62 protein-coding genes and 1 pseudogene (2 of these 63 running past the window's edge) are annotated in these 55814 nt (G+C 43.7%); 28 read left to right on the top strand and 35 right to left on the bottom strand.

The window, feature by feature from the left end; all coding sequences use genetic code 11:
* The 7 genes from ABEH28_RS13500 to ABEH28_RS13470 all read right to left on the bottom strand — a co-directional run.
* Positions 1–531: the 5' portion of a hypothetical protein gene (locus tag ABEH28_RS13500; protein ID WP_346630194.1), read on the bottom strand. The gene continues 225 nt to the left of window position 1, outside the view; 531 of the gene's 756 nt are visible here — the first part of the coding sequence; the start codon lies at positions 529–531; its stop codon lies beyond the left edge, outside the window.
* Between the two features lie 9 nt (positions 532–540).
* Positions 541–1176: a hypothetical protein gene (locus tag ABEH28_RS13495; protein ID WP_346630193.1), complete on the bottom strand. Its 636-nt coding sequence runs from the start codon at positions 1174–1176 to the stop codon at positions 541–543.
* A complete protein-coding gene (locus tag ABEH28_RS13490; RefSeq protein ID WP_346630192.1) occupies positions 1173–2567 on the bottom strand; it encodes a hypothetical protein in 1395 nt (464 codons plus the stop codon). Before ABEH28_RS13490 ends, ABEH28_RS13495 begins: the two co-directional genes overlap by 4 nt.
* A gap of 42 nt (positions 2568–2609) precedes the next feature.
* The gene (locus ABEH28_RS13485) at positions 2610–3896 is read right to left on the bottom strand and encodes a Y-family DNA polymerase (RefSeq protein ID WP_346630191.1); all 1287 of its coding nucleotides are present in this window, start codon (positions 3894–3896) and stop codon (positions 2610–2612) included.
* On the bottom strand, positions 3893–4792 hold the full coding sequence (locus ABEH28_RS13480; protein ID WP_346630190.1) for a hypothetical protein: 900 nt from the start codon (positions 4790–4792) through the stop codon (positions 3893–3895). Before ABEH28_RS13480 ends, ABEH28_RS13485 begins: the two co-directional genes overlap by 4 nt.
* Positions 4793–4802: 10 nt before the next feature.
* Positions 4803–5234 carry a S24 family peptidase gene (locus ABEH28_RS13475; RefSeq protein ID WP_346630189.1) on the bottom strand — a complete coding sequence of 144 codons (432 nt, stop codon included), beginning with the start codon at positions 5232–5234 and terminating at the stop codon, positions 4803–4805.
* Positions 5235–5374: 140 nt separating this feature from the next.
* Complete coding sequence (locus tag ABEH28_RS13470; RefSeq protein WP_346630188.1) at positions 5375–5686, bottom strand: helix-turn-helix transcriptional regulator; 312 nt, start codon at positions 5684–5686, stop codon at positions 5375–5377.
* 164 nt (positions 5687–5850) lie between these two features.
* Between ABEH28_RS13470 and ABEH28_RS13465 the strand changes: the two genes are divergently transcribed.
* From ABEH28_RS13465 to ABEH28_RS13430, 8 genes are all read left to right on the top strand, one after another.
* Positions 5851–6180 carry a hypothetical protein gene (locus ABEH28_RS13465; RefSeq protein ID WP_346630187.1) on the top strand — a complete coding sequence of 110 codons (330 nt, stop codon included), beginning with the start codon at positions 5851–5853 and terminating at the stop codon, positions 6178–6180.
* A gap of 69 nt (positions 6181–6249) precedes the next feature.
* On the top strand, positions 6250–6798 hold the full coding sequence (locus tag ABEH28_RS13460) for a hypothetical protein (protein WP_346630186.1): 549 nt from the start codon (positions 6250–6252) through the stop codon (positions 6796–6798).
* A complete protein-coding gene (locus ABEH28_RS13455) occupies positions 6795–7223 on the top strand; it encodes a hypothetical protein (protein WP_346630185.1) in 429 nt (142 codons plus the stop codon). The genes ABEH28_RS13460 and ABEH28_RS13455 overlap by 4 nt, the downstream gene beginning before the upstream one ends.
* Before the next feature lie 196 nt (positions 7224–7419).
* Positions 7420–8295, top strand: coding sequence for a hypothetical protein (locus tag ABEH28_RS13450; RefSeq protein WP_346630184.1), 876 nt, complete (start codon positions 7420–7422; stop codon positions 8293–8295).
* Complete coding sequence (locus ABEH28_RS13445) at positions 8292–8771, top strand: hypothetical protein (protein WP_346630183.1); 480 nt, start codon at positions 8292–8294, stop codon at positions 8769–8771. The genes ABEH28_RS13450 and ABEH28_RS13445 overlap by 4 nt, the downstream gene beginning before the upstream one ends.
* Positions 8772–9218: 447 nt before the next feature.
* A complete protein-coding gene (locus ABEH28_RS13440; protein WP_346630182.1) occupies positions 9219–9575 on the top strand; it encodes a hypothetical protein in 357 nt (118 codons plus the stop codon).
* A gap of 101 nt (positions 9576–9676) precedes the next feature.
* Positions 9677–10024, top strand: coding sequence for a hypothetical protein (locus ABEH28_RS13435; protein ID WP_346630181.1), 348 nt, complete (start codon positions 9677–9679; stop codon positions 10022–10024).
* A gap of 160 nt (positions 10025–10184) precedes the next feature.
* Positions 10185–10550 carry a hypothetical protein gene (locus ABEH28_RS13430; protein ID WP_346630180.1) on the top strand — a complete coding sequence of 122 codons (366 nt, stop codon included), beginning with the start codon at positions 10185–10187 and terminating at the stop codon, positions 10548–10550.
* A gap of 19 nt (positions 10551–10569) precedes the next feature.
* Here the strand turns inward: ABEH28_RS13430 and ABEH28_RS13425 are convergent, their stop codons facing one another.
* Entirely contained in the window at positions 10570–11637 is a 1068-nt protein-coding gene (locus ABEH28_RS13425) for a hypothetical protein (RefSeq protein WP_346630179.1), read from the bottom strand.
* Between the two features lie 160 nt (positions 11638–11797).
* On the opposite strand from ABEH28_RS13425, the gene ABEH28_RS13420 reads away from it, so the two are divergent.
* On the top strand, positions 11798–12562 hold the full coding sequence (locus ABEH28_RS13420; protein WP_346630178.1) for a hypothetical protein: 765 nt from the start codon (positions 11798–11800) through the stop codon (positions 12560–12562).
* An 87-nt stretch (positions 12563–12649) separates the two neighbouring features.
* On the opposite strand, the gene ABEH28_RS13415 is transcribed toward ABEH28_RS13420, so the two are convergent.
* From ABEH28_RS13415 to ABEH28_RS13395, 5 genes are all read right to left on the bottom strand, one after another.
* A complete protein-coding gene (locus ABEH28_RS13415) occupies positions 12650–13000 on the bottom strand; it encodes a hypothetical protein (protein ID WP_346630177.1) in 351 nt (116 codons plus the stop codon).
* 301 nt (positions 13001–13301) lie between these two features.
* Positions 13302–13610, bottom strand: a complete 309-nt coding sequence (locus tag ABEH28_RS13410; RefSeq protein ID WP_346630176.1) for a hypothetical protein — start codon at positions 13608–13610, stop codon at positions 13302–13304.
* Positions 13611–13704: 94 nt separating this feature from the next.
* The gene (locus ABEH28_RS13405) at positions 13705–16611 is read right to left on the bottom strand and encodes a hypothetical protein (protein ID WP_346630175.1); all 2907 of its coding nucleotides are present in this window, start codon (positions 16609–16611) and stop codon (positions 13705–13707) included.
* Between the two features lie 675 nt (positions 16612–17286).
* Positions 17287–19926: a DEAD/DEAH box helicase family protein gene (locus ABEH28_RS13400; RefSeq protein ID WP_346630174.1), complete on the bottom strand. Its 2640-nt coding sequence runs from the start codon at positions 19924–19926 to the stop codon at positions 17287–17289.
* A gap of 2 nt (positions 19927–19928) precedes the next feature.
* On the bottom strand, positions 19929–21440 hold the full coding sequence (locus tag ABEH28_RS13395; protein ID WP_346630173.1) for a site-specific DNA-methyltransferase: 1512 nt from the start codon (positions 21438–21440) through the stop codon (positions 19929–19931).
* Between the two features lie 151 nt (positions 21441–21591).
* Here ABEH28_RS13395 and ABEH28_RS13390 point away from each other — a divergent pair, with 151 nt between their 5' ends.
* Positions 21592–22335, top strand: a complete 744-nt coding sequence (locus ABEH28_RS13390; protein WP_346630172.1) for an abortive infection family protein — start codon at positions 21592–21594, stop codon at positions 22333–22335.
* 106 nt (positions 22336–22441) lie between these two features.
* Here ABEH28_RS13390 and ABEH28_RS13385 read toward each other — a convergent pair whose 3' ends face one another.
* Entirely contained in the window at positions 22442–24001 is a 1560-nt protein-coding gene (locus ABEH28_RS13385) for an SIR2 family protein (RefSeq protein ID WP_346630171.1), read from the bottom strand.
* Between the two features lie 211 nt (positions 24002–24212).
* On the opposite strand from ABEH28_RS13385, the gene ABEH28_RS13380 reads away from it, so the two are divergent.
* From ABEH28_RS13380 to ABEH28_RS13370, 3 genes are read left to right on the top strand one after another with little or no spacing between them, the layout of a single operon-like run.
* On the top strand, positions 24213–24686 hold the full coding sequence (locus ABEH28_RS13380; RefSeq protein WP_346630170.1) for a hypothetical protein: 474 nt from the start codon (positions 24213–24215) through the stop codon (positions 24684–24686).
* Positions 24680–25504 (top strand): GIY-YIG nuclease family protein, encoded by an 825-nt coding sequence (locus ABEH28_RS13375; RefSeq protein WP_346630169.1) that lies wholly within the window; start codon positions 24680–24682, stop codon positions 25502–25504. The genes ABEH28_RS13380 and ABEH28_RS13375 overlap by 7 nt, the downstream gene beginning before the upstream one ends.
* Before the next feature lie 55 nt (positions 25505–25559).
* Positions 25560–26630 carry a PIN domain-containing protein gene (locus ABEH28_RS13370; protein WP_346630168.1) on the top strand — a complete coding sequence of 357 codons (1071 nt, stop codon included), beginning with the start codon at positions 25560–25562 and terminating at the stop codon, positions 26628–26630.
* 56 nt (positions 26631–26686) lie between these two features.
* Here the strand turns inward: ABEH28_RS13370 and ABEH28_RS13365 are convergent, their stop codons facing one another.
* The 3 genes from ABEH28_RS13365 to ABEH28_RS13355 form a co-directional block, all read right to left on the bottom strand.
* A complete protein-coding gene (locus ABEH28_RS13365; RefSeq protein WP_346630167.1) occupies positions 26687–27631 on the bottom strand; it encodes a hypothetical protein in 945 nt (314 codons plus the stop codon).
* A gap of 687 nt (positions 27632–28318) precedes the next feature.
* Positions 28319–29422, bottom strand: coding sequence for a hypothetical protein (locus tag ABEH28_RS13360; RefSeq protein ID WP_346630166.1), 1104 nt, complete (start codon positions 29420–29422; stop codon positions 28319–28321).
* 177 nt (positions 29423–29599) lie between these two features.
* A complete protein-coding gene (locus tag ABEH28_RS13355; protein ID WP_346630165.1) occupies positions 29600–30343 on the bottom strand; it encodes a hypothetical protein in 744 nt (247 codons plus the stop codon).
* Positions 30344–30839: 496 nt separating this feature from the next.
* On the opposite strand from ABEH28_RS13355, the gene ABEH28_RS13350 reads away from it, so the two are divergent.
* From ABEH28_RS13350 to ABEH28_RS13340, 3 genes are read left to right on the top strand one after another with little or no spacing between them, the layout of a single operon-like run.
* A complete protein-coding gene (locus ABEH28_RS13350) occupies positions 30840–31298 on the top strand; it encodes a hypothetical protein (protein ID WP_346630164.1) in 459 nt (152 codons plus the stop codon).
* A 14-nt stretch (positions 31299–31312) separates the two neighbouring features.
* The gene (locus tag ABEH28_RS13345; RefSeq protein WP_346630163.1) at positions 31313–32167 is read left to right on the top strand and encodes a hypothetical protein; all 855 of its coding nucleotides are present in this window, start codon (positions 31313–31315) and stop codon (positions 32165–32167) included.
* Complete coding sequence (locus ABEH28_RS13340) at positions 32164–34440, top strand: hypothetical protein (protein WP_346630162.1); 2277 nt, start codon at positions 32164–32166, stop codon at positions 34438–34440. The genes ABEH28_RS13345 and ABEH28_RS13340 overlap by 4 nt, the downstream gene beginning before the upstream one ends.
* A 38-nt stretch (positions 34441–34478) precedes the next feature.
* Here the strand turns inward: ABEH28_RS13340 and ABEH28_RS13335 are convergent, their stop codons facing one another.
* From ABEH28_RS13335 to ABEH28_RS13300, 8 genes are all read right to left on the bottom strand, one after another.
* Positions 34479–35474, bottom strand: a complete 996-nt coding sequence (locus ABEH28_RS13335) for an SMEK domain-containing protein (protein ID WP_346630161.1) — start codon at positions 35472–35474, stop codon at positions 34479–34481.
* A gap of 101 nt (positions 35475–35575) precedes the next feature.
* On the bottom strand, positions 35576–35725 hold the full coding sequence (locus tag ABEH28_RS13330) for a hypothetical protein (RefSeq protein WP_346630160.1): 150 nt from the start codon (positions 35723–35725) through the stop codon (positions 35576–35578).
* Between the two features lie 185 nt (positions 35726–35910).
* Positions 35911–36087: a hypothetical protein gene (locus tag ABEH28_RS13325; RefSeq protein WP_346630159.1), complete on the bottom strand. Its 177-nt coding sequence runs from the start codon at positions 36085–36087 to the stop codon at positions 35911–35913.
* Between the two features lie 99 nt (positions 36088–36186).
* Entirely contained in the window at positions 36187–36591 is a 405-nt protein-coding gene (locus tag ABEH28_RS13320) for a hypothetical protein (protein WP_346630158.1), read from the bottom strand.
* A gap of 71 nt (positions 36592–36662) precedes the next feature.
* Positions 36663–37406, bottom strand: a complete 744-nt coding sequence (locus ABEH28_RS13315; protein ID WP_346630157.1) for a hypothetical protein — start codon at positions 37404–37406, stop codon at positions 36663–36665.
* Positions 37407–37570: 164 nt separating this feature from the next.
* Positions 37571–37891, bottom strand: a complete 321-nt coding sequence (locus ABEH28_RS13310; protein ID WP_346630156.1) for a hypothetical protein — start codon at positions 37889–37891, stop codon at positions 37571–37573.
* A 113-nt stretch (positions 37892–38004) separates the two neighbouring features.
* Positions 38005–38229 (bottom strand): hypothetical protein, encoded by a 225-nt coding sequence (locus ABEH28_RS13305; RefSeq protein WP_346630155.1) that lies wholly within the window; start codon positions 38227–38229, stop codon positions 38005–38007.
* Entirely contained in the window at positions 38229–38504 is a 276-nt protein-coding gene (locus ABEH28_RS13300) for a hypothetical protein (protein ID WP_346630154.1), read from the bottom strand. Before ABEH28_RS13300 ends, ABEH28_RS13305 begins: the two co-directional genes overlap by 1 nt.
* 103 nt (positions 38505–38607) lie before the next feature.
* On the opposite strand from ABEH28_RS13300, the gene ABEH28_RS13295 reads away from it, so the two are divergent.
* The gene (locus ABEH28_RS13295) at positions 38608–39411 is read left to right on the top strand and encodes a hypothetical protein (RefSeq protein ID WP_346630153.1); all 804 of its coding nucleotides are present in this window, start codon (positions 38608–38610) and stop codon (positions 39409–39411) included.
* A gap of 39 nt (positions 39412–39450) precedes the next feature.
* Here the strand turns inward: ABEH28_RS13295 and ABEH28_RS13290 are convergent, their stop codons facing one another.
* Positions 39451–40614: a hypothetical protein gene (locus tag ABEH28_RS13290; protein WP_346630152.1), complete on the bottom strand. Its 1164-nt coding sequence runs from the start codon at positions 40612–40614 to the stop codon at positions 39451–39453.
* Positions 40615–40690: 76 nt separating this feature from the next.
* Here ABEH28_RS13290 and ABEH28_RS13285 point away from each other — a divergent pair, with 76 nt between their 5' ends.
* The 3 genes from ABEH28_RS13285 to ABEH28_RS13275 are packed head-to-tail and all read left to right on the top strand — an operon-like array spanning position 40691 to position 42679.
* Positions 40691–41515, top strand: a complete 825-nt coding sequence (locus tag ABEH28_RS13285; RefSeq protein ID WP_346630151.1) for a hypothetical protein — start codon at positions 40691–40693, stop codon at positions 41513–41515.
* 14 nt (positions 41516–41529) lie between these two features.
* Positions 41530–41952 carry a hypothetical protein gene (locus tag ABEH28_RS13280; protein WP_346630150.1) on the top strand — a complete coding sequence of 141 codons (423 nt, stop codon included), beginning with the start codon at positions 41530–41532 and terminating at the stop codon, positions 41950–41952.
* Complete coding sequence (locus ABEH28_RS13275) at positions 41945–42679, top strand: hypothetical protein (protein ID WP_346630149.1); 735 nt, start codon at positions 41945–41947, stop codon at positions 42677–42679. The genes ABEH28_RS13280 and ABEH28_RS13275 overlap by 8 nt, the downstream gene beginning before the upstream one ends.
* Before the next feature lie 10 nt (positions 42680–42689).
* Here the strand turns inward: ABEH28_RS13275 and ABEH28_RS13270 are convergent, their stop codons facing one another.
* Positions 42690–43400, bottom strand: coding sequence for a hypothetical protein (locus ABEH28_RS13270; protein WP_346630148.1), 711 nt, complete (start codon positions 43398–43400; stop codon positions 42690–42692).
* Positions 43397–44983, bottom strand: a complete 1587-nt coding sequence (locus ABEH28_RS13265; RefSeq protein WP_346630147.1) for a hypothetical protein — start codon at positions 44981–44983, stop codon at positions 43397–43399. The genes ABEH28_RS13270 and ABEH28_RS13265 overlap by 4 nt, the downstream gene beginning before the upstream one ends.
* A gap of 142 nt (positions 44984–45125) precedes the next feature.
* Here ABEH28_RS13265 and ABEH28_RS13260 point away from each other — a divergent pair, with 142 nt between their 5' ends.
* The 4 genes from ABEH28_RS13260 (at position 45126) to ABEH28_RS13245 (ending at position 48324) form a co-directional block, all read left to right on the top strand.
* The gene (locus ABEH28_RS13260; RefSeq protein ID WP_346630146.1) at positions 45126–45872 is read left to right on the top strand and encodes a hypothetical protein; all 747 of its coding nucleotides are present in this window, start codon (positions 45126–45128) and stop codon (positions 45870–45872) included.
* Positions 45873–46034: 162 nt separating this feature from the next.
* Positions 46035–46754, top strand: coding sequence for a hypothetical protein (locus ABEH28_RS13255; protein ID WP_346630145.1), 720 nt, complete (start codon positions 46035–46037; stop codon positions 46752–46754).
* A 69-nt stretch (positions 46755–46823) separates the two neighbouring features.
* On the top strand, positions 46824–47444 hold the full coding sequence (locus ABEH28_RS13250; RefSeq protein ID WP_346630144.1) for a hypothetical protein: 621 nt from the start codon (positions 46824–46826) through the stop codon (positions 47442–47444).
* Positions 47445–47562: 118 nt separating this feature from the next.
* Complete coding sequence (locus ABEH28_RS13245) at positions 47563–48324, top strand: hypothetical protein (protein WP_346630143.1); 762 nt, start codon at positions 47563–47565, stop codon at positions 48322–48324.
* Positions 48325–48335: 11 nt separating this feature from the next.
* Here ABEH28_RS13245 and ABEH28_RS13240 read toward each other — a convergent pair whose 3' ends face one another.
* Positions 48336–48947 (bottom strand): hypothetical protein, encoded by a 612-nt coding sequence (locus tag ABEH28_RS13240; protein WP_346630142.1) that lies wholly within the window; start codon positions 48945–48947, stop codon positions 48336–48338.
* 95 nt (positions 48948–49042) lie between these two features.
* Between ABEH28_RS13240 and ABEH28_RS13235 the strand changes: the two genes are divergently transcribed.
* Together ABEH28_RS13235 and ABEH28_RS13230 are read left to right on the top strand one after the other, a co-directional pair.
* Entirely contained in the window at positions 49043–49351 is a 309-nt protein-coding gene (locus tag ABEH28_RS13235) for a type II toxin-antitoxin system RelE/ParE family toxin (RefSeq protein ID WP_346630141.1), read from the top strand.
* Positions 49348–49629, top strand: a complete 282-nt coding sequence (locus ABEH28_RS13230) for an addiction module antidote protein (protein WP_057446007.1) — start codon at positions 49348–49350, stop codon at positions 49627–49629. Before ABEH28_RS13235 ends, ABEH28_RS13230 begins: the two co-directional genes overlap by 4 nt.
* A 261-nt stretch (positions 49630–49890) precedes the next feature.
* Here the strand turns inward: ABEH28_RS13230 and ABEH28_RS13225 are convergent, their stop codons facing one another.
* Complete coding sequence (locus ABEH28_RS13225; protein WP_346630140.1) at positions 49891–50325, bottom strand: hypothetical protein; 435 nt, start codon at positions 50323–50325, stop codon at positions 49891–49893.
* 125 nt (positions 50326–50450) lie between these two features.
* On the opposite strand from ABEH28_RS13225, the gene ABEH28_RS13220 reads away from it, so the two are divergent.
* Complete coding sequence (locus ABEH28_RS13220; protein ID WP_346630139.1) at positions 50451–51356, top strand: hypothetical protein; 906 nt, start codon at positions 50451–50453, stop codon at positions 51354–51356.
* Between the two features lie 32 nt (positions 51357–51388).
* On the opposite strand, the gene ABEH28_RS13215 is transcribed toward ABEH28_RS13220, so the two are convergent.
* The 5 genes from ABEH28_RS13215 to ABEH28_RS13195 all read right to left on the bottom strand — a co-directional run bounded on the left by ABEH28_RS13215 (position 51389) and on the right by ABEH28_RS13195 (position 53835).
* Entirely contained in the window at positions 51389–51826 is a 438-nt protein-coding gene (locus ABEH28_RS13215; RefSeq protein ID WP_346630138.1) for a hypothetical protein, read from the bottom strand.
* Positions 51827–51947: 121 nt separating this feature from the next.
* Positions 51948–52364, bottom strand: coding sequence for a hypothetical protein (locus ABEH28_RS13210; protein WP_346630137.1), 417 nt, complete (start codon positions 52362–52364; stop codon positions 51948–51950).
* 57 nt (positions 52365–52421) lie between these two features.
* Positions 52422–52823 (bottom strand): hypothetical protein, encoded by a 402-nt coding sequence (locus ABEH28_RS13205; RefSeq protein ID WP_346630136.1) that lies wholly within the window; start codon positions 52821–52823, stop codon positions 52422–52424.
* A gap of 64 nt (positions 52824–52887) precedes the next feature.
* A complete protein-coding gene (locus tag ABEH28_RS13200; RefSeq protein WP_346630135.1) occupies positions 52888–53583 on the bottom strand; it encodes an SOS response-associated peptidase family protein in 696 nt (231 codons plus the stop codon).
* A 9-nt stretch (positions 53584–53592) separates the two neighbouring features.
* The gene (locus ABEH28_RS13195; protein ID WP_346630134.1) at positions 53593–53835 is read right to left on the bottom strand and encodes a hypothetical protein; all 243 of its coding nucleotides are present in this window, start codon (positions 53833–53835) and stop codon (positions 53593–53595) included.
* Between the two features lie 150 nt (positions 53836–53985).
* Here ABEH28_RS13195 and ligD point away from each other — a divergent pair.
* A pseudogene (gene ligD, locus ABEH28_RS13190) lies at positions 53986–55814 on the top strand (DNA ligase D) (it continues 733 nt past the right edge of the window).

Genomic DNA, 55814 nt, shown 5'->3' with positions numbered 1-55814 from the left:
AATATTAACGTATTGCTCAACAATTCTAATATTATGAAAGGTTAAGTCATTCAGTTTGAGCATGACTATCCCTTCAATACCGTTGAGCTTAATTATATCCTTGAGACTAAATTTCTCTGATTCGATATCTGCATATCCCTTTACAAGTCGTTCCATCAGATGGGGAAATTTCTTTACAGAGGCTTTTATCACGTCGCCAACCATTGCTTCGAAGAGAGTTACAGCATGCGAATACATCATCTGATGCTTCATTTGGTCAACGTATGAATCAGAGTCGCTCGCTAACATGTTTTTTAATTGTTGCATCTGCGAGTGATAAGACTCGTAAATAACATGGTATGGATGTTCCTCAAACCATTGCATTTCCGCTTCGAATTCTTCACCGTCCAATTTATTCTGATACGCCTCAGCCATTGCTTCCCACTCGGGCGTGTCTTCCTCAATGTCCTCTGAGACATGATATGTCTCACTCATCCACTTACGCATGTTCTGGTTTTCGACTTCAAAGAACCAATCTTTTGAACTGCTCATTTTAGATCCTCAATGGATGGGTGAAATCAGATCCGGCAAGATCTGGTGATATTTGTCCTGCAAAGCCTTCACTGTACCGGCATAACGTGGATCGCCAGTGAGGACCACCGCAAGCTGATACGTCATCACGTTCAGCCCGTTGCTGTTTCTCATCACATCCTCAATCAGCTTCACGGGATAGCCTTCGACATGCCTACGCAGTGGGTGAATCCCACTGTGAACGAACGAGTTCATCGCGTGGTAATTCACCTCTTTGAAATTGAGTAGCATCCTCAAAGCGGGTTCAGGAGCCACCTTTACGCACTGATCGAGCATGGCACCGAACATAGGCAATTTCTTAGCTTCACGCTCAGCATCTAGTGTCAGCGGGGACGCTAGTGTCTCGATTTGTACTTCGGTAGCGGCATAAAGAAGCCACACGCTTCTTGTGAGTGCTTCGTACTGCAGTCTTACCAACGATAACGCAGACGTGTAGCACTCGGCTCGCATCAACAAGCGTAGGCTCAGAGCGTGCTCTAACGCCATCCCACACGCGACCATAGCGACTTCATGACGTATGCCCGGATACGCTGGTACGCGATCAAGCAGACCCAGGATCTCAACGTGCAGGTCATCTGACCTATTTAGGAAATCGTCCATGCTCATGTTGATTGTTCGCCGTCCTCGCTAGCTATGCCAAGGACATCAACAGCAGATCTCCAAACTAATTCGGCTTCAAATCCCTCGCCATAACTAAATTGGCTTCCTTCGTAATTCAAAACATTGAGCATCAGACCGTATAGCAGGTTGAAACACATGCCGACATGCTTATGTTCGCGAATGAGACGAGGTATTGTTTCCTCAACAGATTTAGGATGAGCAGACGAATTTCTAATTTTCGAATGTGCTTTTATTTCGTCTTTTGACACTATCCCCTTTTTCTCCAAAATTTTAAGAGCAGCGCCTGCATGTATATTTCCCCAGCCACCGACGCTTTTGCTAATAACTTTAATATGAGACTGATCAATTTCTAATTTTTCTACTTTTTCTATTATCTCCTTTTTTTTGGCTTCAAACTCACCATCTACTACTTCTTGGAATTTAGGTATGTAGATGTCGTTCAGCACGCCTTCCACCGCCACACCTAAAGTGAGGTTTCGGATTTCTCGGCTTGCGTGATACCCAAACCACACTCGCTTCCATTGCGCATATATGCTTTCGAAGTATTTTGGCTTTTCTAACTTTAGCTTTACGATCAGACGCAAAAGCTGGAAATGACTTTCATCTTGCCAAACCCCGTCAATAATGGCTCTGTCGCAAACCACAGCAGGAATCGACTTTGTTCGGGCGGAATTCAGTACGCTGCCAACTGACAATTCCTTTGTTGATCCACTTCGTTTTGAGAAAATATACGGCTGCGGCATTGAGCCAGCTGTAAATCCTATATAAAAAAGTAGGGATTCCAGCAAGTGTTCAGTATCGAATTTGCCTTTTGCCGTAATTGAAACATAATCATCGTAATTTACAACAGAAAGATCTATACCATCCCACGCTAGAACTGTCTGATTTGTTTTGTAAGATTCGCTACCAAGTGATGACTTCTCGGTGTTTATTTTATTTTTAGGTATTGCCACCTTTTCTTTAATCTCAAAATATATAAAATCCGGAAACTCGTTATTTTGCTTCACCTCTTCCGTAAACTTTATCGACGAAACAAAAGCATACGTTATAAAAGGGGGGCGATCCAGCTGCCTGATTCTTAAAGAAAAGTCACTAGCTGATAGCTTATCGTTAGTAATCGTAATGGCAGAAAGAAAAAGTTTTTGATCAGCAGCGAACGGGTCAACTGGAAAATGGTTCCCCCATAAACTTACAGGGACGTTACATGCTTCCAAACACACAAATTCCAGATAGAGCGTACCCACCGAATTTATTTTAATAATCCCGTGCCCTGCTAAACGTATGCCCCCTTCTTTCTTTTGCTCAATGACTACGCTAATGCAATGGATGGTTAAGCTTCCGTCTCGTACCGCTGGAAAATCATTTTGGGACAACATATCACTTCCTTTTGAACGCCTCGATCAATACTAAGCGTGGTTTTAGCACTTTACTCTCTTGAGAGCCGCCCAATCCGTGCAGTAGCTGTCTGAAAGGAAATCCCTCTTCATGCCCCATTGGGGGATGGGTGGCTCTACCGCCAGCCTGATCGAACCACGCCCATAGCGAGCATTGATCCCATCCACCACGCTCATCAGCGCGTCTGAATTTCGTCTAGGTTCAGGCGCAAACATGTCAGGTTGGTAGCCCTCACCAGAGCAAAATTGGCTCAGCACAATCCCCGCTTTTGCGTACCTGTACCCATCAACGTAGATCATCTGTAACCCTTCGAGAGCCGCCGCAACGAACAATCTTGTGTCATTCGATGGAGCTACCAGCCCGCAGATCACAGCACGGCTATACGGCTTATCATCGAACCTACTGGTTTGGATAAATACCTGCAGACAGGATGCAAGCTGCCCTTCTGAACGGAGTTTGGCACACGCTCTGCTGGCATACGTAGCCACGGCTTCCCTGAGTCCCTGCAATGTCGTCACACGCTCACCAAACGACCGGGTAGACGCAATGGTTTGCTTGGGTACTGGACCATCAGACAAGGCGTAACACGACACACCAGCCAGCTCCATCGAGGTCTTTTCAACGTTTACGTTGAAGAGCTTTCTCAGTGATTTTCTGTCATACCTTTGCAGGTCAACCGCCTTCTTGATTCCCATAGCTTCAAGACGACTAGACAGCTTCCTGCCAATCCCCCAAATCTCATCAACTGGCATCCATTTCAAAAGCTTGTCCCGCCGAATTTCGTCCATCAAAACGACGACACCACCAGTTTGAGAACGCCACTTTTTCGCGCTGAAATTTGCAGCTTTGGCGAGAGTTTTGGTCGGTCCAAAGCCTACACCAACTCCAATGCCCGTCTGACGCTTCACAGCGGACTGGATCTCCCGACCTAACGCCTCCAGGTCGCCGGGAACACCAGTGAAATCCAGCCATGATTCGTCAATCGAATACACCTCAATTCGAGGCGCAAACGTCTCTAGCACGCGCATTACACGGTTACTAACTTCTTGATAAAGCGCATAATTTGAAGACACAACACGCAAGCCGTGGCTTTTCATAAGGTGCTTAATTTCGAAGAATGGCGCACCCATCTTGATACCTAATCCGCCAGCCGCAGAATCCTTGGATTTGGCCATGGGACAACGGGAAACGACACAACCATCTGAATTCGAAAGCGCGACCACCGGAACGTCCACCAACGTAGGGTCGAATAGGCGTTCAGCCGATACGTAGAAGCAATCACAATCGACCAGACAGAAGATCCTGTTCATGGGTTCTTTTCTGTCCCAATCACAAGCTCAATCTGCTTGCGCACGTACACGGAAATGCTTCCACTCATGTGACACATGAGCAATGCGAGTTCTTCGGTAGGAGGCACGAAATCTTCGTCATGACCATGAACGGTGGATTTCTTGTTTCGAGTAGTACCAATTGAGTGGCACATCTTGACCGCCCCCGCCAACATCTGCCCGGTGTAAGTCTCCTGAATGCCTCGTTCGAAGAAGATCTTGTTAAGCGCCCCAATTGATTCGCCCATGCTGAAATCCGTGTATCCGGTATGACCAAGCTTTCTAAGACATCTCTTGAAGGTCGCCTCAAGCAGAAGCGCACCGCTACGAACCGAATCTGCCGGTCGGGTCTTTCTCGTGCCGTGGCAGTCGAGCCAGAGATCCAGCAGCGATTGGTCGTCAGAAAGCTCAGAGGAAATATCTTCATCAGTTTTAGCAATTTGTACGGTCAAATAGCGGGACAAATCGTCAGCAACCTTCCGCGTGTCTTCCACATCAGCTTGCATCCGTTCTGTCAAATCCGTTGCTACCGAGTGAAGCACGGCAGGCGCACTCATTCTTTTCAGCCATTTAATGGAAAGATCACTCAGTAAATACCTATCCGGTCCTGAACTGTTCATGATTTCTGGCACTTGTTCAGCGAAAAGGACGAGCCGCTTGCCATTGAAGAATAAATACCCAGTAACGTGTCCCACCTGTTCACATTCTTCATCGTAATTTTCTTCAAGATTGAACCAGTCACTTTGTGCAACGAAGCCAAGCTCGCCAGCCTGCTCAATCAAGATTTTCTCGAAGGCTTTGATCCCATCCCAAACCCGCGCACGCTCAGCACGCAGCTTTTCACTGGCTACTGCCAGATCCGTCAGCACCTTGTTCATCCCACAGCCCTCACCTAGACACGCTGTGAAGGTTGTACAGGACGACGCCCCATAGGTCGATTTCTTCCCAATCGCCAACCTCAATGTCAGCGTTTGCAGGGTTATGAGCGACTAGCAGCGGAGACTGACCAAGGCGTTCGCGATACTCCTTGCAGCAGAAATCTGCGCCGATGACGACGACTACTATGTCTCCATCCAAAGGCTCAAGAGCTTTATCGACAACAAGCACGTCACCATCGTATATCCCGATCCCTGACAGCGAATTTCCATCAGCACGAAGCAGCCACCGACTCGGCTCACGAAGGCAAACGAGATCATCAATACTCAGAGGTGGCTCTGAATATTCGAGTGCCGGGGACGGAAACCCACAGCTAACACGCCCTACGATGGGCTTCTTGATAGGGTTGGGTTGGGCGCTGATGGGACCGATGATGGTGATCATGTGGGACTGCTCAAGGATACTGTACATTTAAACAGTATCAGTGAGTCCCAAGAGGCAGCAAGTAGACGCTGACAAGATGACTGTCTAAATGCCTACCAGTGCTCAAGATGTTGAAGCCCAACACCTTCTAGCAAGCGTTTCTACTTCTTGACCGGCTGGCTCACTAGCTCCACCAAACGGTCTAGTTCCCGCGAGTCTGCACGGCAGATCACGTTAAAGAGATACGCGCGCTTCTGTTCGTCCGCATCAAATTCCAGAAAGAAATCCCGTACAGAACAGCCCAGCTCGACAGCCAGCTTGTAGAGAGCATCAACGCTCGGCGTGACCGTCCCAAGCTCGAAACGGGAGATGGTATTTGAGTCAAATCCAGCCCGTAGACCCAATTCAGCTTGGCTCAAGCCGGAAGCCGAACGCAGGCGCTTCAAGGTCTGCCCAAGTTGTAAATTTTTCATCTGCTAATTTCAGTATAAGAAACAAGCAGTTAACTCCTTTTCTCGTTCGCTCGTAACAACGCAATACGTAGACTCCGCTTGAGTAATTCTACCTTTTACGTAGAATTACACGCACAGCCGCCCGTCCGGCTCAATCTGAACCACCTACACGCGAGAAAATGGACATGAAACGCTCACTCAGTCTTGCCGTAATAGTCGCCGTTGCCAGCCTCTCAGGTTGTGCAGATCTCCAAAAGCAAGCGAGTGGCTACATGCCCGGCTCGCAACCAACCCAGCCCACCACAGCAAGCTACGAAGGCGGTCAGCAGGTTCAATTCATCCCCGGCAATGCGAAAGCCACGAACACCAGCTACCAAGCCAACAACACTGGCACTGCCAACGGTCAGCAGGATTCGTCGTTTATCGGTGACATGATGAAAACAGCTACTGACTCAGTGAAGTCAGAAGCAGGTTCCACAGTCCGCTCCACGGTTCGCGGTCTGTTCAGTCGCTGATACTGAACTATAGATCGAGCCACAAGCCCCGTAAGTGGGGCTTTTTCACGTCTGGATGGGGTTCACTTGATGAAGACTCTAACCGCCCTCGCCTTCACATTGCTCGCTTCCATGGCTTACGGTAAATGCCAAGATCGTTACTATTATTATGAAGCCAAACCTTTGCCAGCAAAGGTCAAAAATTGGCAGATTTACGAAGACAACAACATTCAGTTTTCCAAAGAAATCAAAGATTTTCTCAGCATGACAGCGGCATGTTCTCCAGCATTGGATGGAGAGGCTTACCATTTTACGGCATACTTTAATTACATTGTTGAGCCAAATCTTTGGAAGAAGCTTTCAAACCCACTGTACAAAAATATGGCAATTCGTCTCCCAAATGGCGTGTACGCGCAAGGCGCAAATGCATCAACAATGGACGTTGTTGAATTCAACCAACAGAATCGAAAAAGCTTTACTCAATACCGGGCAGAGCTTTCCTACGCTGGGAAAACCTCAGTAATTTACGTGTACCTTGTGCGTAAAGGAATTGACCAAATGTACACGCCGTTATTAAATGTAAGCTTCTCAAAAAATTATCAACGTGATGGTTACTATTTCACAGAGTACAAACCATGAAAAAAGTTATAGGAATTGAGTCAGGTGGGAAATCGGCTTTCAAAGCTGATGACGGGAAATTCTATGACACGTCAGGTCGCGGACTCGTAAACGAGCGCGATGCAAACGCGAATATAGACGCCGAGATACAATTCAAAGAATCACAAGGCATTAACACAATCACCGGAATTGATGGCATTATCATTCTAATTGTGTGCTTAATTTTGCTGGGAGTATTTGGTTACGGGTTAAATTTGTTCGCTACCGGAGCGCCATTGAAAGGAATATGCGCCGTGGTTGCCTCCTTTCTGCCGGTTTATCCACTCTATCGATTTTTCTTCTATACGTTCTCAAGCACCCGAATAATCGTTTACATAGCCACGGTGGCGTTAGGACTTCTCATTAATTGGGCTTCCATCAAGTATTTAAACATTCACATCCTTTGATATGCCAAGCGTGTAGCCCCTTCATTGGGGCTTTTTTTATGCCCATCAAAAACACAAATATTTTTTAAAGATTTTCCGTCCGAATAAAAACACGTTTTTTTCTAGCTGCTTAATTATCGTGACATTATAATAATATCCTTGACAATTAGTTTTAATTCGATTTACATTTGGCGCCTCATTACTGAATAGGTGAAAAATGAATGATCTAAAAAACCAAATCGAATCTCTGAAAAAATCCATATTTCATATTTACGAAAATCGCGCTCTAACCACTAGTGATAATCAGAAAGACTCATTCAGACTCTTCATCAAAGCGGCGCTGAACATTCAGCTTCAGCTATTTATTGCTCGTTACAAACGATTCGGCTTGTCAGAAGCCGAAACTGTACAGTGCATAGTGATACGCCCTTACATATTCGAAATATCTGAAAAGGAAATGAGTGATTGCGATAACAAAGCGCTAACCAATGCCGTGCTTCAGTACGTCGAAATAGTAGCCTCTAATCCCGTTTACACTGACGTCCTTTCATTTCTTTTAGAAAGCACAATGCTAAATGGTAAGAAAGAAAATCGACTCGAACAATTCCTTACACCGCCGTGGCTGGCTGAATGTTTCGCTGAACTTATGCCCATGCAGAACACAGACAAACCCTTCAAGCTCGGGGAAATTTGTTGCGGAGCAGGAACATTGTTGATGGCACCACTGGCGCTGATGATGAGCAGAAACCCACACCACGCGAAGAATGCCACGGTCATAGCGAACGACATTGATCCCATCATGTGTTGCACAACTGCCCTGCAGATCGTCACAAACACAGTGGTTCATGACGTAGACCTTTGTGAATTCTCTCAGCATTGCTCAAACGTGATTACAGAATGGACAGAAGGGAACCCCTTCGTCATCAGGTTCAAAACTCCGGCAAAGGTATTCGAAGCCCGCGCCAGAATTCGCGAGGAAAAACTTCGTGCATGCGGCTATTACGAGATCTTTGACGAATCAGCCAGTATCAAGCCATCGAGCATGATTCTAGCCCGTACAGCGCGTACCAGCGACATGGTAGATGCCGTATGAGCCAGCCAATCGATCTCAAAATCAAAGCCCTGAAATCCTCAATCTTCGCCATCACCAGCCACCAGACTGGCGGCGAGCGAGCCAAGCAGGATCTAGCCCTCTCAGTCTTCGTGAAATTCACACTGGGCGTCATGCTGAACCAGCTCGTTGCCCGGTACAGGAGCTACGGAATCACTGACCTGGAGCTTCAAGAACACATCACCATCGATGACACCCATTTTGCCATTGAAGAGAAGCTATTCAGCACGCTCAACGTCGAAGCCTTGGCAACGTCAGTGAGACGCTATAAAGAGCTTGTAGAAGTCCTACCAGCGTTCTCCGACGTGCTGACTATGCTCATCGAGGAAATTGCTCTATTCCGTAGATCTGGTGAAGGTTTGGGTCAGTTCCTTACACCAAGCGACCTATCCAGCCTCATAGGCTCTTTACTACACACACTGGAAAGCCAGCATAGAGCCACAGGCACAGATTCGTAGACGTTCTACGACTCTACGTGCGGCGCAGGAAGCCTCCAGCTACCAAGAGTCGCTATCGAAGCGGGCAAAGGTCGCGAGAAAACCAGACTCATCAATCTCGAAATGAACGACATAGATCCATCAATGTGTTGTGCAGCAGCCCTGCAGTTCGTGACCAGCATCGTCGTGCATGAGCAAGACCTTCACCAATTACGGGTCACTTGTTCGAATGCACTCACAGAGACGAAGCCACACAGCAAATCAGTGCTCGTCATCAAAACGCCAGAAAAGCTTTTTGAAAGAGTTCGATTAGCTAATCAGAATGTAATATTCGAAAGTCAAAATAGAATTAGGCACTTCAACTTTGTGACTCAGAAAATACTTAGGAAAAAAGTGATTAATTAACCCTAATCACTTGCAAAACTAAAATAAATGGTAAGATGATAAAAACAACAATTGATTACCACTATGAATTTATACGAAGAAATTACAAAACAAGGCTACAAAATTGAGGAAATGCGCTCACACTCAAATAAAAATCGCGTTTACATAATCAACGAACACCATGAAAGAATTGGCTATTACAGTAGAATGGATGGAACCAAAACCAAAATCATTTTGAAAAAGGAACCATTGTTTGAAGATTATTGCGCAGACACTGGATTCCTTGAAAGCCTGCGCTTTCCACGAAATGCGAATGGCAGTGCATACAGAGCAATAAACAACCTATACAGAAAATTTGTTGCTTGGAAGAAAACAGAAGATGTGAATAAGGCATTTGATGAAGCTCTAAAGGAATTAACAACAGTGCAAAATAAATTTTAAATAAATGTGATTTTCTTTCGCTTATCACGTATTATTTTATAAACAAATGGTATTATATTTATATGGAAGCAATTATGCCGACATTTTGAAAGGTGAATTATATGACAACTATAAACCCAGTAACAAACGAAGCAACAAAGAGACACACTGCTGTAAACCCTACATACACAGCTATTTTGGCTTTGGGATTCAAGATAGAAATAAGATCTCAAAACAGTGGTAAAAGCAGAGCCTATTTAACAGATGGAAAAGGCGGGAGAATTACAGAAAATGGTACTCCAATATTTGTAGACTTTTACGACAACAAAGGTCAATCAGTTAATCCCGTAGTATCTCGTGAAGGCTCACACCTAGACAGTGGTTTGAAAAAAATATTAGAGAAAGCAAAAAGTATTGATTGGCTGGTAGAGAAGCCATCAAAAAGCAAGAAACCAAAACTTAAAATGTAATACTTAAATAGCCCAACAGGGCTTTTTTTGTGGCCAAAAATAATCCAAATAATAAAAGTGATTTTCTTTTGCTTATCACTTGTTTTTAAAAAATAAATGGTATTATGTATACAGGAGAAGCAATTAAACAACTCAAATAATAAAAACCGAAGAAAACATCATGAGAACTTATACAACATTTTTCACTAACGAAATACCAGACTCGAACTACAATTGCGACATTGATATTTTGTCAAGACTAGATAACGAAATTTATTGTGAAACGACTTTAACTGCGAGCGACGTGGACTTTAGCATTAAATTCAAATGGTCAGCAGAGGTAAACGAAGAAACCGGCGAAATCGAAAATATTGAGCGCGATGTAAACGAAGCAATAGAATACGAGTTCGACGAAGACGAAATACTAATCTACTGCTACGTTGAAAACAAATTCATCGACTACCCTTCGCATAAGCAAGAGGAATTCGTAACACAGGTAATTGATAACACTTGTTGGGAAGAAACGATAAAAGCACAATTGAACTGAAACAAATACAAATAGCCCATTAGGGCTTTTTTTGTTCCTGCTCGGAGCTGATAGACCACCAGATCTTTTTCCAAAATCCTGCCTTGGATTTTTCCAACTCACCCTTCAACTCATTGATCTCGTTAAGTCTGTTCGTGTACGCCGTCTTGTATGTCCCAAGCTCAGCCTTCAGTTCCTCCACGCTTTGATTCAGCTCGCTGGTGGAAGCTTCAAGATTAGCCTTATCCTTCTGTAGCAAACCTCTCGCTTCAGAAAAACCGTCCCGTTCCTTCCCAACAATTGCGGCAAGAGATTCAGCCTCACGAAGCTTATTAAAAAGAAACGTGGTTTCGCGCTTGTTCTTCTCGACCAGCCCTTCTTTTTCCTTGTCAGCCTGCCGAACGTAATCCTGATGGAATTGGACGCTTACCGGGTCCGATAGGACTTTGCAAAACAATTGGTTTGAAGCAATATCAGTAATTTTTTGAAAGCCACGTTCGATACTTCCTTCAATGTCATTTTTATCAATATATGTCTCAATATTGATGCTTTTGGCAATCTTGACTTCGATGATGGGGATTCCATGGTCACGGAAATCGACGACCTTCTGCATACTGCAGGGGTTCGAATAGCAGACCTCGATGGCGACCTTACCGCCCCATTTCTTGTAGAAGGGATTGTCAGATGTGAACTCCCCGTAGAGGTCGGGAATGTAGCCATTGCCATTCCCGAATTTGAGTCGGATTTCCTCAGCGACGAGGCGCGTGAACGTGAAGGGCACGACCTCATCACCGATCTTGAAATTTATCGTTTGAAGTTGGGACAGGATGGCTATCAGGTATGCGTGTGGAAGGGACTCGCCGTCGCTATCACCAGCGCGAGATTGTCCAGCCTCGGCACTTTTATAGCGAAAGTACCCGTTCTTCACTGCGATCATCTCACGACGCCTCTCTATGCGGGAGTGGGTACTGAAGAACGTAAGTACGCTGAATTCGGAAGGGTTCAGGCGGCGCATCTTGAGCACTTGCCAGATGAAGAACAGCTTGTAGCGACCATCCTCTCGATTGATGAAGCCATTAGCCCCTTTCGCACATGCCCAAATCTTCATTCTGCTCCCTTACGATAAAACGCTCTAGATCGGACCATACCAGTGCTCGACGAAGGTTTCAAAGCATGGCAGGCTCACGTCTTCCTGCTATCGAAGGACCAATGTCGTCAGCGAAGCGCAGGCAATGTGCGGGCTTACCACTACAGAGCGAGAACCGACCGTGAAGCATGAGGAACTGAACGCAATCTTTGTCAAAATAGATGATTGTGACTTCGCTGGTGCTAGAACTGAGCTTCATGCACTGGCACAAGAGCTAGCGCATAAGGGTGAACTCGAATATTCTGATTTCCTTGCTGATTATGCATATCGTTCTTCAAGAATTGCTAACAGCGGGCAGAAAACGATGCCATGGTCTGAAAGTGATAAGAAACTAAAAAAAATCGACCAAGATTACAAAGAGTTAGCCGCTAGACAGGATAAGATAATTGGCGACGCATATGAATACTTCAAAGAACATGAAAAAATAGCAACAACCACAGAATCACACAGAACTGTATTTTCCTTTTTTAATTTAGAGCACGACGATAATTTCCCAGCCATCGACGCCTTCATGAAAAAAGAAAAACAAACTTATTTAACACCTGAAAATATTACCAGCGTTTTTGTAAACCAATTGAAATTCTACTCACGGTTAGAGAAAGCAGGGGTCACGACCTTCTTAAACTTTGCGCAGAGAATTACGAATATAGAGTCAGGAAAATATTGGAGATACGTAGAACTCCGAAAAAAATCCATGGCACAGAAAAAAGCTATAGACGAAATCGATTCGATTACTAAGCGGTTGAATGAGTTAGAAAAGCAAGCAGACGAAATTCGCAGCTACTATTGGTTAAACGATCATAGCTCTGCGGAGTTCAGGAACGATTTCATAGGGTGTCTTGAAGCATTCCATAATGCGAAGCCAACCGCTCAAGCTACTAGGTAATGACAATACAAGACTCTGAAATCTTGCCAGATCAACCCATACGAAAGGCAGAAGGTCGCTAATGATCTGCCTTTCATCGGTAGCCGCTCAGTAACCTAGAGTGTCCTTTGTCTGCTTGCAGGACGCTAAGCGACCACGGACCTGCCCAGTGAGCATTCGTGTCTGCATCGACTGGTAGGCTTGGGTAGAAGCATACTGTTGCTTCACAGCATCGAGATTGTTTTTGGCTTCTGTCATCTGCACAACACAATCGTTGATGTCCTGTTTCGACAAGGTATGTGTGCCCGATTCATTGAGCGTGCCTTGAGGACGTTTCTCGTACATCTTCTGTACCTCAGTGAGCCGAGCAAGTGCAGCCGCTTCATCTTCATTGCTTGCTGCCCATACTGAGCCACACATCGCCATTGCGACCATTCCTGCTACACACAGCTTGATCAATGGAATCTCCCTTTGTCATTGATGGATCTCTACGTTCTCATGACCAGTCAGAGACTGGCTACCCTCACCGGGTCATTGTCCTCACCAAGGAGCGCTTTGAGAACGTTGGTCTTGTCAGACTCAGGAAATGCAAATGGGTTCGCACACACAGCTAAATCCAGCGATGGTAGTGACTGCCAAACGTCCAGATTTCGCGTAGGAGCGTGATGAATAGGAACCTTGGCGCTTGACGTGCTAGTCACTGAGAAAACCACTACGCACGACACAGCGAGCCGTGTCATACGTAAAATTCTGACGTTGCTCATTGGGAATCCCCTTCCTGAGAACTTTCAGAACCACGATTAAAGGCTTTTACAATCTTGTCCTTTTCCCTACGTTTTTCATTAGAAATATCCTTCTTTTCGATATGATTAACGGTTTTCTTTCTTAATATTACGAAAAAGATGACCAACCCAATGCTGCCGGGAATAATTACAGCGTAAGCGAGTGCAGCCAAATACGCCTTGCCTTGAAGGTAATGAATCACGCCATAAAAGAACATTATGAATATTGGAATGCAGGCGAAAAATAATTGCCAAGGACTGGCTTTTGAATTAGCAGATAAAGACATATTGTTTATAGATTGTTAATTAGTACCATTATATCATTTGTCCATCGAAAATATTACGCTAAAAGAAAAACCCCAGTTCGGGGCTTTCTTAAAATCAGCTTCTTCTGGTATTCCCATCAGATCCTTGGGGAACAACGTCTTCAAATTGTTTTCTCAAGGCTTCTTTCTTACGTCTGTCTTCTCTGACTTTATCGCGTGCCGCACCTTTCGCTTTACTAGCAGCACCCTCAACACCTTGTCTCACCAAATCCATCACACGAGGATTCATAGCAATTTCCTTCAATTGCTGAACAGCCGAATCTTCGTAATTATCTTGTGTTTGAGTAAGAACAGCCATCGTTTCTTCATGCTTGATGCTGATTTGCTTCAATTGGTTTATCGCGTAGAAAACCATTGCACCGGACGCCACAGCACTCATTATCAACTGACTGATGAAACTGTCATCTCCCATCAGCAATATGCTTCTGATTAACCAAGCCGGATCGAAATTCATTAAGAAGAAATTACCGATTCTCCATATTATACTGAATACGATGAACGCCAAAAATAGCTTCAATAAATTGTTGAAAAGGTTCTTAAGCGCAGTTGCTGCCTTTTCCTCTGTACCAGCCAAATTCGAAGTTAGCAAATAGTAAGGAGCTAAAATGTATTTGATAATCGCGAACGTCCAGCTAACTGGAATCAAGATTCCAATCATAATCATGACTTTCATCAATGATAAGAAATATTTACAGAAATACCCTTCTCCCAACATGATGTAGCCAACAGGTTTTAATGTGTTGAAGAATAATTTACCGCCGTAAGCCAATGCTAACAACAGCATAGAACTTGTGTTGTAAGCAAAATTTATGATTGGGGAAAGTCTTTTCATTCCGAAACCAGCAGTCACAGTTTTGATGACACCACCCAACGTATCTTTAGATTCTATGATTAAATCAAATGCAGCAGAACCCGCCAAAATTGTATATCCATATTCTATGTCTTCATCGCCTTTCAATCTCAATCCGGCTTCAAATAAAATCCTAGGATTGGCTTCACAATTTGCAGGCGTAGCGTCACATAATTTTGCGCCTTCTCTCGGCGTTAAGTTTAATGGCAATCTTCCTAACAATTTCATACCATCGCCATTCTGTCCAAGCGCTGATAATAATTTACCTTGAATGTCGAATAAGTCATCAATCCCTGACGTTTGGGTTAACGACGATGGAGTGATATTAGCAACTGGGGCAATAGTCAAATTGTTGAAATAAGGTTTTAGAACCGGATAATCATCTGTGAATTTTCCATAAGCGGCATCTGACAAATCAATATCTCTTGACCCAAGCAATTGTTCTTTGATGATGTAGTTATCGTGGTCCACTCCAGCATTCGCATAGTTGAAAAAAAGGTTAGAATTTAAGGTCTGCTTTTTTAAAACCTTGGCATTCTGATAGTTTGAATATTCCACGTCGGCTAATCCAGCACCAATCATGCCCATCTTCAATTTAATCAAAATCGAGTAATTCAAAGCAGCCTGCTTTCCTTTGTCAGCCATTAATGAATCTTTACCGCCGAGGTAAACGCTCGCATTCACAGCATCGATTGCCAGTTTCGTGGCTAAAGCATTTTTCATTTCCTTAGCAAGCATGGCTTTATCTTCAAAACCAAGAATGTCGATTTGGTGTGTTTCGCCATTAAGATTTCCGCAAACCATTGTTACCAGTATATTCTTGTAGATAATATCCTTTACAGGAGTTTCGCCAGCCAAAGCATTAAATTTCTTTATTACTTCACGTTCTTTTGTGTATTTTTTCCAATTGTCAGTGCAGTAAGCATTACGAATCATCAACGATATATTTTGCGTAATATAGTCATTTTGTTCTGACAAGGATTGCCCATCAGGGGTCATGTCATGCCCAAGAAATCCTGAGAAAGCATTTGCGTAAGCGTAGCTGTTTACAATGTCATAGCTCGCAGGATTCTTTAAACCTGCATCGGCAAGGTTTAGGTTATTCTCAACAACAGACTTTATTGATTTAGCCGAAAAACTTCTTATATCAGTGTTGATTTTCAAATCAGAAGAAATGAAGTCACTGGACTCCATGCTTTTGAGAATGTCCGCTTTTACAGTCTCAATCCACGCTTTACGTTTAGGTCCAAGTAATTGCGATGCTTGATCTTGAATATTACGCAGAGATTTGAATACTGTCCCATCATTCGCTGACTCGTTCGATTGTTGCTCGAAGCTTGAACCATTAGATCCTACTGTCACTGTGCCGTAATTCGCTAAATACCCAAATGCGCCTCTCAAATCTGAATCATATCCAGAATCATCTTTGAAAATCGTATATTTACGTCCAGATCTATAAACGTTAAGAATATTCGATAACTTTGAAGTAACGTCAACATTAGCATCTATAGATGAATCGAGCTTGAAATTCAATTTGTTGAATTTTAGGGTTGCGTCAATTGCTTCATCTTTAGTCATCGAACCACCAAATAAACCGGGGGTTCTTATCATGTTAGTGAAATTATAGCTAAATTGGGCATTCATTGTGACATTCGCAGCAGACGCAATATTCATCTGCGCAGCAGAATTTGAGCTTAGAACGTATTTCTCATCTTGCTCCAACGTGTTCGCGCTAGGGTCATCTTTCATAACCGTAATAGCGTCTTCCAAGAAATTACCATTCGAAACGAAAACTCCTAGAACGAATAATATGTTTAATATTGTTGGACCTAGCTGAACGTACATCACGGTATTGAAAATTGCGAAAGCACGAACCTTATAGCCAGTGAGCGTTTTGATTTTATTTTCAGACCAATACAGCTCGAATAGGATTTTGATAACACGGTAAAGCGCCGCGCCCAACAAGATTTTGGATAACCACCACACAATAGTTGACCATAAACCAGTAAACAACGCGCTTTCAGGAAAACTGCTTTCGTATCCAGCTTCTGTAAGCATTGGTTGGATTGGTGCAAGGCTTTGCGTCCCTTGCTGGCTAGCAATCAAATTCATTGCGACGTCTTGTGGACAAATGTACCCACCGCTTTTAAGGTATGGCGTTACGTCGAAATCAGAGACATTCTTAATATCGCTTGATAAAGAACAGATTGGCGATATTTCCATTCCGAACAAAAAGAAACTAGTTGAAGGTGTTGCATATGCTTGCGATGCAGAGAACAAGAGAAAGAAAAATAGCAAAAGGCGCTTTAGATTTAACATTATAATAAATATAGTTATATATTCGTTATTATATCATTTTGGATTCCTGAATTAATTGATATGTGATTTTTTAAAACAACATTGATTTCTGACCAATAAAAAAACCGGTCATTTGACAGGTTTTTTTCAATCAGAAAACCACAACGACGAACACACCGTCGCTAGGAATATCGAAGCACGCGTTCCATCGCATGACGTATCCACGTCTGACTACGCGCCAATGACGAAGGGTTCAGACCAAATGCAATCGAGAAAAACCCGAAAATCATGCCGCACAGTAAGGTCACTGAAATCGTATAGTCCTTGGCAAGCTGCCACGCCCCAAAATAAGAAAAGAGCAACGGACACGAAAGCTATAGCGTAGAAAACCCCTTTACAGATTTCATAATGAAGCTTAGAAACCCATCCTAAACGTAAGCCACGTTCCGCTACCTTCCCTGTGATCATCGTTTGCGATTGAAGCGAAATTCAGTTTTTACCAATCGCATTTAGGAGTTGCTCGCGCAAGCCACGTCCTCGCTCATCCGTCTTCTGCGCCATTAGGTAAATCCCCTTCCCACCTGACTTCTTAGCCCAAAGCTCACCGATCATGCGCTTCTCTTTGCTGTCATCGTTGCTCACACGGTCGCCCCCTTTGTACTCAATCACAAAGAGGCGCCCATCTTTCAGACGTGCCACGAAATCCGGGTAGGTACGTTGAGTAGCGGTAGGCATCCAGAACTGGGTTGCGTGGACGAGGTTCCTTACCCAAAAATCGACCTCATCCAGTAGCTCAATCGCCTGCGCACAGAGGTATTCCTCTGCATCCTCACCCTTCGACGTTTTCCAAGGGAGCATACCGGGGAACGGGTAGTAGTGCTTTTTGAATTTGAACGAGCCTGCGTAGTACGAGGTAGCCGGGTACAGTGCCATGTCTGCCGGATAGGTAAACGCATGGTCCGGTTCTGAAGATGTGACTAGCTCCAAATCATTGTCGAAAAGAGCCTGCTGGAATCCTTTGTCATAGGCATTCTTCTTAGCCAGCAACAGTTGCTCACCAAGCTTTCTACGAAGAATGAACTGACCTTTGAGAAGCTGTGACAGGGAGAAGCCACGATCCTCCAGCAGACCGGAAACGGCACGACGCAACCACTCCCGAAGAACTGGCTGTTTGATTGACGGCTCACGGATTTCTTGGTCCAGCCAGCCAATTAGGTCCGTTGCAGAACGGTCTTGCGCGAAGCCGGGAAGGTACGTCTGAACGTCGTCTTTCATGTTCTGAAATTGAACAGTTTTATCGTCCAGATACACCTCAAACGTCATGCTCGATTCGTCAAAACGGAAGGATGATAAGTCCGGTGGAGACGACAGCAGATCCCAGCTAAACGATGCTGAAACCGCGCCACGGTCAACCAGCTCTAGCTCCCCTTGCTCGACCGAGTAAAGGCGCGGAACCTGAAAAACCACTCCCCTTTCACTCGGCGCCTTAGCAGCCACCGTAGCTTGCTGATGCCTCTCTACCTCAGCAGCGACCGCAGCCTTTTTATCCTTACCTGAGACAGTCGAGACAATGGCTTCAATCGTCAGCAGGTCGAGTTCATCTTTCAGCTCGACCACACCGCCAGGTCCTTCAGCATCCAGCACGAACAGAACCCGCTCATGGTCACGCTCAGGAATCTTCGAAAAGTCGGGAGCCTTCGTCACGAAGACCCGCGACACAGGAAGATCAGGCGTGCCGATCTGACCACCTTGCAATGCAAGCTCAGGGGTCTTCTCTTTGCGGATGGCAGTAGCAGCTTCCATCGGGTTAAAGCCGATGTTGATGAGTGACTGGGTAAGCTCACCTGCAGCACGACCAAACGTATCAGTGGTGACGTGTGCATACGCTTTGCTCATCGCCTCCTGACGGCGCGGGACCGCATACGGCATGCGCAGAACACGCCCAAGAAGCTGCTGAATATCCTTGTCAGATTTAACCTGAGCTACAGAGCAAAAGACGTAGGCAAAGGAGCAGTCCCAACCTTCTTTCAGAGCTTGCTTGGTGATGATGACTTCGATTGGACAGTCTTTGGCAAACAAGTCGATTCCGTCAATTTCTCGCGTTGTGCCAGTCGCGATAGCAATCGCTTTTTCGTCCACACCGTCAGTGTCGATGAGGTGTCGTTTGACCTCCTCCACAGTGGCTTCGCTCTTGGCATTTTCAGCCTGTATAAGCAGGATTGGACGGATGTACTCAGGCTCATCCAGCGCCGTTTTGGCGAGACTTTTCCGTCTGGCTACGGCACTGCTGACCGCTACCTGCCACTCCCCGCTATGCTCTTTCAGGATCACAGGGAATTTGATCATGTTCTCTGCTTTCAGCTCGAATGCGGAAACGCTGACCAGTACATTTGAGCTGGACACATCAGGGGTGGCTGTAAGCTCCACCACTGCCTTTGGACCAAGACGCTCATACAGGGTGTACGAGAGTGGCGTAGTCGCGTTGTGTGCTTCATCCATGATGACCAATGGACCATGAAGCTTGAGAAGATTCGCGAAAGAGGCAACGGCTTTGCCGTCTTTCCCTTTATGAAGGTGTTCGAGCTGATTGGCAGATCCAGTGAAATGCCCCTCCAGATCCTCATGATGCTCGTAGACCTTACGCCCCTCTTCTTTATCGATGCGCAAAGCAGCCACTGTCGAGATAACAACACAGACTTTTGTGACGAGATCAGCCGGACGAATTCGTGTGAATTCAGCCACATCGAAAACCGCAACCTGCCCCCCAAAAGCGTCATCAAGCTCTTGGCGATACGGGTGACGGTGGTCGCGAAAAGCCTCAATTGTCTGAGTCTTAATCTGCGTCGTAGGCACCATCCAGAGAACGATAGGATACTGACGCTCGAGGTAGGATGAACCGCAGATCTGGATGATGTGGGCACCCATTACCGTCTTCCCGCCGCCCGTAGGAATGCGCAGACAAACGTATGGGATTTCAGGCAAACCCGGCATCAACCTGTAGTCGCTGACTAGTCCTTCATCAACGGTCTGCTTGAATGCTTCTGACGGTCCTTCCAGACGTGCCGCGTCGAGGAATTTTTCAAGGGTCGACAATGCACGGGTCTGGTACAGCTTTAGCGTGAGAGCCATGATTAGCGAGCCTTAATGTCGTATGGGGTTTGCCGGAAGGTAATTTTCGATTCCAGAAGAAGCTCAGACGGAATTGCGCACGCCTCTCCGTAAATCACCATGGGACCATCAGTCTTCGGCAAAGCTTTCAGAATTCGCCTAGTAAGCACGTTCCCCCCTGCTGCGGTCAGATCACCGAGAATGCCGTTGAAGAGTAGGAAGTAGGACGTGCCGTGATGCTCACCTAGGAAAGGCGATTTTTCAGCGGATGACGAACGAGCAGTACCAGTTTCAGCGAACCATACGTGAGCCGCTAATTGCTCGAAGGAAATGCCTTCGCGGATGTGACCTGAGTCATCGAATACAGGAACACCGAGCGTGTAATAGCGATAACCGCCACCACCTATCCAACCCATAGCTTCAGAGATACCACCTGCATCACCATCCACTACCTTGCGCAGTCGCGGTCCGCAGAAAAGACGAGCGTTGGCTGACATTTCAATGCCTATCCAATTACGCTTCATTTTGTGCGCAACAGCAGCGGTCGTGCCTGAACCCAGGAAACTATCGAGTACCAGATCACCCGGCTTGCTTGCCACTTCTAAAACCTGACGTATCAAGCGCTCAGGCTTTGGGGTATCGAAAGCTTCAACATCCTCAAACAGAGCAAGGATTTCTTTCTTGGCTTCCTCAGTAGTGCCCGCGTCCGCAGCATGCCAAAGGGTCATTGGGACAAGACCCTCGTCCTCCCATGGAAAGCGTTTAATACGAGGTTTACCTTTCCCATCTTTGGGAAAATAGACACGGTTTTCTTCACGATAGCGATTGAACACAGATTCGACCGCGCCCCAGCATCGCCCCTTCGGAGGCAGATGAACGTCCCCTGAGTCGCTGGTGATTGGGTACATCTGATTAGGTCGGAATCCTTGCGCGGAGAAAGGAATGGATCGCCAAGGACCACGAGGATCTTGGTCAGCATTTCCATAGCCCTTATCGTTGGACGGAAGCAGGTTCCGATACTTCTTCCACTTGGACGCTTCCATTTTTGCGTACACAAGCATGGTGTCATGAGACGAGCCTACAGCCGCACGGTTTTCGCGCGAGGTGCGTTTTTGCCAGATAATTTCAGCAATGAAGTTTTTACGACCAAAGATCTCATCGCAAATGACCTTCAAATAGTGGGCTTCGTTGTCGTCGATGGTGATCCAGATCGACCCTTCCTGACTCATCAGCTCGCGTAGAAGCTCAAGCCGGGGATAGATCATGGAAAGCCATTTCGAATGCTCTAGATTGTCATCGTAGCGTTCGAAGGCGGATTTAGTGTTGTACGGCGGGTCGATGAAAATGCATTTCACCTGCCCTGCGTAGTACGGGAGAAGCGCTTTCAGCGCGTCGAGGTTGTCGCCTTCGATCAGCATGTTCGGAGAGTCCGGCTCTCCATGAGACAGTTCAGCAACCGGCTCAAGCAGACGGTAAGGCGCAAGGGCAGCCCGCGTCAGGTCGGCATCACGGTTGAACCAAGACAGTAAAGGCATTCAGAAAGGTTCCAAGGACGGCAAAATCAATCCCCTACTTTACCTGCTTTAGAAGTCGGCTAGCCATCGCCAATGCCCTCTGATAGCTAACCCCGCTATGCTATAGACTGGATAAGGGTTGCCCAATTCTCAGTGTGTATCAGGGTCAGAAATGCATCCATTATCAGAAGAAGCAGAATCTCTCCAACACATGCTGGTATCTCAGGCTACAGGTGGTCAGGAAGACGAGACGGCTTACCTGATGTACAGACGCGCTATTCTGGACGACCCTACCCTTGCCACGATGGTGCCTCGTTTCGTAAACACCTGCCGCAGCCTCGGTCAATTCTGGCAGTTCATCAAGAACAAGTACGGCACCTATGCTGAACGTCGGACATACCTATGGGACGAATTTCGCCCGTTGCTAGATTACGTTGAAAAGGGTGGTTCATCACCTGCAGATCATGTGGTCACTGGTGCGATTGAGAGGTTTGATTCAGAGCATGTGAGGGTCGCTTGGACGAAATCACTGGAGAGGCGTACCACAGATCCCGAAGGCGCAATCACAATGGCGCGTACCCTTCTGGAATCCGTCTGCAAGCACATCTTGGAAGAAGCCGGAACTGAGTATGACGAGACACCTGACCTCAACAAGCTGTATCGCCAAACCGCTGAACTACTCAACCTTGCACCCTCTCAACACACAGAGAAGGTTTTCAAGCAGATCCTTGGCGGCTGCACGTCAGTGGTTGAAGGATTGGGGGCATTGAGGAACCGCTTAAGCGATTCCCACGGCACAGGCAAGGCTGGGGTGAAACCAGCTCCACGCCATGCTGAACTAGCGGTGAATCTGGCAGGCTCGCTTGCCTTGTACCTACTCAGCACATGGGAAGCCAGATCAACTGCTAATGCGTGAATTCAACACCTTTGGTCGTGGCGCCCAAAAGAACACCACAACCACATGAACGGCACAATCGTCCCTACAAACAAATGATGCCATCGTGCAGGATTTGACGAGATTTTTAGAGCGGGAAGCCATACTCCATCAAATCAATTAAACAACCAAGCCTTCTATAATAGGTGGAATAGTTTCCGCTAACCAATCCCTGCGTATTTGCTTGGAGAAACGCTTTGACTGCTGCGATGTCGATATCACCATCGTTTTGCTGAGGAATCATAATCGCTGCTTTTTCACTGGTGAGCGTTGCTATGATCTCAGCTGTACCCATTCCCGCGTATAAATTTGTGAATTGTTTTTTGTATTGCTTGATCCTGTAATCTTCCCGGCTTGCTTTACGTAGGACTTCTTCAAGATTAGCATATTCGGAAGCTTTCAGCTCCGCTAGTGAGTTTATCCCGACTGCACGCAAATGTTTGTATATCGGAATATATTTGTTGGACCGTTTTAGCAACGTAGGATAGTAATCTTTCAATAATGAGTGAGAGTTGAGCTTAGAGCTACCAGCAATCATATCAAGCAGAATATCATTTACACTGATTGCAATATATCCCAGAGCGGATACCGCGTCTTTTGCAACTCCGACGCCCATCACAAACTCAACATCGTCTTTGTTCTCTATTTGATCCAAATCAATAACTGCCAACTTGCCTTCCGGATCGTTATCCCTGACTAAATCGTACATTTGCTCCTTACAATACCTCAAAATCCGGGCAGGAATTTTTCGCTTTGTACTTTCAATTGCTTCATATATTTCTAAAAAATCACTTGTTTTGACAACGGTTATCGAAAGCCGGGTTTCCCCGATAGACATTATCGCATCATTAAAGCTTGGTGCCTCACCACTTTGAGGGCGCTGTACGAAAACCAAATTTCGACCAAACTTATCGAGTTTGTCTTGCCCAAGACAATTAACTATGGATTCAATTATTTTTTGGATGTTTTTATCGCTAATTGAATAGCCAATAAATATTATTGGATGCTCAATAAACAACGTTATCAATTTTGCAGCGAGATAAGGATTTTTGCCTTCAAATTCTTCGTAGTCTTCAGCGGTTAACACCAAGCTGTTAAATCGAGAAGAGCAACCATGGATTTTGTAAATCTCGGCAATAGATTGGGGATTAGAAAATAACAATTCTTCCTGACCAATAAAAACCTGATAGTCAGGAAAAAGCTCTTCAAGAAAAAGGTCCCAATTCGTAGTGATTATGCCGTCAACATTTATTCTGGAAAGGACTTCAAGCTCCTGCAGCAATTTCTCATCTGAGGGCTTATTACTACTAATTTCAGAAAGATATTTAGATATTTCGTATTTCAACGCAGAGGAAACGTTGTCCATTCCTCCTTCGTTTAAGCCGCGAGATTCTGCGTATTTATCACTTTCCCACCAAACAGGATTGAAATCCTTAGCCATTTCGCTAGCGGCTTTAGGCATATCTCTATTATTTTGTGAGCTATAGAAACCAAAGCTCTTAATATTTCCGCAAAATCTGGAAAGTAATTCCTCCCAATTTTCTAGACCTATGTACCGTCGCGAGAAACCAGAACCGATGAATAAAAATGGAGCTGCCGTATTCGCTTTCAACAATCTCGTAAGCTGATCCGTGATATGCGACGTCATTGGGCTATCCACTAAATTGAGAATCATGGTAGGAAATCGGAGGCTTGGGCGCTAGGCTCAACGGCTCCCACGGCAGCCCTGAGCTGGTCAGACGGAATTAGATGGGTGAGTATGGCACCTATGGTGGCTTATGCAGAAAAAGATGGCTAAACGCGCCGCATCGACGCTATTGGTCCAGTGAACTGCAAGCTATGGAACAGGGACGGAAATTATGAACAACGGACTGATCGACCTCGAAGACGAGATGTACCGTCTCTACCTGACATTCTTCCCCAATGGAAAACCCGCAAGAACTGGTTTTGATGTTCTACCCTCCAAGACCCTCAGCCTCATCAGCCGATACCCGGATGAGTCTGCATATGTCATATCCAGCAGTGCTTACCGCCTGACAAGGCGAGTGTTCTCTTCTCCCTTCACGGTAGAGCGTCTCACACCGGGATCGCTCATCAGGCTTCGCCCAACTCGCACACAGATCTATTCCTACGACTCTCAGCAAGACCTGGCTCTAGCGATTCGGCAGGTCATCAGCACGCCTGCAGAACCTCAGATCCTTCAAGAACTCGCGTGCATGGCGTTCAAAAGCATCAACCAACCATCCTTGAATCTCGCACTTGATTCCCTACGCGAAAGCAGTGAATCCTTGGCGGTCGCAGTTCACAAACTCACCAGAGCCAAACCATGCTGATCCAGCTTCTGACAAGCCTCTTACCATCCCTCACTGCCCAGAACACGAAGGTGCATCTCGCTCAGCACAACGGGATTGAGCACCCAATGGACGTGTACCTAGCCGGGGATTTTGATGAGTGGCAATCGTGGCAGTCCCGCAGAAATTTTGAGTGCGAGTACGTCATAGGATTGATCGAGCTACCGGGCACGAAGAAATGGCTTCTGGCAGGTGTGTACGACTCGTTGAAATTGAACGACACGAAGACCAACAAAGAGAAGCGTGAATTCGTTTACGACTACCGACGCGTACCAGAATTTGCGGAGCTGGAGGGACGCTTGATCCTCGACTACACGAAACCTAGACTGAATTACCTTTGGTTGGAAACGTGCCTGAAAAGCGCTCTTGTGTCCTCCATTCTAGAAAAGACCATGACCGTAGGCAGATTCCCCGGCTTCAAAGAAGTTGACGTGAGCCACGGCGAGTTGAAGATTATCGTCAACCAAAACTTGGAGTCATGGCAGACAGCCCTATCAAGCGTTGCGGGCGTTTACCTGATCTCTGACCGCACCAAAGGTGAAGAACAGCTATACGTTGGCTCAGCCACTGGCACAGGTGGTCTGTGGGATCGATGGTCCAACTACGCAAATAATGGGCATGGGGGGAACAAACGGATTCGGGATCTGCACACAAAGCGTGGTAAGGGCTTCGCGGAAAGTTTCAGGTTCAGCATCCTCGAAATCGCAGACAAGCACACAGGTAAAGAACAAATGATGCTCAAGGAAATTCACTGGAAACGCCGTCTTCTTACTCGAGACAGTGGATTGAACGCTAATTGACCTAACCGCAGTCTTGGCAGGCAAACGGACCAACTGCACATCTGAGATTTGACACATGCCCCTTGCGACCAAAAACGTTTTCATCGACACAGAATTTTACGTCAAAGCAGAAATGGATTTCGAATCGCAAACGTTCAAATCATTTGGAGAGTTGTGTCAGAAAGGTGAATTGGTCCACATCTCAAGCACAGTTGTAGAACAAGAGGTGAAAAAGAAAATCCTTGAATCAATCAAGGAAGGTTTGAAAAATCTTGAGACGTTCAGGAAACGAGCTGGCTTTCTGCGCAATGACGAAGCTCTGGCGAAACAAATCTTCACTGAAAAAACAGAAGATGAGTTGAAGGAAAAGGGCTATGAAGATTTTGAAGAATTCCTAGAATCAACTAATGCTGAAATTGTCGACATGAGCAAAGTAGATCCAAATGAAATTCTTGAAATGTTCTTCAAGCAGATAAGACCGTTCGGCGCAAAGAAACAGACTGAGTTCAGAGATGCCTTCTCACTTCTCGCTATCCGGTCAGCACTGAAAAGAAACGAAAGGATATACGTTATTTCCTCCGATCCCGACCACAAAGCGTTCTGCAAAGGAACTGAGCAATTTATTAGCATCGACACATTAAGCGCTATGCTGGATCTGTGTTACAAGCACATCGATGCACGGGCACAATTCGTAGAACAATTCATAGCCGAAAAGATGGATGCCATAAGGGCAGAAATAAAATCTCACTTAGAAGACGCAGATGGCTACAATTCCTCGACTTGGGAAGATGCAGAGGTGGACCATTTTGAAGTCGTTGAGATTGATGACTTCGAACCGCAAATCACCCACCTTGATAACGAAAGCTGCATTCTAAATTTCGACATATCAGTGAAATTCAAGGTAGAGGTAAGCGGTCCTGATATGGTTAACAGCCATTATGATAGAGAGGATGATAGATACTTCACTTTCGATGAAACAGAGCGGGAGGACGAAGAAGAACACAATTTCTCGGTCGTGGTGAATATTTATTTTGAAGATGACGAAGGCGAGTTCATCAATGAAGAGTTCGATCTGTCAATCATTGATCTGAGTAAAGGAATTGAGTTCGGCGTAGAAGAAACGCCATTTGAAGATCCAAGGATGTAACGCTATGAAGCGTTGAAAACCGGCTTGGGTAGCCGGTTTTATCTCATAGCACAGATTTACTTTCTGTAACCTGCCAATTTAAAATCAGCCGCCTGCTTAATCAGACCTTTCACAGCAGGGTCAGATTCCTTCAATGCTAATTCTTGCAAAGCATTGAATTCAGAAATAGATTTAGAGTTGCTTGATTCGATAGTTACGCTTTCATCAGAAGGGAACATTAATTCCACAAAATTTGATTTTATTTTTAGTAATTCACGGGCAGGAGCTACTACTGTAATTTCTTCAACGGGTGACAAACTCATACCAAATATTTCTTTTATCTCATAATCTTTTGCAGCTTTAGCTGTAGGTACAGTATTGACAGATTTTAAATCTGAAACGTTTTTTGCCTTTTCATATTCTCGCAGTGATGCTTCAAACTCGATAAATTCTTTCATAGTTATTTCTTTATTTATTAACGCACCATACAAATGGCTAACTACTGCAGATGAGCCCTTCCTATCCTGCAAAACTCTGGTGTAGTTAAACAGTTGTGAGGCTGAATATGGTAATTCTGGTTGATCTGAATTTAGTGAAGACAATTGACGCAAAACTAGATTATCGCTGATAATTTTCTTTGTAGATGTTTCAAAATCCGCTAACTCATTTCCTGAAAATCCTAACTTGTCTTTTTCAGAGAGTGAGAAGGTCATACTATTTTGCAAGCTTCGCTCCTTTTTTAAAGCATTAATTCTATTAATCAAATCATTGATTGTTAGTGCAGCATAATCGTTTGAAAGGTCATCAGTATGAACGATTATTTCAGTTGGATTTTGCGCACCTTTCATACCTTCTGATAAGTTAGCATAAGCGTAGTTGTTAACAACATCATAGGTTGAAGTATTTAGTTCATTCAGAATTTCTTGTTTACAGTTTTGCATTTGCTCAAAAGAGGATGAAGCGAAAGCAGATGAAGAGATTGCGATTGCAAGAAAGGACAAAGCGATTTTTGGTATTTTCATTTTAAATGTAATTGATTATACCAACAATTATATCATACCGCATTCGCCAAAATGGACGTTAAGAGCAAATCAATTTGAGATCAGTGTGATAATCAATATTTACTCAAAAGGTATCAAAATTATTCATAGCGGAAATTGCAAACATAAAAAAGCCAACTCAAATAGTTGGCTTCAATTTTAGAAAAGGTAATACTTGATGATGAGCCAGATTGGCTGAATGATGCATATTATGACAAACCCCCACTTAAAAAAGAATTTTCCAACCATCCACATCTGCTTACCGGAATTCACGATCAACCATTTGAAAAATTTCTTCTTCTCAATGAAGTATTTCGAATCAGTGAACCTCATGTATTTCGGTTTCAAATATTTGTAAATGTCAATTAACCCCCACGTAATAATAATTTCCAAAATCACTTTGCAGGCGATAGGCATACTATTGTATTTAACGTACAGATCGTAATTGTAAACGACGAAAGCAATTTGCCAAAGGCAGAGAGAGAGACATATGGACAGAACGATTTTGAAACGGTAAATGTAATTGTAAAGTTTTACTTTTTTCATGTTAATGATAAATGGTTATACATCGTATTATAGCAAATTGAATCATCCAATTTATTGGCTATGGGGTAATTTATACAAACAAATTAACAAGCCGACTCTTAACCGGCTGGAAGCGATGGAATATTATTCACTCTGATTAATTACTAAATTCTGCAAACGAAAATCGAATTCCATTGCTTGTTTAAAATGCTCATCCATGTGATTCATATCCACAAGCTTTAGCTTCAATTCATGGCAGCACACATTCAAAACGCTATTAAGCTTCTCATTTATTGCCAAATCATTTACAGAATCCACAGAAAATAATTTACTTCGCAAAAGGGTTACGGTTTTTGGGAGCAATAGATTATCACCAACGTATAGATTTTGAGAAACCATGAACAACCATACTAATGTTTCGAGCCCAACTATATTCTTGATGATTGTCAATGAAGACTTGTAACCCCGAGCGAAAAACATTTTCATTAATGCTTCTCTTACAAAGTAGGATTTGCCTTGAATCAGTTGAGCATCAACCACCGGATTGTTCGTGAATCTGAAAATCATGTTTGAAATTTTCAGAGCAGGCTCAATGAATTCTTCTAGAGCAAAAATATTGAAACCATAAAATGATTCCAAGAGAACCACATCACCAACCCGCCGGTTCCCGATTGGCTCAATCATCAGCAGATCGTAGGACAGTTCGATCAAATCGGTAACAAGGTCTTCCATGTCGCTGGCATCAGGTTGAGCCAGATTGAGCGCAGACTTGATCCTTTCAATATTTCTGTACAGCAACCCAATGTGGTTCGTGCCGTCGCCGTTCTCATCATAAGTCGGTGGAACTGACAGCTCGCACTGGTGCGGACTGTTCTCAGGAAAAATCGAGTTGTACAGGTGCGATGGGTCACGAAAAGTGAACGTGTTCTTGTGAGTCGTCACCAGCTCGCTCAGGTTCTCATTGAAGAGCTTCCTATGGTTCAGATACCTCTCAAACCTGAACGCATCCAGTTGGGCTTGTGCGACTTCTTGCATTTTCTTGTTCTGCTCAGATAGGTAGACAAGCGTCCCTATGGTTGCACCAGCACCCACGAGAGTGAACACACCAGACAGCAGCGAACCGAAGCTACTCCACGGCTCATGCTTGTGTGAAATGTCTCCGAGGTTGTGCCCGTACAGATAGAAGACATACCCGGCAAAGCCCACAAGCGGAACACCGAACAACCAAGCAATTTTCTTGAGACTCACAACGGCTTCCCTTCCAAGATTTTGATAAATGCATGCTACCAGCAGGCTCGACCATCTACACGCCTCCTACGTCATCACAGCCCGCATGCTGAACCTGGAGTTCGTCGTATCCACCATCCGGCACCGGGTACAAAAAAAACCAGACTCTGGATCTGGCTTTCACGGTTTTCAGTCTGCTCAGTGCAGACGTTTTTTCTTGCAGCATGGTTTCGATCTCGCGGTATTGATTGGGTCATTCATGAGAGCCAACACGAAGACGAATGCCAAGATGACATAACCGATCTTCATGGCAAAAATATCCAGCGTGTTCATCACACTGAAAGTCAAAATGAACAGCATTGTCGGCATCACCAGTCCTAGAAAAAGTTCCAAAGCGAGACCTTGCCTTTTCAAAATCGGTGGGGAATCTGGATCTCCATTGTTCAAAATTATTTGTTTCAGGGAAGCACCAGTAATACTTTTCCTCTCATCAGAGTCAGAAGCTTGTAAAGCGATTTGGGCTTTAAGAAAACCGAAGGATAGGTACACGGCGACAGATGAGAAGAAGAGTATGGACGTGGCATTAATCAATGAAACAATTTCGAAGCCGGAGGCGAAGAGTGCGCTTATGTTTTTGTACAACACGTATGCAAGGAAGCACGGAATGAAGATGTAACGAATCACATTCATCGGCAAGCCAACAAGATATTTTTCCCCGATTAATTTTTTCTCGGCAAGAAGATTTTCAATTTCTTGATCAAGCATTTCATCCTCGACTAATATTGGAATTAAATTTTCAATAACAGGGTTTTTAATAAGCTCGGGAGGTTCAGAATCGCTGGGCTTATCTTCAAAAGCAGATTCAATATCAGCTTTCAATGAACACAGTGCTTCATCATCAGTATCGGTTATTTCAGATTCATTTTTATAATTATTCGACATGGCGTTTCAAGTTTGTTTTTCTAATTATATCAAAAATTAATCTCCTAACTGACCACTAGGACAAAAAAATCAAAATCGAAAAGCATTGATCCAAGCAAAACCATTTTGGAAGATTCCCATCCTAAAACCATTTCACTCAACCGCCAAAAGCATTCACAAGTCAATGCCCTTTCGTTCAAAGAAAGTCGTCATTTCAATGCCCTTTTGTTGTTTTTAAAACCCCAAAACCAGTGCCCTTTTGTTAAAAGTCCAACACCAATTCCATGCCCTTTTCTTGTTTTTAAGCTATTTTTTTAAATCATTTAAAAGCAAGCAAGGACGGACTAACAAAAGGGCACGCCTTTTTTAGTAATGCTGACGCGCTCCGCTTGTTGAAATCAGTAAAATCAGGGTTTCTAAATCAGTTTCAATCGGTATTTAAATTGAAGAAACCACTAATGCCGATTTCCGAAATCAAAAAATGGTAAAATGAAATCACTAACAAACCATTACTATAATGTCAGAACAAAACAAATCCCCACTCGATAAATTGAACGAAAAGCTTGATAAGAAGAAAGTTACTTACAACAATGCTTTCAGCGATCTGAACAAAGCTAAGTCCACTCTTCAAACAGAATTATCCAAGCTGGGTTCATTAAGTCGTATTGCTACAAAGCCGGGTTCAACTGATGAGCAACGAAAAGCTTATGCAGACCAAGAAACGAAAATTAAACAAGCAGAAAACACAATCTCAACTAGGGAAGAAAACCTAAACACAATTTCCTCAGCCCTGAAAGAAATCGAAAAAGAAATCCACGACATTAAAGAATCAGCCAGTGTTGCAAATCTAAAATCGGTTTCTAAAACCTCTCTTGATGACGCGGCTCAGTTCTTCGATTTTCTTTACTCAGTGACAGGCGCAACATCACTTGATGAATTGAAAGCTGACATAAAATCCAAATTCACTTCTTACTAATCGAGAGGTGAACCATGTCAGATTTATCAGAAAGATTCCAAGTCGAAGCACGCAGTTCATCTGAGTTCAAACGTAAGCTCTTTGAGCTTGCGTATGCTTCTGGCTACATAAAGAAATTGAAAATAGAAGATCCCGAAAACAAAAATTATCAAGTTGAAGTTTCAGAATTATCCCCTGATGTAAGGTTCATTTTTCTAAAGAGCAAGCCGGGGGTTTCAGAAATGATAATGAGCATTCGCAAAACCAAAGACCTTGAATTGAACGCCGTAGAGAATCCTGAAATTAGAGAGATTGCCAGAAAGTTTAATCAGATTAATTCAAACCTTGCGCAAATCACAAACCTCACAGATGGTTATTCGTTTACCCATGAAGGTCGAACAATTGATATGAGTCTTTACGCCTCTGAGTTCTTTTTTGCCAAGCTAGAAGTAAGCGAAGTGGTTGATAAAATACTATCGAAGAGAGAACCAGTACCTGTAACGGCTGGACCAATCTTCGAGGCAAAAAAGGATTTCGAAAGGCACATAGATGTAGCTGGCGCACTGAAAGATACGGTCGTTGTAAAGGTCGATCCAGTTACCCGCGACTACCTAAAATCAGGAAACGGTGGCGTTAAATCTACGATCAGAGAATTGGTTGGCAATGCCAAGCTTGTTAAATACGTTGCGCCTGTCAGTGATCCTTTCTTAGTCAAGGCTTTGGAGATTTACAAATCACTCAACACCAACATTGAAGCTATCAACCTGAAAATAAAACATGAAGGTACGTACTCAGAAAGGACCAAAAAAATCCTTGCGAATGACTTGAACAACAGAAAGAAAGAATTACTTGCACTACTAAAAACACAACAACCAACGGTCGTAAAATGATTACAGCGATACCCACAAAGGACGCCACTCAGCATACAAAATCATCTGATGCTAAGCCTGAAAAAACAAGTAAAGGTAAATCCATCCTCAAAGGTGCGAAGGACGTTAAGCGCTACATTAAGTATTTGGTTTCCCCTAAACACAAAGATGATAATCCGCACAATCCAGATCAGCATTTTGGAACACAATACTCACAATCCAACATTCCGATTGACATGATTCACCCGTCAAAGGCTGCAAAGTACATCACAGATCCGATTGCCCTTGAAGCTTATCGTGAAAAATATTCAGAGAAGAAAACAGCGTTTTACGTGGAGCATGCAAGAGTTTCAAGAAACAAAAACCCTCGTTCAAAGGGTATGCAAGGTGACGTTTTCATTTTCAATACTTCGCTTAAACCAGAAGAACTTGCGCCGTTCAAAACTGACGAAGAGAAAGCTAAATTCTTATGCGCGTTAGGTGCTGCACATCTTCAAAAAATGTCAGGTCGTAAGGATATTAATTTCTACTATGATATGGAAACACACCTTAAAGACGGGAACCTTCACGTCCACATGGTCATGTCTACATTCACTATCGACCATCAATATTTCAATTTTTTCCGAGGTAAACAAGACCACGGCTTAATCAAAATGTTCGACGATTTGAAATACGATTTGGAAGCCAAGTACCCTTTCCTTCTACAGCTTGAACACGAAAAACGTGAGAAGAATCGCCTCATGGTTGACGTAGATAAAAGCACCAATGAAGTCACTGGCGAGCATGCTGAAATCTTCAACAAGCTCAACACGATCTTGATGAGTCATACCGGGGCGAACTACTCACATCCGAAAATAAAACAGGAATTGGCGGACGCTGGATTCGAATTACGCTACACAAAAGCCAAGTCAAAATCTAAATTCAAGGACATTCAAATCTTTCACAAAGATGCTGGAGAAACCTTCCGCTCATACGCCAACCTTCCCTACCAAGCCAAGCGTATTATGGAAAATTTTGAGACATATCAGTATTTCTCAAAGGGTTTGAAAATCCGTAGTGACGTGTCTTCCACAGTGGCAAAGGCTACGATCCTTGTGAATGCTTTCCCAAGCAAAAACGTCACTGAGTTGAACAAAGTCCTGTACGACGAATTGGGCGTGATGCTCGTTCCATCGTTCAAGAAAGACCCTGATACTGGAGGTAAGTACGTCAACAGTTGGTCGTTCTATCTCTCAAGAGAGAACGTTAAATTTCCTGCCATGAAGGCAGGAGTGGAAGAATCCAAGAAGTTCATCATCACTCCGAAGGAAGCCGAAGACCTTCACGAAGAGGTTGAACAAATCATTCACACGCAGACCATCACACAAATGACTGCAGGGATTCGCTACACACAGAAAAACCGTGAAGAATTTCCTCAGTTCAGGTTCCAAAAGAACGAGACGAACGAAGAATTCCTTGCGCGTATGCTTGCGTCCAAAGCCTATAAACAGTCGCTCACTTCACAGATTGCCGTGGGTAACACCCTCATCAGTTCCTATAATAACAGGACGATGCTCGACACAAACGGCGTTGACTCTGTGAAGGTTTATCAAGCGAATATGTCATCAGCTAAGTCAGCGATTCAGTGGTATGTCGCTCAAGGATTTGCTTCTATTGTCTTTAAAGGAACTGAGAACCCTGAGATTCAAAGAATGATGTACATCCAAGGAATCCTTCATGATGTGAAGATTGATAATTATATTCCGTCAGAAGAATTGAAAAAAGAAGCTCAAGCTCTTCTTGATGCAGAACGCGACAAAGTTATCACATCGAACAAGGATAAAATCAAGGCTCATCTAGAATCCGTCAAAGCCGAACCAAACGGCGAGAAGCAATATCTCTACCTTCGTTCGAATCGTAAATTGGATATTGACGTTGATCAACGTCCGAAGCTTTACGGATTCCTCTACGGCATCAAAATGGGACTTGAACAGGATGCTTTCAAGCACATGGATAAGCCCACGCTCAGCAAAGAAGAAATCAAGAATGTGATAAAGCACTTCGCCAGTGAAGAAAAGCTAACAACTTTCGAGCTTCAAGATGTGTTGAGACGTGCAGGATTCCTCGACGATGCAGATCCTATTTCAACGGCTCGCCAAAAGGTGCCAGAAATCGCACAAGCTGCGAGCACAGTGATTCAAACCACTGCGCCAGAATCTGATGCAGCGCCTTCACAATCGTCTGATACGAAGCCTGAGCAAGAGAAGAAGACTCAAAGGATCGAGCCTCCGGGCAGTGGCATAATCAAACCTTAAAAAAAGCCCCATAATGGGGCTTGCTTTTTGATTCGATTTTACAAAGTCAGACATTTGAAATTGAGGCTGATGATCATTTTCTGCAACATATCCAAATTATTTCCTGCAAATCGTTTCAGCTCTGCAAAAATATTTACATCTACATCGCTGGGAAATCTAAGCAGCAATGCGGTTTTTGATCTGTCACGGTAATCAGCCGTGAATTCTTCATCGACTCTAATAAGATCAAGATCAATTAATGACCCAATTACGAAATTCTCTTTAGCAGTAAACTGCACAGTTACAATTTTAGAAGATATATAAACTGTTTTATGGTCTTTAGAAACAGTATTACATCTAATCAGCAATTCGTACAAAACAGTTCTCTGCTCCACTGTTAAATCAGCAAGAGTCTTAACGAAGTCTTCCATTTCATCGCCAAACTTTTCAATATCATTAGGATGCTCCTCTGCATCAAAACCGATTTGATCCAAAAGCCTTGGAAATGTTGTTAAATTAGATGGAGAACCACCTTTCAAGCCAATTGTACCAACAGCTTCAACGATGTATTCAACCATTACAACTTGATAAATCTCTTCGATTTGTTTCTCATCATCTAGGTCAGCGATAATTCTTGAAAGGTCAAAGATTGTTATTACTTCGTAATCTACACCTCCCTCTCTACCGGTTGATATTTTAGGACCTTCAATATTTTTTAAAACTAGAAAATTGAGCGTGTCGATTTCTTTTTCAAGCTCATGTTCAAAAAAGGTTTTGATTGTATTGGTTATCTTTTGCTTTGTGTTTGTTGAAGTCACCTGATAAGCAATTTTTCGCGACGAGTCTTTCAGATCAATTGCAGGATAATTGCTTATACCCAAATTCGTAGAGACCAGATTTATTTCGTAGACGGCATTTAGTATCTGTTTAAAATATCTCTCCATATGACTATTTCGGTCATACAGGCTTGATTTGTTATCCATTTCAATATCAGTGGCAATTAAAGAAAACCTACGGCGGATTTCTTCGAGCATTTTCTCTGTGCGAGTAGACATTCCTTTACCCTAAAAACCATAGTCAGAAGGTTAGCATACACCGTCCACAAAGATCGGGACAAGGGAATCGCCATGCACAAAAAAACCTCCACATGGAGGCTTTATATTTTCCTATTTTTAGTTCTCTTTTGATTGTAACCAGTGAACCGCTCAAATGACTTTCGTTTGGCAGTGGCTTGTATTTCGGCATCTTTGGTTTCATTGGGATAAGTTGGCATTTCTAAAAGATACTTTCTAACTTCTTCTTCCATCAACATTCTAACAATACTATTGGACTCAGATCTTTCAAGGGATCTAAAGTCGCTTATTTTCGTGTTTCTCCTGCTATAAGCTTTACCCTCATTCTTGCATTCACTAATACATATAATCATTACGATCTCAATTGTTATATCCGAATTATACCACATGGAAATAATAATTCGACCGCTTAAATAAACTATTTCAATCTTCCATTATAAATATCTGATTCAAAATTTACATCCAAGCTTTTACGCCACAGATCGAAGGGCATAAATTCCATGACATGTAGACCCGGCAATTCAAAGTTCTCATTGATTCCGATTCTTCTTTTTCTTACTTTAATAATTTTTACATCTGCCGCTTTCTTCTTCATAATATTATAGTCTTTGTTATATTAACCATTATACCATTCTAAAAACAAAAACCGCCCGTTAGGCGGCTCTATATATTCTCCAAAAACCCCCGCAATACATTAATAGTCGAATTCACCAGATTCAGAATATCGCTCGAAGGTTCTTTGACCATCTGCACCAGCTTTCTTTGTCCTATCAATGACAGTCTTTTCAGCTTGAAAAGCTTCATTCTGTTCCATTTCTACAATCATCTTGATTTGCTTGTGCGATACAATCGAACCGCCATGCAACAAACAGATTAATTTATTCTTCTCCTTTCTTACGGCTAATCCAATTTCTTTAACAACGCTTAAAGGAACATCTGAATGCATGAAGACTGTCAATCCATCAAGCAGTATTACGCAACCGTCCTCATGGTCATTGAATTTATCATCTACCTTTTGGTATCCATGTAGCGTTGCGATTTCAGTTATTCTTTCGTGCAACTCCGGCAACTGGTCAAAGCTTTTTATTTTCTCTTTCATAATAATACAAATGGTTATGAGTCAAATTATATCAAATGAAAATAAGAAAATTTACCATTTATTAAAAATTTTTACATTTTTAGCTTCGGCTTGTTGATTTTCTTTTCCTCGACGTTTTCAATCACTGGCGCGGGTTCAGCAAAACGATTCTGAATTCTTTCAGCATACGAGTTTTCAAAATCCCAAAATCGTTGAGGCACTATAAAATCGTTTTTGAAGCCCTTCACATAAGGATTGAGCGCTATCCATGTGCTAGGCATGTCTAGGTCACGAAACCTATCAAATAGCTCGCCTTTGAGGCTCTGAAGGTCATCGAGCGTCTTCACAGGAATCCCCTTCTCGTTCAGGCTCTTGACCAGTTGAGTGGCTGGATCTGCCAGTAGCATCACTTTCACCTTTCCGTACCACTCCTTAAACGTGTTATCTAGATCAACCAGCGGCACGCCTTGGGCTGCTACGTGGTTCCTGAGCGTGATGTAGTTGTCTACGGTCTTGGTCAATGCGTTAACCGTCATCGGCGCGTGGTCTGGCTTCGTGTACTCGTTACACATGTCAAAGCCGTAGAAGCTCTCACCGTCCTTCTCGATGATGGTATTGGTAAAGATTGGACCGCCAAAATTCAGGACCGCAGGCGCAGCTTCACCTTGCCTAATGACTTCATCATTTACAAGAGTTGTGAGCCATCGAGGTAGAAACGCCTCATCTTTGATCTTGGACATTTTAAAATCAACGTCTTCGCTGACGTTATTTGCATAATCCATAGAAAGGATGAATGCTTGGATTTGCTTTTGATATTCGGGTTTGATGCTCTGCATAATAATAGGGTTTGTTGTTTATCAATTTTACCATTTCTAATAACGCAAATAAAAACAGAGCCTTTCGACTCTGCTTATGCCCACAAGACAATGATGTTAAGAAATGTGCAGACGGTAAATCTCTGAACAGTAAGAATACAATATAATCAGTATATCATTTGTTATTACAAATTAGCCTTATGATTAAAACAAGGACCTAAAAACTCATCCCTGAAAATCGTTTTCTCTTCCGCAGTGAGCTTCACAAAACCAAACGCCCAGCGCATTGAACAAACAAGTGTGGGCTCTTTTGTTAGTGGCATGCCATCTGGCCCTGTTAAAAATTCACCATCTTCATTGAGGTAATTGACATTATGCTTTCTCGCAATCGACAACGCTTCATCAATTTTTGATCTTGAATTTTCGCTCGGTTCTTTTTTTTCTTTATTTATAATCACTGAATTCAGGTATACGAAGGCTTCATATTCTTCGCTTTTCTTGTTCATGTCTTTTAAATCTAATAGTTCGCTCATAATAATAAAATTGGTTATTACTGGAATTATATCACAAGGAGCAATGCCAACTTACGTTTAAGAAGAATAAAAACAAAAAAACCGACCTAAGCCGATTTATTTTTTTTGATTTCTTTTTGCAACTCATCCCAAGTCTTCATACGTTTTAAGGTTTTTAGGTATGGCTTTAGCGATTCGAGTTCAGCCTTTGCTTCGCGCAATCTTTTTTCAACTTCTATCGGCGTGTTATCATTTTTGGTTCTCTTGGCTTCGTCCTCTATGCGACGTTCTTTATCTGCTTGCTCCTTTGCGAGCATTTCTAATTTGCTCATCATTTCAACACCTCTCTTTGCGCCATTGCTTCAAGCTCATCACTCAAATCGTTCAGCATCGCAATATTGACTGAATCATTTGCCACATAAAACCCCTCACGGAATTTCGGTGAAATACCGAACGGAGAAGTGATTCTGAGCAGCCTCTTCGAAATGAGTGAGATATTTTTAGGTGATGCATGGCGTAGAAGCTTTACGTTTAACCTCATATTTAAAACTGCTAATTCAGCACTGAAAACACCTTTATTGTTTAGTACCTGTAATTGGGATTCCATTTAATTTTTAGTTTGTTAGTACGCATATTTTATCACATCATTTTTTGAAACACGGATTAGAGCATGCTAAATGTTATAATAGCTGTAAATAATATCAATAATTATGAAACACACACTCAAATACTTAATTTATTTTGTCTGTCTAGCATTTGCTCTTTTTATAACAGCACCTGCTTTCGCTGATGATTCCGGCGTCACCACTACACAATCTGATTCAACATCATCCCCAGCCACATCTAGCGGCGTCGGCTTACCATCTGCTGGGGCAGGAACAGGAACAAGTGTTGATGGACTCACACAGAGAGAAAGGCTGGTTAGCACAGGAATTTGGCTTGTTCAAAAATTCGCAACGCTATCTGGATTGCTCCTTCTCGTAGCTTTTTTTGTTCGTCTAGCAAGATACGCAGATGCTCAAGGAACTCAAAACAAACCTTCAGTTTCTTCTCTTTATATTTTTGCCATTTCAGGAATTATGCTTTTCTCATACAGCTCGACATTGGGAACACTGATAACAACGATCAGCGGCAAGGAAGGTGACGGAGTTTGCTATGTTGTTGAATCTGCCGATCTAAAACTCAACTCATTAAACAATTGTTGGTCAGATGCTTCCAGCGAAATTTCAGGCGCGTTATCTACATCAGTCACTAAGCTCTCGGGAAATTCGGATGTAATGACAGAATTCAGAGAAAATACAAAGGTAGGCATAGGTTTACTTCAATTGATCGGATTTATGTTCTTTTGTTTCAGCGTGCATGCATTTGTCGAAATTGGGAAAGGCACGGCGAGACATGGCTACACCAAACCAATCGTGATGATGATAGCTGCATCCCTGATAGTCGATCTTCCTCACACAGCAGAAATGGTTATAGCTACATTAAAAAGCGTCGGCGTCACATTCTCTGCATAAAACAAAAACCCCTATACTGGGGTTTTCTTTCGTTCATATTCAGTCTTTAAATGCTCTTTTGTAGCATCCCATAACCAAAGATTCTTTAACTCTTTTTAAGGCTTTTGATTGCCTTTGTAGCGATTCAGCTTTTTGCAGTTGCTTGATAATGTACGCAGGACCCTCCAAGTTATTATTTTCAAGATACTCTTTCAATAAATCCGTCATTGATGCTAGTTCTTTCATGATGTACAGAGAATCGATGTGCGCTTGATAGGACTTCTCGCTAAGCGACAATCTGCGAGCATTGGCGTGTTCTGACATGAATTCAGGCTTCGCAGTCACGGAGAGACGCGCCTGATTCCCTTTCTCTGAGATACGTATCTGTCTATCCAACATGCTAGGAATCGACTTCTGCGCACGCACAGGAGCGAACACCGAGGCATCAAAGGCTTCGCCTCCAGGTTCTGAGGTCGCTGGCTCTGTCATCACTGGTGAAGGCAAAAGGAAGGGCGCAACATCATCAGAGTGAGCCTGTACGTGTGCAGGAACCTCAACGTTTGCAGGTGGAAACACGGACTCATAGACAGGCAGATCCTCATCTTGCTCAGGTAGTGTGAAATCTACAGCTTCTGGCACGAATGGAGCACTCTCAGTCACCTCATCAGCCTCGATCTCATCCCATGCTTCTACGGGTGCGGACTCTGCAGGCAAATCAACCACAGACGTTTTCAGAGGCTCAGGTTCATCGTTTAGACCTTCGGATAGGTCTAGGTCCGTTTCGCTTCCAACCTCACCTTCTGCCTCATCGTCTGAACCAATACCGGCAGTGAAGAATTCATCATCATCCGAAGGTTGATGAACTGGTTCTTGTGCTGAATAGACGTGACCAGACGCCTCATACCTCTCAATCGGTTCGATGGGTTGCTGGCTGATTTCGTTTTTACTTAATCCAGTTTCAAAGCTTTGAATGCGCTTTAATTGTTCTGAAAATCCACTCTTGAATGGATTCAAAGAAAACGCCTTTGCCTTTTCTTCTATAGAAGAGATAGCCGATGTAAGTGAATCAATCACTTTGGTAGAACTGGCTTGTACCCTTCTTTTCTCTTCATCCTTTGACTGTGTATCAAAGTCAATTTTCGGAAATTCGGTTTGCTTCTCCATAAAACTGAAATTCAACTTTGGAAAACCATCACTATTTTCTGTTATTTCATGCTCATTCATATATTTTTTATTAACTATTTAACTCAATTATAACACGTTTTAAATGATATAATATCTTTAAACAAATATTCTCCTTATGAATAACGATAAAAGCTCAAAGAAAAGAAACCACTCCACCGTAGAAATAGAAAACCTCAAAATAACAATTACAAAAAAAGATATTCGTAGATATGCCAGTGAGTTGGGCTGCGACCCTAAACACGTCATGCTTTTCAAGCGCGAGCATTATCCATTAATCAGCGACCACGAAATAATTTCATCGCACTTCTTGGAAGACCCGCTACTAGACAGGCATTTAGATAGACTGGATTTAGGTTGTAGAGACATGGTTGTCGGTCACAGTAAATGGTTATTTCCTAGAAATAAGTCTTCGAATATCGCTAAAGAAAAAGGTTTAGCGGAAATGTATTTCTGCGAAAACTTCAATCACTTCTTCAAATATGTTGTTGATGTAGATACCGAAGCCGTTTTCGAAACAGCAGAATTCACAACGCAGAGACGTGAAGATCTTCTTTACAAGCCGCCACTTCAGTCAGAAGCAATGGTTTACGTTTCTGATATTCTAGAAGTCACAAAATACCTATGCATCGGCATGAAAAATCCTGTAGTTAAATTGATAAAAGGGGCAGGTTTTCTAGATGATTTCTTGATACTGCAAAACCCTACTAATAACTCTGATGTGTATAAGGGGATCTACACAACGACAAAGCCTCACCTGATGGTGGTTGTAAAGGAAGAAGGAAGCAAATCAGCATCCAGTATTGTATTGTTCGAAACTGAAACCATGAGGGTTTTAGGAGTGTACTCAAACTCGTATCAGCCTGACCGTAGAAACTTTTTCTTAGTAATTCCAGCGGAAGACGAAGATTTCAGGAATAGAAATGATACAATTGCAGAATAACAACTTTATTAATTATGAATATTTCCAAACTTAAAACTTCTCTTGCAAGCGAACGCAATCTATACCCTGTTCTTGCCTACATTATAATATTCTTCTCAATGATGAGCCAAGCGCCCCTTACCGTATACGGCTTTGTTCAAGTCATACTACTAATGTTTATCGCTTACATGATTTACGAAATAATCAACCTGTATGGCTTGAATATTGTTGACCTTGGCAAGATAGCGTTATTTTCAGGAACGGCTTTAATTGGCATTAGTCAGTTGTTTCAGCATGTATTTAAATTCTCGTTCGTAGATTGGCTTGTCACATTCACGAAATTCAATCAGCAAGCGCCAATGAGCATTTTAGGCATTTTCGCTTTTGTTGCTTTACCATTAGCTTTTGGTACAGCTTTAAACTACAGAATAAACAAAAAGAAGGCTTATCATGAGTGATAAAAAGGAATACCAAAAAATATCAAAAGAAGAATTCATGCAGGATTTCAACATTGACGAGCTTCTTGCAATGCAAGAGCCGCCTGACGAAGAACTTGAAGAGGATATTGATGATACAGATTTAGGCGGCACATCAAGCACACCCGACTTGATAATAAGTTTTGGGAACGCTGTGCAAAATCCCCCGCCACCTAGGAAAAAAAGTGCTATTTATGATGCTTATCTTGCCGAACGTAACTCAGCGCCTTTTAAGAAAGTGCAGGAAAATAGGAAAATAAGGATCGCCGCCTATGAAACACCAATTTTAAGCATAATCAATAATCAATTCGCTTATATGCCAGTAGAGCAAAATATATCCACCAGCTACGTTTTTCAGCAATTTAGGTCAATTAAGAACAATCCGCAAATAGACCCAGCGATGAGAAAAAACGTAGAAGAGCTTATTGGTGAATATTTGGGGATAATCGATTCAAGATTTAGCCTATTCGCCTCAACCTTGCTTCTGCCAAAATCATCGAACCACTATTATGCTGAAAACCTATATGCGCTCGATTTAAAATATTTAGGACTAGGATACAGCCGGGAAAAATTCAGTGTCATGTCCCCATTCGAAGTGATGGAATTATTTCATGAAAGGAATATTAAGAAACATCACCTTGCAGAATTGTTTGACGATTTAGAATTTTGTCGTTTACCCAGCTTCAAAAATGCTGAGGTGCAGTTGTAAAAAAAGCCCTTTATTGGGCTTCATTTTTAAAAGTGTTGGTAGTGTCTCGCTGATAGAGATCATCGAACAGTGCTGGTTTATCCTTTTGTAGAGCTTTATCCAGAATGCTTTTCAACCCACCCTGTATGGACACCAGATGCGTACCTGTCGAGCCTTCAAGGCGTGCCAGAGATTCCACCAGCCTTGGATATTCCTTGAAAAAGTCGTTTAAATCCTTAGTTAGATTCCTTATCACAAGCCCCTCATACGAGTCGCACACGGCTTCGAGATCCATCGCCAGCACGTCATCAGGAATCCACTCAATCGCTTTATACACAGCGCTCTGAGCCACGACAAGCAGGCTTGTGCCCCATTTCACTTCACCAGACGACTCGATCTGACCTTGAATTTCGTCCAAAAGAACGGATAGGCAAAACTGACCTTGCTCAGTGGAACCAATGTTGAATTCAGAAGCTAAATTGACCAAAAACCCTTTGACCAACCTCCCTTGGAGGTGGGCAACGTCACGTATAAAGAACCCTTCACCAGAGCGTAAGAGCCATTCCCGCCCTACGGGCGAGTGAACAGAGGACTCTTCGACAATGATAGGCAAATCCAAGACGCTTTTTGAAAGGCATTTCACCAGCCTATCTTTTGTTGATTTATGAAAAGTGTCAGTTAAAACACTCTCATCAATCTCCTTTTCCTTACCTGACTTTTTGAAAAGACTTAAAAAACTCATATCGTAGGCTTCGACTTATTCTTAACAACCGTAGCAGCTTCATCAGGTTTTCCAGAACCTTCAACCTTATGAAAATCAGGACCAAAGAAAATATCATCATAATTATCTGAAAATGTATCGACTTTATCTTGTTGTAATTCAGCTTCGCTTAACAATCCTTTTTTACTCGCAACCAATTTCTCACCATAACCTTTCGCCAAAGAGACTTTTCCAAACTCAATCTCGCCATTGTCTTTCTCTAAAGAGGCATACAAATGTCTTTCATCTTTAGTGAAGCCCCATGACATGCGTTTGTTTTCCTGCATCTTCTCTCTGAACGCTTCATAATCACCTTTAGTGAAATTCACAGCCTCGTTCAATTTATGCTTCAAGAATCCGTTCGTTTTCTGAGCGCCAATCACTTTAGTATATTCATCCATCTGACCGATGTAGACATTCCCATTCGTGATTTTGCTAGTACTAATATTGATGTTTACTATATTGCCATCTTCGTTAGGTCTAACGTTAGATATGTGAACCATTTCAGCATTTTTAGTAAATGATATTTCAAAATTATCCTTGTGGAACTGCTGGTTTTTACTTGCAAGTAATGCAATATTTCCATCAGCTTCACCCAATGCCCATACCAGATTTTCCATCAAGCGTTTTTGTTCTCTCTCTGCATTATATGGAGGTTTTTCAACGACGGCTTCAACCTTTTTCTCATCAGTAGATTTGTCTATATCCCTTGCTTCGCTCACAACGGTTTCAGTTTTTTGTTCTTCTTTTTTCGCTTCAACTGGTGATTCGCCGGATACTTCTTTCTTATTCTCATCTGCAGGCGCTTCACTTGCACCTTCAGGCACTGGCGGTCCCTGACTTGGATTAGCCTTTTGACTTATGCCAGAGTTCCCTTGAAGCAACTCTTCGTTTTTCAACTCTTCAGCGGTTTTAAATTCTTCTAATAAATGCTTCCACTTTTTACTTTTGATTCTGATTCTATCTAAACCAATACCTTCTTCTATCATTGTAGAAATCATCAAACGCAACGTAGCCGCTTGCATAGCATCGGGTATTTTTGGATTGTTTTCGGCTACGTATGGATAAACGAGCTTATTGTTATTTTTGAATTGACCGGCAGATATTATAATCATATCTTTGTATTTCTGACCCGCCAAATCATAACCAGTGTATTTGAAATTACCGCTTTTCTTTACGCTGAATTGTTCAGCACCACTCTCATCTTTCAGAGAATAATCACCATATAACACGTTGTACTGCAGTTTTAAGCCATACTCATCCGCATATCTCTGGAGTCTTTCTTTCAGCTTTAATTCTTCTTTCTCTGATAGAGGCTTTTCATTTTCCACAAAACTTTGTACACCTGCATTACCAAGTGTTGCCCAGCTTTGAGCAGGGTCAAAATCGGACTGCATGCCGTTAATTGGGTCATCCATATCGTCTGCTGGTACGTACCCTAATATATTAGCAAATTGCTTTGTGAACTTGTTTTTACTCAAACCGTTAGCTATAGCCGTCTTACTTAAATTCAACTTTTCGTTTAGAAAATCCTGAATTGAACCGGGTTTCTTTTGTTGTGCCATGATATTAATTGTTATCTGTTATTCCACTTATTATAACATTTCAGCATTTAGGAAATTGCTATGCAAACAATCAGATTGAACGAACTCACTCATTTTGTTATATTGCACGTCATATTTTCAGCCCATTATTTAGCGAACTGACATGAACGAAGTGACCCAGCAATCAGAAGAAACCCTTTCAGCAAAAGAACAATATTCATTAGTCATTGAAAAATCTGACCACCTCCCAGCGGCAAAAGTAGTGGGTGAATTTGTTCTTGATGCGTTAATAAATTCTTCGGGCGATAGTCAAAAAATTCGTGAGCTTCGTGAAGAAATCAAATCAGCAATTAGCGAAGCGGACGACGATAAAGCCCATTCACTGATGGTTGAACTGAAAAGCATCAAGGATGCAGAGCAAGAAAACGCTAATGCGCTGGCTGAAATCAGTCACAAGTTTTCAATCTCGCAGATCCTAGCTTCTTACGCGAAAGATCCAGAATTTGAAGAGATCGCTTATGGTCTGGCGTTGCAGGTTCTGAACAAGACTCAGCAGGCTCTTGCAAACCCCGTCAAGACAAAAACAACCCGCACCAAGACAGACAAAGCCCCGAGTGACAAGCCACGTTTGGCAAGCGCCTATGTAATTAACAAAGGTGATGACTCAGTTGTAATGACGATTCGTGCCGGTCGCGCAGCAGCAAATTTGAGCCAAGACGCAGACGCTTTTGCTTTCCTAGGTTTCAAAGTCGAGAAGGATGCAGATTTGAAAGACTTCCTTGTTCCAGCCGATTTCACGGATAAAATGGGCACAGAACACCCAGCAACACGCCCTTCAATCATTCGTGCGATTGAAGAGAAAACGGCTTTTGAAGGCTTCTCCGTCACGCCTCATCAGCCCGAGGAATAATCGAATCCCTTTAAAAAAGCCCCATTTCGGGGCTTTTTCCTTTCTGAATATTCAATTCATGGTTTTTCAAGAAATGGAATTGACAAAGGTTTTGACCTGCATTAGCTTCAGTCCCAAGCAATTCAAAACCTATTTTCCATTTACAACGGAAGGACTCAAAAAATGGCTAACACTCAGAAAGCTCCATCGGCTGCAAAAACCAGCTTTGACGAAGCTCAAACCGCTGGTCTGTATGCTGACCAAGCGAAAGAGTTGGGCAATAGCATTTTTAAGAAAATCACTTCCCTTTCGTCCAACAATGCTCTGGCTGAAATCCACGCCAAAATCGCTACAGCAGCTTCGCAAGAAGACGACGCTCAACTAGAAGCGCTGTTTGCAGAGTTGAAAAAAGCTAAAAACGATCAGAAGAACGTTGTTGATCAGTACAAGACGATTCGCAACAGCAACACCTTCGAAACCATCCTGCAAGCGTACAGCGAAGAATTCCGCGAGTTGGCTTACAGCGTTGCAACCGAAGTCATCAAAGGCACCCACGTTGCTTTGAAGAACGCGAAGGGTCGCAAATCCTCTACAAACGATGCTGGTGAAGGCAAAGGCAAGCGCGGTCCACGCTCTTCTGTAGATCACACCATCACTAACGGCAAGGGCGAGAAAACCGTTCTTGTTTCCCGTGCCGGACGTGCCGCAGCTAACCTGACCCAAGACGCCGAAACGTTCGCATTCCTTGGTTTCAAAATCGAGAAAGACGAAGAAGGCAAAGAGGTTCTGAACCCTTCGACAATCAAGCTGAATGATGGCAACGAAGTTCCGGCTACCCGCCCGAACATCGTGCGTGCAATCACAGACAAAACTGGTCTGTCAGACTTCACCATCAGCGCTTAATCAACACTGATTAAAGAAGCCCCTTCACCGGGGCTTTTTTGTGTCCGTTCCTATAATAAGGGATTTTCCATGAACGATGAATTCGATGAGTTTGATAGTTACGATGACCAGTACGAGCGCCCTTCTCTTGTAGAAGACAGGAGCCACCGCAACCACTGGTTGAACAGAGCCAGTGACCTTCACGCATCTGCCGGGGCAATCTGGTACTCGATGCACGGTGGGAATCATCGTGAAATCACTGAAACGCTTGGGTTCAGTGAAGGCTTCAGCATGTCCACAGCTTGCTTCCCGGTCTATCACATGCTTTGTGGACTAGCTCTGGAAGTCATCATGAAAGCCGTTATTGTGAGCCGGGGCGAACCAGCACCTGAGAACCACAACCTGAACGATCTGGCTGAACTGGTCGGCTTGAAGCGAAACGTGAACGAGAAGCGGATTCTCAGGTTCTATCAAGAATCGGTCGTGTGGGCGGGACGCTACCCAATTCCTAGAAAAGCGGACGACAAGAAGCTACGTGAATATTGGACGCTTGCTAACAAGGTGCTGACCAAGCCGAAAGCAATGGGCAAAGAAACCACCCTCACCTTCTTTGAGTCCAGCGGAGCAACTGCTTGGGAAAAATACAACACTCTTTTCGGCAGTTATAGCTCACTTTTTGACCACCATTATCCTGCTCCACGCGAGATTTGAATCTACGTAAGGCGCTACCCCACCGGCATAATTTCTACGTCTGACGTACATCTGAATGCTTTCTGAATCACTTCTGACATTGTTCAGAACCTAATCAGAACCACACCCAGGAATTCGCATGACTAATAACAATGGCGATGACTCGTTTCGGGCGTTCCTGACTGCCTGCACCGAGAATCAGGACGAGGTGCTAGCTCAGAATTCGCCCTACTACGCGATGATGGAGGCTCTCGATTCCTTCTTGCTCACACACGTCACCAATCCCGGCGAATTACCTGAAGATCTGGTGATGCACGCCTTGCGTATCAATGCACGATTCATGCTGATGACTGGGTTCAGGATTGGTCTAACGGGACACGCTGCAGGTGTCTACCCTACCCTACGCACAGCATTGGAAAATGCCTGTTATGCCTTCCTAATGAGTCACGACAAAGCACTGTCTGACGTATGGATGAAGCGCAGTCTCTCTGTAGCCAACACGAAAGCATTCAAGAAAGCGTTCAAGCAACCCATTGCGGATGCCCGAGATCTGATGGACAAGCTTCACGAGAATGACCTAGGGGCATGGATGTACGAGATGTACCAAGCCTCAATGGAATTTGGCGCTCATCCCAATGCTCTCACGGTCGTGTTGCACACACGCTTGTCTGATGATGTAGAAACTGGCGGGAAGAAGTACGAAAATATTGTCTTGTACAGTGTGGGTGATTTCGAATTTGAAAGAACGCTACTGGCTTGTATTGAAACTGGATTGGCGGTCGCAATCGTGCTTGCTATGACATTTGTGAATCCGTCTATGGAAAGCATCGAAGCAGTTAATAGCCTCAACAAAATGAAAGAAGAACTTGTAGAAATGCTTCAAGCTAAATTCGAAATATGATAAACCCGAATTTAGTCCCGAGGATAAGTATCAAGAAAAGGTTTGTTATAATCATCGAATTCAGCTTCAACGCCTTCTAAATACGAAGGTCTGATTCTGTTATAAGTCATACGTTTCAACTGACTAGGGTATTTCTGACAAATCCAAAAATATAGCTGGTTCAAATCAGGGGTTTTGGATTTAACCAAGTCGTACTGAAATGAATCCATTTCAGAAGGACCATGTTCTGTACGAACTATCTCACCATTAGCATCAGTTCGTCGTGTTATTGTTGTTTTACGAAGTGAAGTCAGATTTCCTTGCGTCACACCCCTTTCGATCCAGCAATACTTATAACCATTGCCTTTTCCGGGACTGGCGTAGTAATGCCGCATCGTAAATTTTAATGTGTAGTGATTATATGACGTTTTCTTTTTGCTTATCTGCGCAAAGGTCTGCAAACCGTTGCCTTGGACGAAACTCAAAATTGACCGGGCTAGTTCAGGAGTGACTTGAATAGACGAAACTCTGAAATAGCCAGTTTCACGTTCGGCTTCCTCTTTATTCTTAAAATAAACCATTTCAGGCTTATTCTTATCCTGATCGACTTTTTTGGTTCCAAAAGCGTCGTTGAAATTAATCATAAAAATCCATTATCCGAAACTGACCTTCACAAAAGACTTTACCACAAGCCATTCTTCAGTTGCTGGAGTGTAGCCGTTCGGCTACACTCTACCCCATGAACACATTCATCAGAACCCACGAATTCGACAATTGGCTGAAAGGCTTGAAGGACGTGACTGCACGTCTGCGTATCACCAACCGCATCATGCAGGCGCAGAACGGCAACTTTGGTGACTGTGAGCCTATTGGTGATGGCATCAGCGAAATGCGGATATTCGTCGGTCCGGGCTACCGTGTGTACTACTCCCGCCGTGGCGAGGTCGTCTATCTGCTACTATGTGGCGGTAGCAAAGGCTCTCAGAAGCGTGACATAAAGCTAGCGAAATCCATCCTCGATGAGATCGAGAAGGAAGACAGAAAATGAGAGAGTTGAAGGTTTTCGAAGCTTCTGACTATCTGAACAACGATGCAGAGATTGCCGAATTTCTGAGCATTTCCTTGGAAGACCCAAACCCTGACGTTTTCTTGCAGGCGCTTAAAGAAGCCGCCAAAGCTCGCGGAATGACCCAGCTCGCCAAGGATTCAGGAATGAACCGGGAATCGCTCTACAAGGCTCTGGCACCGGGCGCGAAACCTCGCTACGACACGGTTTTGAAGGTGATGAATGCGTTAGGCGTGAAGCTGACTGCACAGCACGTATGAGAAAGGAGCCTTGTGGCTCCTTTAATCCAGTGTATTTATAAATTAGTCAGTAAAACATAGAAGTGATATGCGGTAAAAAAAAGAATAAAAACGCAATTTTTCTCAAGCCATATTTTATATTTTTACTTTGGTTATCGATTGTACTTTTTATTTTTTGTTCAATATCGCTGCTGGAAAAGGTATCTTTACTCATAATATTTAATGACTGGTTATAGTCAGATTATATCATGCAAAATACAAAAACAGCTTTGTTAAGAAGTTTTATTTTTTTGAAACATGATATGCGACATGATTTGCTACTGGCGTACCCTTCCCTTCCGTTCTGATTTTCTCTATCCAGTATTCGTAATCTTCAAAGTCATTGAATGGTTCAGCGCTAAACCAATGTCTAACAAAGCCACTTTTTGAAATCTTCAGAATCTTGTCACCGGAATAGACGAAGAACCCCGTAGTCTTTTCAATAATTTCGTGACCATGAAATTCTGAAACAGTCCTAATCATTTCAAGTATTTCATGAGCAAGTGGCTTCGGCAAATTGTTCAGCTCATTACTATATTTCCATAGCTTATCTTCAAGACCACTAATTCTTGATTGAAATTTAGCAGTAGGTACGACTGACTGAGCGTATTCGACTTGTTTAAGTTGTGATGATGCCTTATCAATAAGTTTTGCTAATCGTTTTTGTTCTTGACGCATGATAATAGAAGGTTATTTTCTTCATTATATCATTTCGAGTTTCTTGTATTTACCATTGAAAAACAGTTGATAGCGACTTGCCATGCGGATAGGCTTCGCGCACAACGGACCCATAGGGAATTGAAATGCACCGCAACCGACTCGCCATAGCGCTAATCTGCCTCTCAGCACCTTGCATCGCCTCCGCAGCGACTGCAAAAAAGGTCACGAAGAAAAGCGATCTGCCTGACTGCGCGACGACTGTCATCGACGGCTCGAATCTCTCGGAAGCCGAAAGTGACTACATGTTCTCGATGCAGAAAAACCTGATGACATCAGAAATCCTAGGGTTTGCGCTAGGAAATCAGACTCTTCTGGGTGATTACTACAAGCTGCGTAAAGGGGAAGATTTCAACGCCAATGTATTGCAGCTCAAGGAGCTGGTTAAGGTTCCAAGTCTAGCAAAGCTAATATACCGTGATTTTAAGACATCCAACGATGATGTTGGACGCCAATTCAATGACCATAAATGGAGTAAGGAGACCTATGGCATCCTGATTTGCCGCGTAGCGGCGATAGGTGATACAGCGCCCAACCAGTACAACACCTATGCAGCAAGCTATCTCAAGAACCTTCAAGCGAAGCAAAATGCTATGCACGGGCAGGTCGGCTACTTCGATGTGACAGTGAATGACTGCACGGTCAGCAAATCCATTGACACCGGCAATCGCTTCACAACCGTTAAGCCGGACCCTGATGCGCGATTCGTCACGGTGAATGCGACGTTTAAGAACACAGACAACGAAGGCAGGCTTCCAGTAGAAGGCAGCTTGCTTATCAGCATGGACGACAAAGACTACAAATTCGACACCACCGAATCCATCATGAGTGATGGCTATGGCATTCGTATGAGGTCGCTGAATCCACTCATCAAGCTCAACACGAAGATCGTTTACAAAGTGCCTAACGAGCTGTCTGGCGACGTGTACTGGAAGCCCGGAAGGAACGCTGAAGACAAGAAGCTCTGGTGTACGTACCTGCCTTCAGCGTGACGGTCATTGGGGGAATGGTATCTATAAAGGTTTCACTCCCTACCTCTTATCCTTGTATCCATATTTTGCAAATTTGCACCTTCCTCTTTTTCTAATGAAGATAAAAAGCTCAAATCCTTTTCTGATTGTGGACTTTCTAAACGTTCTAATACACCGGGATTTTCGTTAACGTACCTTTCTATTTCATCAAAAAAAGGTCTATATTTTATTGTAAAAAAATACACAAAAAGGAAAGCAGAAAGGGCGGCTATTAAAGATGCGACTAAACAACCTATAACCACATACTCATAAACGTAATATTCGATATAATCAGTATAATTTGTCAAAAAAAACATAAATACCAATAATGATAAAATTAGGCAATTGGCGCTTTGACGTATTAATACCTTAACAAGCTTTCCTCTGATTTTAAATGCGGCAGAAAATTCATCTTCATTTGTTATGGGTGACACTTCAATTTTTTTGACCATGATTAATACAAATTGTTATTACTTAAAATTATATCATTTACGTCCACTTGTTTTTCCAGTTAAAAAACCGCCGAAGCGGTCTTTTGTTAAAGCAGGGAAAACCACCTCGCCTATATATTTACTAACGCGATTTGGCTTGGGCAATTAGCTCGTTGATTTCAGCTTTGTTTTCAAGCGCAGTTTTTACACCATCGGGACAGCTTTCCCTCACGACTTGACTCGGATTCGGACTTACACCTTTTGCTTCGTATTCATCGAATTGCTTGTACCCTGACAGGTTGTATTCCATCGCAACGGCTTTATCCAAATCTTTCAGGAATTGAGGAATCTTCGCGTGATTAACGTTTGGCGTGACTTCCAAACCTTTCTTTAGGACTGAATAATACGATTTATATTCCGCATCCATATCGCACCCTTTCAGATTGGCAAGATCAGTCTGAGCAGCTACTCTGTAGAAATAATTAATATCATGTGCGAATGCTTGGAGAGAAAAAACGGCGCTAAAGGAAACAACGATTATCTTTGAAAACAGCTTCATATCTATAAAGTCCCTTTGTGTATGTTACCAGCCTCACAACGTAAGACTTTTTCACTTTCATTTATTTCGATTATTGGAGGTTTGTTTTTTAGGGGCTTGTAAGATTTCTAGCGTGATTTGGTTGATCCGTACCCAACCTTCAAGCGCCCTATGCGTCTGGTCTACGCAATCATCCTTTGCCCAATGATAGATATTCTGTCCAACGTGCCCTTCTGCCTCATACTGATCGTAATGATAATAATTTAGCAGATAATATTCCTTCTCCATCTTTGCTTGCAAATGATCCATATATTGAGTCATTTTAGATTTATCAAATGATGGCGTAACATTCATACCACTAATCAAAGCTTTCAGATACTTATCATATAGATCAGGATGATCGCAGCCTTTTAAATACGCCAAGTGGATAGGCGCCAGATCCTCATCATATGTCTCAATTCCTGCGCTGGCTTGGTTCACGAAAAACATTCCCAAGCAAAATGCAACTGAACCCGTTATTCCTTTCAATTCCACTTCCCTAATTTCACGTTATCGACTTGATCAGATATTCGCCTTTGTTGCGCACATTACCTACATCTTTGGAGACTGGATACCACTCGAACTCATCAGGTGGCAGACCACGATCCCTAGCGATTTCCTTTGCTCTATCTTTGGTCATGTCAGACGAAAGCCATTCCCGAGCAAGCTCCGGGGAAAGGACTACCGGTCTCCTGTCGTGTACGTCGAGTAGACCACCCGCAGCATCAGCAGTGATTATCACCATCCCTGCAGGCTCATCAACAGACGGACCGTCCTCGATCTGAGCCAGTCCGGCAAAGAACATCGGCTTGTGGCTTTTCAGTCGGATGAAGAAAGGCTGCTTTTTCTTTTCATCTAGGTCATCACGCACCCACTCGTACCAACCATCAGCAGGAATGAGCGCCCTGTGATCCGGGAACAGAGTCTTGTAAAACCGACCTCGAGCAATGGTTTCTATGCGCGCATTGATGGGTTGAACGACCTTTGGTTTCGGATACTGAACCTCACGCTTCCAACCCCAATGCACAGCATGGATCTGAGGTCCATCAGGCTCAACGTGCATGACCTGCACGTCTGTTGAAGGCGCAATATTATATCGAGCGATGGGAGTCCTATCGACTTTGGCAAACAGATCTCCTTGAGGGTCGAGTTCTTGAACGTACTCATCCATCGATCTGAACATCACGAAACGACCGCACATAGCCTACTCCTAGAGCTTGGAAATTTCGCCAGTCGCCTCGGCAATCGTCGCCAAGGTTTCCTCCATTTCAGCGATCTGGTCTTGAAGCTTCATGAACGATAAATGAACAGCACCATCGACATCTGCTGTCTGCGCACCACGTAGAGAAACCACCGTTTTTTCGTCAACCGTTTCAAGGTCAGTGACTGTTTCACGAAGCATACGAAGCTGGTCAAAAATCCCGGCAACAAGGGCTTTGCTGTCTTTGCTCATGAGTCAGACCTTCCGTAGATGACAGTATTCTGATGCCACTATTGAGCAGAAATTCAGACCGTTAGGCTTCACCTAACGGATCGGCTTAGCTGGCTGGAACTACTGCCGCTCTGCATTCCTCTTAAACGAAGGATACGGAGGGATTTAGTCATGACTGACGCACTGGACGAGTACAACAAGAAACGTGACTTTGACGCCACGCCAGAGCCTTCTGGAGCGAGGAAAGCGACTCGCAAGAAGAAGGTTGAAGACCATGCCCTGCAGTTCTGCATTCAGAAGCATGACGCTACTCGCCTCCACTACGATTTTCGGATTGAGATCGAAGATACGTTGAAGAGTTGGGCAGTTCCCAAGGGTCCGAGTCTCGATCCACAGGTCAAACGTCTAGCGATGGAGGTTGAAGACCATCCCTTGGATTACGCCACATTCGAGGGTCACATTCCCGAAGGTCATTATGGTGCTGGTGACGTTATCGTTTGGGACCGTGGGATCTGGAAATGCGTTGGCGACCCGGTTGAATCTTATAAAAAAGGGAAGCTGAAATTCGAGTTGGAAGGTGAAAAACTTGGAGGGTTGTGGAACCTCGTTCGTACCCATCAAGAAGGCAAATCCAAGCCTTGGTTCCTCATCAAGCATCAGGACTCATCAGCGAAGCCAGAGGCTGATTATGACGTGGTGAAAGAGCTACCTGATTCCGTCCTGAGTGACCGCACCATCATCCCGAAAAAGCGTGGCAAGGCAGCAGAACCCAAGCCGGTAGAGACGGTTCCTCAACCTCGCAAACGTGCGAAAACCACAAAGCTCAGTGGTGCGAAACCGGCACCGATTCCCGATATTATAAAACCCCAGCTCGCTACTCTTGTAGAGACTGCACCGTCTGGTGATTGGCGCTACGAAATCAAATTCGACGGCTACCGCATGATGGTTCGAATCGAGAATGGTGACGTGAAACTGTTCACCCGGAACGGTCACGACTGGACCGCCAAGATGCCAAAACAGGCAGAAGCACTCGCTAGCCTGGCACTCGAATCGGCATGGCTCGACGGTGAAATGATTGCTGCGGATGAGAACGGCGTACCCAGCTTCTAGATGCTCCAAACTGCCTTCGAGAGTGGCAAAAGCGGATCGATCGTTTTTTACCTTTTTGACATGCCATACCTCAACGGCGTGGATCTTCGTGACGTGCCGGTTGAGGAACGCCGATCCGCATTGGCGAAGGTTGTAGAGCGGTCTGAGGACGAAATTATCAGGTTCTCTGAGGACTTCGGGGAAGACGCGAGCGACCTTTTGACCAGTGCCTGTCAAATGAATATGGAGGGTTTGATAGGAAAACGTGCAGGGAGTACATATGTATCCCGCCGCAGTGATGACTGGATCAAGCTCAAGTGTAAGCACCGCCAAGAGTTCGTCGTAGTCGGCTACTCCGAGCCAAAAGGCTCTAGAACGTCGTTTGGGGCGCTTCTGCTGGGTTTACATGACAAGGATAGCGGCGAGCTTCGATATGCCGGGAAAGTGGGCACAGGCTTCAATGACAGTACGCTCCGCACCATCCATGCCCAGCTTCAACCGTTGGAGACGGACAAACCTGCAGTCGTGAATCCACCAAAAGGTGTTGATGCGAAAGGAGTCCACTGGCTCAAACCAGAGCTACTGGCAGAGGTCGCATATGCCGAAATCACCAAAGATGGTTCGGTACGTCATTCGGTTTTCCACGGCTTGCGAAACGACAAGCCAGCCAAGGAAATCACAGAAGAAACACCTGTGCCGGCAAGTGAGGTTGCTGAGAAAAAACCTTCCCCTGCCCCTAAGAAAAAACCCACGAAGAAAGCCGCCGAACCATCGTCTGGCAAGATCCGTATCACACACCCTGAAAGGGTCATTGATGCGTCCAGTGGCTCAACAAAGATGCAGTTGGCTGAATATTATGTGAGTGTTGCGGACTGGATTCTGCCGACCTTACAGGACCGTCCGATAGCACT

The sequence above is a fragment of the Pseudomonas sp. Ps21-P2 genome (genome assembly GCF_039672565.1).
Lineage (GTDB): Bacteria > Pseudomonadota > Gammaproteobacteria > Pseudomonadales > Pseudomonadaceae > Aquipseudomonas.
Note: the sequence above shows the minus strand (reverse complement) of the source record. Positions and strands in the feature narration are given on the sequence as shown.

Excerpts from the sequence above, each read along its gene's own strand:
- ABEH28_RS13495 (WP_346630193.1), bottom strand. The coding sequence starts at position 1,176 with ATGAGCATGGACGATTTCCTAAATAGGTCAGATGACCTGCACGTTGAG.
- ABEH28_RS13490 (WP_346630192.1), bottom strand. The coding sequence starts at position 2,567 with ATGTTGTCCCAAAATGATTTTCCAGCGGTACGAGACGGAAGCTTAACC.
- ABEH28_RS13485 (WP_346630191.1), bottom strand. The coding sequence starts at position 3,896 with ATGAACAGGATCTTCTGTCTGGTCGATTGTGATTGCTTCTACGTATCG.
- ABEH28_RS13480 (WP_346630190.1), bottom strand. The coding sequence starts at position 4,792 with ATGAACAAGGTGCTGACGGATCTGGCAGTAGCCAGTGAAAAGCTGCGT.
- ABEH28_RS13475 (WP_346630189.1), bottom strand. The coding sequence starts at position 5,234 with ATGATCACCATCATCGGTCCCATCAGCGCCCAACCCAACCCTATCAAG.
- ABEH28_RS13470 (WP_346630188.1), bottom strand. The coding sequence starts at position 5,686 with ATGAAAAATTTACAACTTGGGCAGACCTTGAAGCGCCTGCGTTCGGCT.
- ABEH28_RS13465 (WP_346630187.1), top strand. The coding sequence starts at position 5,851 with ATGAAACGCTCACTCAGTCTTGCCGTAATAGTCGCCGTTGCCAGCCTC.
- ABEH28_RS13460 (WP_346630186.1), top strand. The coding sequence starts at position 6,250 with ATGAAGACTCTAACCGCCCTCGCCTTCACATTGCTCGCTTCCATGGCT.
- ABEH28_RS13455 (WP_346630185.1), top strand. The coding sequence starts at position 6,795 with ATGAAAAAAGTTATAGGAATTGAGTCAGGTGGGAAATCGGCTTTCAAA.
- ABEH28_RS13450 (WP_346630184.1), top strand. The coding sequence starts at position 7,420 with ATGAATGATCTAAAAAACCAAATCGAATCTCTGAAAAAATCCATATTT.
- ABEH28_RS13445 (WP_346630183.1), top strand. The coding sequence starts at position 8,292 with ATGAGCCAGCCAATCGATCTCAAAATCAAAGCCCTGAAATCCTCAATC.
- ABEH28_RS13440 (WP_346630182.1), top strand. The coding sequence starts at position 9,219 with ATGAATTTATACGAAGAAATTACAAAACAAGGCTACAAAATTGAGGAA.
- ABEH28_RS13435 (WP_346630181.1), top strand. The coding sequence starts at position 9,677 with ATGACAACTATAAACCCAGTAACAAACGAAGCAACAAAGAGACACACT.
- ABEH28_RS13430 (WP_346630180.1), top strand. The coding sequence starts at position 10,185 with ATGAGAACTTATACAACATTTTTCACTAACGAAATACCAGACTCGAAC.
- ABEH28_RS13425 (WP_346630179.1), bottom strand. The coding sequence starts at position 11,637 with ATGAAGATTTGGGCATGTGCGAAAGGGGCTAATGGCTTCATCAATCGA.
- ABEH28_RS13410 (WP_346630176.1), bottom strand. The coding sequence starts at position 13,610 with ATGTCTTTATCTGCTAATTCAAAAGCCAGTCCTTGGCAATTATTTTTC.
- ABEH28_RS13405 (WP_346630175.1), bottom strand. The coding sequence starts at position 16,611 with ATGAATTTGATTGCTAGCCAGCAAGGGACGCAAAGCCTTGCACCAATC.
- ABEH28_RS13400 (WP_346630174.1), bottom strand. The coding sequence starts at position 19,926 with ATGGCTCTCACGCTAAAGCTGTACCAGACCCGTGCATTGTCGACCCTT.
- ABEH28_RS13395 (WP_346630173.1), bottom strand. The coding sequence starts at position 21,440 with ATGCCTTTACTGTCTTGGTTCAACCGTGATGCCGACCTGACGCGGGCT.
- ABEH28_RS13390 (WP_346630172.1), top strand. The coding sequence starts at position 21,592 with ATGCATCCATTATCAGAAGAAGCAGAATCTCTCCAACACATGCTGGTA.
- ABEH28_RS13385 (WP_346630171.1), bottom strand. The coding sequence starts at position 24,001 with ATGACGTCGCATATCACGGATCAGCTTACGAGATTGTTGAAAGCGAAT.
- ABEH28_RS13380 (WP_346630170.1), top strand. The coding sequence starts at position 24,213 with ATGAACAACGGACTGATCGACCTCGAAGACGAGATGTACCGTCTCTAC.
- ABEH28_RS13375 (WP_346630169.1), top strand. The coding sequence starts at position 24,680 with ATGCTGATCCAGCTTCTGACAAGCCTCTTACCATCCCTCACTGCCCAG.
- ABEH28_RS13370 (WP_346630168.1), top strand. The coding sequence starts at position 25,560 with ATGCCCCTTGCGACCAAAAACGTTTTCATCGACACAGAATTTTACGTC.
- ABEH28_RS13365 (WP_346630167.1), bottom strand. The coding sequence starts at position 27,631 with ATGAAAATACCAAAAATCGCTTTGTCCTTTCTTGCAATCGCAATCTCT.
- ABEH28_RS13355 (WP_346630165.1), bottom strand. The coding sequence starts at position 30,343 with ATGTCGAATAATTATAAAAATGAATCTGAAATAACCGATACTGATGAT.
- ABEH28_RS13350 (WP_346630164.1), top strand. The coding sequence starts at position 30,840 with ATGTCAGAACAAAACAAATCCCCACTCGATAAATTGAACGAAAAGCTT.
- ABEH28_RS13345 (WP_346630163.1), top strand. The coding sequence starts at position 31,313 with ATGTCAGATTTATCAGAAAGATTCCAAGTCGAAGCACGCAGTTCATCT.
- ABEH28_RS13340 (WP_346630162.1), top strand. The coding sequence starts at position 32,164 with ATGATTACAGCGATACCCACAAAGGACGCCACTCAGCATACAAAATCA.
- ABEH28_RS13335 (WP_346630161.1), bottom strand. The coding sequence starts at position 35,474 with ATGTCTACTCGCACAGAGAAAATGCTCGAAGAAATCCGCCGTAGGTTT.
- ABEH28_RS13330 (WP_346630160.1), bottom strand. The coding sequence starts at position 35,725 with ATGGAAGAAGAAGTTAGAAAGTATCTTTTAGAAATGCCAACTTATCCC.
- ABEH28_RS13325 (WP_346630159.1), bottom strand. The coding sequence starts at position 36,087 with ATGAAGAAGAAAGCGGCAGATGTAAAAATTATTAAAGTAAGAAAAAGA.
- ABEH28_RS13320 (WP_346630158.1), bottom strand. The coding sequence starts at position 36,591 with ATGAAAGAGAAAATAAAAAGCTTTGACCAGTTGCCGGAGTTGCACGAA.
- ABEH28_RS13315 (WP_346630157.1), bottom strand. The coding sequence starts at position 37,406 with ATGCAGAGCATCAAACCCGAATATCAAAAGCAAATCCAAGCATTCATC.
- ABEH28_RS13310 (WP_346630156.1), bottom strand. The coding sequence starts at position 37,891 with ATGAACAAGAAAAGCGAAGAATATGAAGCCTTCGTATACCTGAATTCA.
- ABEH28_RS13305 (WP_346630155.1), bottom strand. The coding sequence starts at position 38,229 with ATGAGCAAATTAGAAATGCTCGCAAAGGAGCAAGCAGATAAAGAACGT.
- ABEH28_RS13300 (WP_346630154.1), bottom strand. The coding sequence starts at position 38,504 with ATGGAATCCCAATTACAGGTACTAAACAATAAAGGTGTTTTCAGTGCT.
- ABEH28_RS13295 (WP_346630153.1), top strand. The coding sequence starts at position 38,608 with ATGAAACACACACTCAAATACTTAATTTATTTTGTCTGTCTAGCATTT.
- ABEH28_RS13290 (WP_346630152.1), bottom strand. The coding sequence starts at position 40,614 with ATGAATGAGCATGAAATAACAGAAAATAGTGATGGTTTTCCAAAGTTG.
- ABEH28_RS13285 (WP_346630151.1), top strand. The coding sequence starts at position 40,691 with ATGAATAACGATAAAAGCTCAAAGAAAAGAAACCACTCCACCGTAGAA.
- ABEH28_RS13280 (WP_346630150.1), top strand. The coding sequence starts at position 41,530 with ATGAATATTTCCAAACTTAAAACTTCTCTTGCAAGCGAACGCAATCTA.
- ABEH28_RS13275 (WP_346630149.1), top strand. The coding sequence starts at position 41,945 with ATGAGTGATAAAAAGGAATACCAAAAAATATCAAAAGAAGAATTCATG.
- ABEH28_RS13270 (WP_346630148.1), bottom strand. The coding sequence starts at position 43,400 with ATGAGTTTTTTAAGTCTTTTCAAAAAGTCAGGTAAGGAAAAGGAGATT.
- ABEH28_RS13265 (WP_346630147.1), bottom strand. The coding sequence starts at position 44,983 with ATGGCACAACAAAAGAAACCCGGTTCAATTCAGGATTTTCTAAACGAA.
- ABEH28_RS13260 (WP_346630146.1), top strand. The coding sequence starts at position 45,126 with ATGAACGAAGTGACCCAGCAATCAGAAGAAACCCTTTCAGCAAAAGAA.
- ABEH28_RS13255 (WP_346630145.1), top strand. The coding sequence starts at position 46,035 with ATGGCTAACACTCAGAAAGCTCCATCGGCTGCAAAAACCAGCTTTGAC.
- ABEH28_RS13250 (WP_346630144.1), top strand. The coding sequence starts at position 46,824 with ATGAACGATGAATTCGATGAGTTTGATAGTTACGATGACCAGTACGAG.
- ABEH28_RS13245 (WP_346630143.1), top strand. The coding sequence starts at position 47,563 with ATGACTAATAACAATGGCGATGACTCGTTTCGGGCGTTCCTGACTGCC.
- ABEH28_RS13240 (WP_346630142.1), bottom strand. The coding sequence starts at position 48,947 with ATGATTAATTTCAACGACGCTTTTGGAACCAAAAAAGTCGATCAGGAT.
- ABEH28_RS13235 (WP_346630141.1), top strand. The coding sequence starts at position 49,043 with ATGAACACATTCATCAGAACCCACGAATTCGACAATTGGCTGAAAGGC.
- ABEH28_RS13230 (WP_057446007.1), top strand. The coding sequence starts at position 49,348 with ATGAGAGAGTTGAAGGTTTTCGAAGCTTCTGACTATCTGAACAACGAT.
- ABEH28_RS13225 (WP_346630140.1), bottom strand. The coding sequence starts at position 50,325 with ATGCGTCAAGAACAAAAACGATTAGCAAAACTTATTGATAAGGCATCA.
- ABEH28_RS13220 (WP_346630139.1), top strand. The coding sequence starts at position 50,451 with ATGCACCGCAACCGACTCGCCATAGCGCTAATCTGCCTCTCAGCACCT.
- ABEH28_RS13215 (WP_346630138.1), bottom strand. The coding sequence starts at position 51,826 with ATGGTCAAAAAAATTGAAGTGTCACCCATAACAAATGAAGATGAATTT.
- ABEH28_RS13210 (WP_346630137.1), bottom strand. The coding sequence starts at position 52,364 with ATGAAGCTGTTTTCAAAGATAATCGTTGTTTCCTTTAGCGCCGTTTTT.
- ABEH28_RS13200 (WP_346630135.1), bottom strand. The coding sequence starts at position 53,583 with ATGTGCGGTCGTTTCGTGATGTTCAGATCGATGGATGAGTACGTTCAA.
- ABEH28_RS13195 (WP_346630134.1), bottom strand. The coding sequence starts at position 53,835 with ATGAGCAAAGACAGCAAAGCCCTTGTTGCCGGGATTTTTGACCAGCTT.